The 56684-nt window shown below is 64.9% G+C and carries 53 protein-coding genes and 1 pseudogene (2 of these 54 cut by a window edge); 41 read left to right on the top strand and 13 right to left on the bottom strand.

All coding sequences use genetic code 11. From position 1 onward, the window contains the following. Together ACXJMY_RS13850 and ACXJMY_RS13845 are read left to right on the top strand one after the other, a co-directional pair. A protein-coding gene (locus tag ACXJMY_RS13850; protein ID WP_456619892.1) for a DUF2336 domain-containing protein crosses the window boundary here: on the top strand, nucleotides 1–710 show its 3' portion. It extends 391 nt beyond the left edge of the window; the window shows 710 of its 1101 coding nt (coding positions 392–1101); its start codon lies off the left edge, out of view; it ends in the stop codon at nucleotides 708–710. A gap of 450 nt (nucleotides 711–1160) precedes the next feature. Further along, a complete protein-coding gene (locus ACXJMY_RS13845) occupies nucleotides 1161–2012 on the top strand; it encodes an SDR family oxidoreductase (RefSeq protein WP_456619891.1) in 852 nt (283 codons plus the stop codon). Between the two features lie 9 nt (nucleotides 2013–2021). Here ACXJMY_RS13845 and ACXJMY_RS13840 read toward each other — a convergent pair whose 3' ends face one another. Next, nucleotides 2022–2642, bottom strand: coding sequence for a hypothetical protein (locus tag ACXJMY_RS13840; RefSeq protein WP_456619890.1), 621 nt, complete (start codon nucleotides 2640–2642; stop codon nucleotides 2022–2024). Nucleotides 2643–2750: 108 nt separating this feature from the next. Between ACXJMY_RS13840 and ACXJMY_RS13835 the strand changes: the two genes are divergently transcribed. Further along, the gene (locus ACXJMY_RS13835; protein ID WP_456619889.1) at nucleotides 2751–3404 is read left to right on the top strand and encodes a TetR/AcrR family transcriptional regulator; all 654 of its coding nucleotides are present in this window, start codon (nucleotides 2751–2753) and stop codon (nucleotides 3402–3404) included. Between the two features lie 230 nt (nucleotides 3405–3634). Next, a complete protein-coding gene (locus tag ACXJMY_RS13830) occupies nucleotides 3635–5347 on the top strand; it encodes a sulfatase-like hydrolase/transferase (protein WP_456619888.1) in 1713 nt (570 codons plus the stop codon). A 169-nt stretch (nucleotides 5348–5516) separates the two neighbouring features. Here ACXJMY_RS13830 and ACXJMY_RS13825 read toward each other — a convergent pair whose 3' ends face one another. After that, nucleotides 5517–7076 (bottom strand): glycine betaine ABC transporter substrate-binding protein, encoded by a 1560-nt coding sequence (locus tag ACXJMY_RS13825; RefSeq protein WP_456619887.1) that lies wholly within the window; start codon nucleotides 7074–7076, stop codon nucleotides 5517–5519. Beyond that, a complete protein-coding gene (locus tag ACXJMY_RS13820; RefSeq protein WP_456619886.1) occupies nucleotides 7073–7855 on the bottom strand; it encodes an ATP-binding cassette domain-containing protein in 783 nt (260 codons plus the stop codon). Before ACXJMY_RS13820 ends, ACXJMY_RS13825 begins: the two co-directional genes overlap by 4 nt. A gap of 142 nt (nucleotides 7856–7997) precedes the next feature. Between ACXJMY_RS13820 and ACXJMY_RS13815 the strand changes: the two genes are divergently transcribed. The 6 genes from ACXJMY_RS13815 to ACXJMY_RS13790 all read left to right on the top strand — a co-directional run bounded on the left by ACXJMY_RS13815 (nucleotide 7998) and on the right by ACXJMY_RS13790 (nucleotide 13050). Further along, nucleotides 7998–8816: an ABC transporter ATP-binding protein gene (locus tag ACXJMY_RS13815; RefSeq protein ID WP_456619885.1), complete on the top strand. Its 819-nt coding sequence runs from the start codon at nucleotides 7998–8000 to the stop codon at nucleotides 8814–8816. After that, complete coding sequence (locus ACXJMY_RS13810) at nucleotides 8816–9604, top strand: ABC transporter permease (RefSeq protein WP_456619884.1); 789 nt, start codon at nucleotides 8816–8818, stop codon at nucleotides 9602–9604. The genes ACXJMY_RS13815 and ACXJMY_RS13810 overlap by 1 nt, the downstream gene beginning before the upstream one ends. 176 nt (nucleotides 9605–9780) lie before the next feature. Next, the gene (locus ACXJMY_RS13805) at nucleotides 9781–10242 is read left to right on the top strand and encodes a DUF305 domain-containing protein (protein WP_441232493.1); all 462 of its coding nucleotides are present in this window, start codon (nucleotides 9781–9783) and stop codon (nucleotides 10240–10242) included. Between the two features lie 9 nt (nucleotides 10243–10251). Then, a complete protein-coding gene (locus tag ACXJMY_RS13800) occupies nucleotides 10252–11721 on the top strand; it encodes a YncE family protein (protein WP_456619883.1) in 1470 nt (489 codons plus the stop codon). A 40-nt stretch (nucleotides 11722–11761) separates the two neighbouring features. Beyond that, complete coding sequence (locus ACXJMY_RS13795; RefSeq protein WP_456619882.1) at nucleotides 11762–12280, top strand: sigma-70 family RNA polymerase sigma factor; 519 nt, start codon at nucleotides 11762–11764, stop codon at nucleotides 12278–12280. Further along, nucleotides 12277–13050: an anti-sigma factor family protein gene (locus ACXJMY_RS13790; RefSeq protein WP_456619881.1), complete on the top strand. Its 774-nt coding sequence runs from the start codon at nucleotides 12277–12279 to the stop codon at nucleotides 13048–13050. The genes ACXJMY_RS13795 and ACXJMY_RS13790 overlap by 4 nt, the downstream gene beginning before the upstream one ends. Before the next feature lie 56 nt (nucleotides 13051–13106). Here the strand turns inward: ACXJMY_RS13790 and ACXJMY_RS13785 are convergent, their stop codons facing one another. Further along, on the bottom strand, nucleotides 13107–13556 hold the full coding sequence (locus tag ACXJMY_RS13785; RefSeq protein ID WP_456619880.1) for a cupin domain-containing protein: 450 nt from the start codon (nucleotides 13554–13556) through the stop codon (nucleotides 13107–13109). A 139-nt stretch (nucleotides 13557–13695) separates the two neighbouring features. Here ACXJMY_RS13785 and ACXJMY_RS13780 point away from each other — a divergent pair, with 139 nt between their 5' ends. The 19 genes and pseudogenes from ACXJMY_RS13780 to ACXJMY_RS13690 all read left to right on the top strand — a co-directional run bounded on the left by ACXJMY_RS13780 (nucleotide 13696) and on the right by ACXJMY_RS13690 (nucleotide 35513). Next, complete coding sequence (locus ACXJMY_RS13780) at nucleotides 13696–14724, top strand: ABC transporter substrate-binding protein (protein WP_456619879.1); 1029 nt, start codon at nucleotides 13696–13698, stop codon at nucleotides 14722–14724. A 28-nt stretch (nucleotides 14725–14752) separates the two neighbouring features. Further along, nucleotides 14753–15457 (top strand): NUDIX hydrolase, encoded by a 705-nt coding sequence (locus ACXJMY_RS13775; RefSeq protein WP_456619878.1) that lies wholly within the window; start codon nucleotides 14753–14755, stop codon nucleotides 15455–15457. A 95-nt stretch (nucleotides 15458–15552) separates the two neighbouring features. Further along, nucleotides 15553–16863, top strand: a complete 1311-nt coding sequence (locus tag ACXJMY_RS13770) for an ABC transporter substrate-binding protein (RefSeq protein ID WP_456619877.1) — start codon at nucleotides 15553–15555, stop codon at nucleotides 16861–16863. A gap of 15 nt (nucleotides 16864–16878) precedes the next feature. Next, on the top strand, nucleotides 16879–17646 hold the full coding sequence (locus ACXJMY_RS13765) for an ABC transporter ATP-binding protein (RefSeq protein ID WP_456619876.1): 768 nt from the start codon (nucleotides 16879–16881) through the stop codon (nucleotides 17644–17646). 3 nt (nucleotides 17647–17649) lie between these two features. After that, nucleotides 17650–18354, top strand: coding sequence for an ABC transporter ATP-binding protein (locus ACXJMY_RS13760; protein ID WP_456619875.1), 705 nt, complete (start codon nucleotides 17650–17652; stop codon nucleotides 18352–18354). A gap of 25 nt (nucleotides 18355–18379) precedes the next feature. Beyond that, nucleotides 18380–19261, top strand: coding sequence for a branched-chain amino acid ABC transporter permease (locus ACXJMY_RS13755; RefSeq protein ID WP_027547894.1), 882 nt, complete (start codon nucleotides 18380–18382; stop codon nucleotides 19259–19261). Further along, nucleotides 19258–20269, top strand: a pseudogene (locus tag ACXJMY_RS13750) (branched-chain amino acid ABC transporter permease). The gene ACXJMY_RS13755 and the pseudogene ACXJMY_RS13750 overlap by 4 nt, the downstream one beginning before the upstream one ends. Beyond that, nucleotides 20238–21167: a polyphosphate kinase 2 family protein gene (locus ACXJMY_RS13745; RefSeq protein WP_456619874.1), complete on the top strand. Its 930-nt coding sequence runs from the start codon at nucleotides 20238–20240 to the stop codon at nucleotides 21165–21167. Before ACXJMY_RS13750 ends, ACXJMY_RS13745 begins: the two are co-directional and overlap by 32 nt. Then, the gene (locus tag ACXJMY_RS13740) at nucleotides 21164–22201 is read left to right on the top strand and encodes a patatin-like phospholipase family protein (protein WP_456619873.1); all 1038 of its coding nucleotides are present in this window, start codon (nucleotides 21164–21166) and stop codon (nucleotides 22199–22201) included. Before ACXJMY_RS13745 ends, ACXJMY_RS13740 begins: the two co-directional genes overlap by 4 nt. Before the next feature lie 710 nt (nucleotides 22202–22911). After that, on the top strand, nucleotides 22912–25248 hold the full coding sequence (locus tag ACXJMY_RS13735; RefSeq protein ID WP_456619872.1) for a mechanosensitive ion channel domain-containing protein: 2337 nt from the start codon (nucleotides 22912–22914) through the stop codon (nucleotides 25246–25248). 104 nt (nucleotides 25249–25352) lie between these two features. Next, complete coding sequence (locus tag ACXJMY_RS13730) at nucleotides 25353–26348, top strand: Bug family tripartite tricarboxylate transporter substrate binding protein (protein ID WP_456619942.1); 996 nt, start codon at nucleotides 25353–25355, stop codon at nucleotides 26346–26348. A gap of 163 nt (nucleotides 26349–26511) precedes the next feature. Continuing rightward, a complete protein-coding gene (locus ACXJMY_RS13725) occupies nucleotides 26512–28164 on the top strand; it encodes an NAD-dependent malic enzyme (protein WP_456619871.1) in 1653 nt (550 codons plus the stop codon). Between the two features lie 369 nt (nucleotides 28165–28533). After that, entirely contained in the window at nucleotides 28534–28926 is a 393-nt protein-coding gene (locus tag ACXJMY_RS13720; protein ID WP_092185459.1) for a BlaI/MecI/CopY family transcriptional regulator, read from the top strand. Further along, nucleotides 28923–31442, top strand: coding sequence for a M56 family metallopeptidase (locus ACXJMY_RS13715; RefSeq protein WP_456619870.1), 2520 nt, complete (start codon nucleotides 28923–28925; stop codon nucleotides 31440–31442). Before ACXJMY_RS13720 ends, ACXJMY_RS13715 begins: the two co-directional genes overlap by 4 nt. 160 nt (nucleotides 31443–31602) lie before the next feature. Then, a complete protein-coding gene (locus tag ACXJMY_RS13710; protein WP_456619869.1) occupies nucleotides 31603–33078 on the top strand; it encodes a DUF1800 domain-containing protein in 1476 nt (491 codons plus the stop codon). 2 nt (nucleotides 33079–33080) lie between these two features. Continuing rightward, entirely contained in the window at nucleotides 33081–34331 is a 1251-nt protein-coding gene (locus tag ACXJMY_RS13705; protein WP_456619868.1) for a DUF1501 domain-containing protein, read from the top strand. A 28-nt stretch (nucleotides 34332–34359) separates the two neighbouring features. Continuing rightward, nucleotides 34360–34527 carry a hypothetical protein gene (locus tag ACXJMY_RS13700; RefSeq protein WP_456619867.1) on the top strand — a complete coding sequence of 56 codons (168 nt, stop codon included), beginning with the start codon at nucleotides 34360–34362 and terminating at the stop codon, nucleotides 34525–34527. 152 nt (nucleotides 34528–34679) lie between these two features. Next, on the top strand, nucleotides 34680–35195 hold the full coding sequence (locus ACXJMY_RS13695) for a septal ring lytic transglycosylase RlpA family protein (RefSeq protein WP_456619866.1): 516 nt from the start codon (nucleotides 34680–34682) through the stop codon (nucleotides 35193–35195). Nucleotides 35196–35357: 162 nt separating this feature from the next. Continuing rightward, on the top strand, nucleotides 35358–35513 hold the full coding sequence (locus ACXJMY_RS13690) for a hypothetical protein (RefSeq protein WP_456619865.1): 156 nt from the start codon (nucleotides 35358–35360) through the stop codon (nucleotides 35511–35513). A 62-nt stretch (nucleotides 35514–35575) separates the two neighbouring features. On the opposite strand, the gene ACXJMY_RS13685 is transcribed toward ACXJMY_RS13690, so the two are convergent. From ACXJMY_RS13685 to ACXJMY_RS13675, 3 genes are all read right to left on the bottom strand, one after another. After that, nucleotides 35576–35881, bottom strand: a complete 306-nt coding sequence (locus tag ACXJMY_RS13685; protein WP_456619864.1) for a hypothetical protein — start codon at nucleotides 35879–35881, stop codon at nucleotides 35576–35578. 78 nt (nucleotides 35882–35959) lie between these two features. Beyond that, on the bottom strand, nucleotides 35960–36235 hold the full coding sequence (locus tag ACXJMY_RS13680; protein WP_456619863.1) for a hypothetical protein: 276 nt from the start codon (nucleotides 36233–36235) through the stop codon (nucleotides 35960–35962). Between the two features lie 132 nt (nucleotides 36236–36367). Then, nucleotides 36368–39052, bottom strand: coding sequence for a flavin-containing monooxygenase (locus ACXJMY_RS13675; RefSeq protein WP_456619862.1), 2685 nt, complete (start codon nucleotides 39050–39052; stop codon nucleotides 36368–36370). 262 nt (nucleotides 39053–39314) lie between these two features. On the opposite strand from ACXJMY_RS13675, the gene ACXJMY_RS13670 reads away from it, so the two are divergent. Together ACXJMY_RS13670 and ACXJMY_RS13665 are read left to right on the top strand one after the other, a co-directional pair. Next, the gene (locus tag ACXJMY_RS13670) at nucleotides 39315–39491 is read left to right on the top strand and encodes a hypothetical protein (RefSeq protein WP_456619861.1); all 177 of its coding nucleotides are present in this window, start codon (nucleotides 39315–39317) and stop codon (nucleotides 39489–39491) included. Nucleotides 39492–39811: 320 nt separating this feature from the next. Further along, entirely contained in the window at nucleotides 39812–41272 is a 1461-nt protein-coding gene (locus ACXJMY_RS13665) for a carboxylesterase/lipase family protein (RefSeq protein ID WP_456619860.1), read from the top strand. Nucleotides 41273–41293: 21 nt separating this feature from the next. Here ACXJMY_RS13665 and ACXJMY_RS13660 read toward each other — a convergent pair whose 3' ends face one another. Beyond that, the gene (locus ACXJMY_RS13660) at nucleotides 41294–41473 is read right to left on the bottom strand and encodes a hypothetical protein (protein WP_456619859.1); all 180 of its coding nucleotides are present in this window, start codon (nucleotides 41471–41473) and stop codon (nucleotides 41294–41296) included. 157 nt (nucleotides 41474–41630) lie between these two features. On the opposite strand from ACXJMY_RS13660, the gene ACXJMY_RS13655 reads away from it, so the two are divergent. Next, on the top strand, nucleotides 41631–42428 hold the full coding sequence (locus tag ACXJMY_RS13655; RefSeq protein ID WP_456619858.1) for a DODA-type extradiol aromatic ring-opening family dioxygenase: 798 nt from the start codon (nucleotides 41631–41633) through the stop codon (nucleotides 42426–42428). 178 nt (nucleotides 42429–42606) lie between these two features. Next, nucleotides 42607–43377: a phosphorylase family protein gene (locus ACXJMY_RS13650; RefSeq protein WP_456619857.1), complete on the top strand. Its 771-nt coding sequence runs from the start codon at nucleotides 42607–42609 to the stop codon at nucleotides 43375–43377. A gap of 24 nt (nucleotides 43378–43401) precedes the next feature. Here ACXJMY_RS13650 and ACXJMY_RS13645 read toward each other — a convergent pair whose 3' ends face one another. From ACXJMY_RS13645 to glgC, 4 genes are all read right to left on the bottom strand, one after another. Then, on the bottom strand, nucleotides 43402–44052 hold the full coding sequence (locus ACXJMY_RS13645) for a nucleoside deaminase (protein WP_456619856.1): 651 nt from the start codon (nucleotides 44050–44052) through the stop codon (nucleotides 43402–43404). 349 nt (nucleotides 44053–44401) lie between these two features. After that, complete coding sequence (locus ACXJMY_RS13640) at nucleotides 44402–44662, bottom strand: SemiSWEET transporter (RefSeq protein WP_456619855.1); 261 nt, start codon at nucleotides 44660–44662, stop codon at nucleotides 44402–44404. A gap of 53 nt (nucleotides 44663–44715) precedes the next feature. Further along, complete coding sequence (gene glgA / locus ACXJMY_RS13635; protein WP_456619854.1) at nucleotides 44716–46164, bottom strand: glycogen synthase GlgA; 1449 nt, start codon at nucleotides 46162–46164, stop codon at nucleotides 44716–44718. Further along, the gene (glgC, locus tag ACXJMY_RS13630) at nucleotides 46161–47423 is read right to left on the bottom strand and encodes a glucose-1-phosphate adenylyltransferase (RefSeq protein WP_456619853.1); all 1263 of its coding nucleotides are present in this window, start codon (nucleotides 47421–47423) and stop codon (nucleotides 46161–46163) included. The genes glgA and glgC overlap by 4 nt, the downstream gene beginning before the upstream one ends. Nucleotides 47424–47775: 352 nt before the next feature. Between glgC and ACXJMY_RS13625 the strand changes: the two genes are divergently transcribed. Further along, nucleotides 47776–48222: a hypothetical protein gene (locus tag ACXJMY_RS13625; protein WP_456619852.1), complete on the top strand. Its 447-nt coding sequence runs from the start codon at nucleotides 47776–47778 to the stop codon at nucleotides 48220–48222. A 222-nt stretch (nucleotides 48223–48444) separates the two neighbouring features. On the opposite strand, the gene ACXJMY_RS13620 is transcribed toward ACXJMY_RS13625, so the two are convergent. Continuing rightward, nucleotides 48445–49425, bottom strand: coding sequence for an ABC transporter substrate-binding protein (locus tag ACXJMY_RS13620; protein ID WP_456619851.1), 981 nt, complete (start codon nucleotides 49423–49425; stop codon nucleotides 48445–48447). 491 nt (nucleotides 49426–49916) lie between these two features. Between ACXJMY_RS13620 and ACXJMY_RS13615 the strand changes: the two genes are divergently transcribed. The 7 genes from ACXJMY_RS13615 to ACXJMY_RS13585 form a co-directional block, all read left to right on the top strand. Then, entirely contained in the window at nucleotides 49917–51008 is a 1092-nt protein-coding gene (locus ACXJMY_RS13615; RefSeq protein ID WP_456619850.1) for an ABC transporter substrate-binding protein, read from the top strand. After that, complete coding sequence (locus tag ACXJMY_RS13610) at nucleotides 50986–52008, top strand: ABC transporter permease (RefSeq protein WP_456619849.1); 1023 nt, start codon at nucleotides 50986–50988, stop codon at nucleotides 52006–52008. Before ACXJMY_RS13615 ends, ACXJMY_RS13610 begins: the two co-directional genes overlap by 23 nt. Then, complete coding sequence (locus ACXJMY_RS13605) at nucleotides 52002–52799, top strand: ABC transporter ATP-binding protein (RefSeq protein ID WP_456619848.1); 798 nt, start codon at nucleotides 52002–52004, stop codon at nucleotides 52797–52799. The genes ACXJMY_RS13610 and ACXJMY_RS13605 overlap by 7 nt, the downstream gene beginning before the upstream one ends. Continuing rightward, entirely contained in the window at nucleotides 52793–53965 is a 1173-nt protein-coding gene (locus tag ACXJMY_RS13600) for an acyl-CoA dehydrogenase family protein (protein ID WP_456619847.1), read from the top strand. The genes ACXJMY_RS13605 and ACXJMY_RS13600 overlap by 7 nt, the downstream gene beginning before the upstream one ends. 24 nt (nucleotides 53966–53989) lie before the next feature. Beyond that, nucleotides 53990–55084 carry an LLM class flavin-dependent oxidoreductase gene (locus ACXJMY_RS13595; RefSeq protein WP_456619846.1) on the top strand — a complete coding sequence of 365 codons (1095 nt, stop codon included), beginning with the start codon at nucleotides 53990–53992 and terminating at the stop codon, nucleotides 55082–55084. Continuing rightward, complete coding sequence (locus ACXJMY_RS13590) at nucleotides 55081–56019, top strand: ABC transporter substrate-binding protein (protein ID WP_456619845.1); 939 nt, start codon at nucleotides 55081–55083, stop codon at nucleotides 56017–56019. Before ACXJMY_RS13595 ends, ACXJMY_RS13590 begins: the two co-directional genes overlap by 4 nt. A 296-nt stretch (nucleotides 56020–56315) precedes the next feature. After that, nucleotides 56316–56684, top strand: partial view of a CmcJ/NvfI family oxidoreductase gene (locus ACXJMY_RS13585; protein WP_456619844.1) — the start only. Its footprint extends 477 nt past the window's final position; 369 of the gene's 846 nt are visible here — the first part of the coding sequence; the start codon lies at nucleotides 56316–56318; its stop codon lies beyond the right edge, outside the window.

Raw genomic sequence — 56684 nt, 5'->3', positions numbered from 1 at the left:
TGACGGAACCCGTCACCGATGTCCTCGTCGAGCGCGGCAACATCGAGGTCGCCGTGCGGACCGCCGGCAACGATGGGGCCAGCTTCTCGCCCCAGGGAATTTCCAGGCTCGTCAGGCGGGCGCGGGACAATGGTGCGCTCGCCATGTGCATCTGGGCTCGCCCCGATATTCCGCGCGAGACCCTGCTGAAATTGTTCGTCCATGCATCCGAGATGGTGAGATGCAAGCTGGAGGCGGCCGACCCCCGCCAGGCAGCCCTGATCCGAAGCGCCATTGCGGAGGGCTCCGACGAGCTTCAGACGATGGCGCGGGCAGGTTCGAGCGAGCATGCCCGGGCGTTGGCCGAGGTGAGGTCCCTGCATTCGGGCGGCCAGCTCGACGAGGCACAGGTGCTCGGCTTCATCGGCGAGCGAAGTTTTGACAAGACTGCCGTTGCCCTGTCGCTCATGAGCGATCTGCCGATCGGAGCGATCGAGCGTGCGCTGGTCCGCTCCGAGCCCGAGCAGATTCTCATTCTCGCGAAGGCCATCGGTCTATCCTGGGACACGACGAAGGCGATCTTGACGTTTCAGCCCGGCTCGGTCCACGAGGCGAAAGAACGCTTGGAGCAGTGCTTTGCGAGCTTCCTCCGGTTGAAGCCGAATACCGCGAAGGCTGCGCTTCAATTCTACCGGCTCCGCGAGCGGGCGGGCCAGGGTTCTGTCCACTAGCGCGGCCAAACCAAAAATTAATCGCTCATCCGGTATATTCGAACCGAGGTGAGGTGGGACGTCTCGCCGCTCGCATTCTTCGCAAGCTTTGTTGCTTCATTCAAACTCTTCGATGCCTGAAGCCCGCGCTCAAGACGAAGAACTGACGCTTAAAGCACATTCTTGGCCGCGCGTCGTTTCTGCAATCCTTTCTCCCAGCGTCCGAACCGCAAAACCCGAGCGACTTCAGAGTCAAGGATTCGGCTCTTCATCTGTATTTTGATCGCGCAGTAATCCTTGCAGCGCGACGTTGGCGTGTCGCTTCATCCTAAGAATCGACATTGGCTGCACCTTCTTGCGGTGCCTGGCTCGTGCAAAAATCGTCATCGGTGCGCCCGTTGAGAACCAGACAGCATTGCGCACAGGTGCCTACCTCCTCCATGATCGCGGCGAATCGAGGGGGAAAAGACCATGCGCTCTGTCGTCGTCACCGGCGCGTCCACCGGCATCGGCTGGGCCATTGCGAAATTCCTGATCGGGCGCGGCTATCGTGTCTTCGGCAGCGTCCGCAAGCAGGCCGACGCCGATCGGCTCAAAGGCGAGTTCGGCGCCAATTTCACACCGCTGCTGTTCGACGTCACCGACGAGGCCGCCGTGCTGGCTGCCGCGCGAACAGTGCGCGAGGCGCTGGGCGGCGAGACGTTGGCGGGCCTCGTCAACAATGCCGGCATCGCGGTCGCCGGTCCCGTCCTCGAATTGTCGGCGGATGATTTCCGCCGGCAGATGGACATCAACGTCATCGGCCCGGTGATCGCGACGCAGGCTTTTGGGCCGCTGCTCGGCGCCGATCCGTCGCTGAAGGGGCCGAAGGGGCGGATCGTGATGATCAGCTCGGTCGCCGGCAAGAACGGCAATCCCCTGTCGGCGCCCTACTGCACCTCCAAGCACGCCATCGAGGGCCTTTCGGAGAGCCTGCGCCGCGAGCTGATGCTGTTCGGCATCGACGTGATCATCGTCGCCCCCGGCGCGGTGAAGACGCCGATCTGGAGCAAGGCCGAGCAGATCGATCTCTCCGTCTACCAGAACTCGCCCTATCTGCCGGCGCTCAACAAGGTCATGGCGTTCATGATGGAGCTCGGCGCAAAGGGCCTGCCCGCCGAGCGGATTGCGGAGGTCGTGTTCGAGGCGTTGACCGCCGCAAGCCCCAAGGTGCGCTACCAGATCACGCCGGACCGGCTGCGCCATCTGGTTGGGGCCGTGCTGCCGAAACGGACGCTCGACCGCATCATCGCCAAGCGGCTCGGGCTCCTGCCGCAGGGCTGAGCCCTGTGCTCAGCTTGCCTCGACCGTCCGTCCGCGCGGATCGGCGGCCATCGCGATCAAGCGCAGTGCCATCACGATCAGCAGCGGGATGAGGAAGGCCGCATAGAGCGGCATCGCCGGCACCCGCATGCCGAACGACACCATGAACTGGAACCAGAGATAATAGCCGCCGACGAGGTGCAGCGCGCGCCAGGCGCGCGGCCCGAGCAGCGCGGCGGTGCGGTCGAACGAGGTCGCGGCCATGGCGATGATGACGGCATAGCCGATGCCGCCGAAGATGAAAGAGGCGGCAGAGGTCGCCTCTGCGAAGCCGGCCGGATCCATCTTGGCAAACACGACGATAGCCACCGCATGAATGGCGTGGGAGGCCGCAAAGCTGAGACCCAGATAGCGGCGGTTGCGGCGCTGCCAGCGCGTCCATGCATTGGGCCAGAGCCGCGCCAGCGCCGCGGCGCCGAAGGCGAGGCAGAACAGGAGCAGCGAGCTTCGTGCCGTGAAGCGGATCACCATCCGCACGCCCTCGACCTCGAACTGCCGCATCGAAGCGATCCACAGGCTCAGGATGATCAGACTCAGGGTAAGGACGGCAAGCAGCCGCCAGCCTTCGAACCAGCTTTGACGATGCGACATGGTGGTCCCCTCCATTATGTAATCATCGATTACATTCCGGGGAGGGGGATATCGCCAACGGTGTAATCGCTGCTTACATTCACGTTCGGGTGATGCTAGAACAGCTTCATGCCCACCCGTCCGACGTCCAAGCCCCGCACCCGCCGCGGGGCGGCCGAAGCCCGGTCCTATCACCATGGCGATCTCCGCCGCGTGCTGATCGATGCTGCACTGCAACTCGCAGCCGAGGGCGCCGAGGTCTCGGTTCGCGAGGCAGCACGCCGGGCTGCGGTGTCGCCGGGGGCGCCGTTCCGGCACTTTCCCAGCCGCGATGCGCTGATGGCGGCGGTGGCCGAGGAGGCGCAGCGCCGCTTTCGCACCGAGATCGAGGCGGCGCTGGGCCAGGCGTCGCCGGCCGACCCGCTGGCCCGCTTCCGCGCCTTTGGCCTCGCTTACCTGCGCTGGGCGATGCGCAATCCCGCGCATTTCGAGATCATCTCCACGGGGCGCTACTTTGCCCATGGCAGCTCGGCGGAACTGACGCGCGACAATGCCGAGATCATCGCGCTGACCGAGCGGGTGCTGGCCGAGGCGGCCGAGCAGGGCCTGCTGCGGTCGGACGATCTCAAGCGCGTCCAGATCGCAGGCCGCGCCCTGGTCTATGGCTTGGCCCGGATGAATCTCGATGGACACTTCCCGCGCTGGGGGGTGGAGGAGGGCGAGATCGAGCGGATGGCGGAAGGGGTGATCGACCTGTTCATCGCGGGGATCGCCAAGCCCTAGCGCAGCGACCGACCTTGCCCGACCTAATGGCGAGGAGATGGAGCTGGCCGTGCGGCACATTCGCCGCCCGCTAACATTAAGCGAAGGTCGGAGCGCGGCCTGCGTTGCTTGTCCGTGACCGTTCAATTACAGTTTTATGACACGGTGCAGGCTTTCCGGCTGCGCCGAGCGCCGCAGGCCGGCCCGACGGCTCGGCATCACCGCGCCGGACCAGCTGTTGCGTGTCGTCGATGGCGTCCGCGCCGAATCCAGGTCCCTCTGCCGCCACCGCCGTGCTGGCCAGCGTCGCCGCGCTCGGAATCTGGCGCTTGCTCGCGGTCGCCGCGCCGCATCTCGCAGCGCTCGCGCTGATGTACGAGACCGAGACCGATTTCGGCTCGCGGCTGTCTTTCGTGCTGGCCTGGGGCATTCTCAACTTCTTCTGGATCACGCTGCTGCGGCGGCCCGCACTCTCGGGCGCGCTGTCGTTGACCATGGTCGTGGTGCTGGTGCTGCTGTCGCGGCTCAAGCACGACGTCGTGCAGATGACGGTGAACTTCATCGACCTGATGATGATCGACCGCGACACCGTCGCTTTCCTGTTCACGATCTTCCCGAACCTGCGCTGGTCGGTGATCCTGGCCGGCCTCGTCACGCTGCCGCTGATGTATGCGCTATGGTGGCTCGACCCGTTCCGCATCCGCCGCCTGCCGGCGCTTGCCTCCATGCTTGCCTGTGTCGCCGCACTGGTCGGCTATTCGCTCTATCATCCGGACGAGGCCTGGCGCGGCTATTACGACGACGGCTATCTCTCGAAATTCTTCCGCTCCGGCGTCAGCGCGGTCTCCGACTTCGCGCAATACGGTTTCATGGAGTCGGCCGCTTCGACCAACGAGCGTCTCAACATGCCGCTGATCGACGCCTGCCATCCCGCGGGCCGCCGGCCGAACATCATCATGATCCATGATGAGTCGAGTTTCGACATCCGCGCCGCGCAGGGCATCAAGGTGCCGCCGGGCTATGGCAGCCACTTCGAATCCTACGACGGCCGGCAGCGCAGCTTTCTCGCCGAGAGCAATGGCGGCCCGAGCTGGTTCACCGAATACAACGTGCTCGCAGGGCTCTCGTCGCGCTCGTTCGGCCGCTTCGCCTATTTCGTGACGCGCATCGCGACGGGCCGCGTCGAGCGCGGCCTGCCGCTGGCGCTGCGTCGCTGCGGCTACGACACCATGTCGCTCTATCCCGCCTTTGGCGCGTTCATGAGCGCGCGCAGCTTTCAGCTGACCACCGGCATCGAGCGCTTCTATGACGCGAAGGATCTCGGCGCAAAGGACGTCGAGCCGGACGGTTTCTTCTACGACAAGGCGCTCCAGTTGATGGGCACGCGGACGCCGAACAAGCCGCTGTTCACCTTCATCTATCTCGGCGCCAATCATTTCCCCTGGGAGACGCGCTTCCGCCCCGAACTGCTGCCGAACTGGCGCGCGCCGGGCAACACGCCCTCCATCGACGAATATCTGCGCCGGCAGGCGATGAGCGCCGAGCAGTACAAGACCTTCATCGCCGGCCTGAAGAAGACGTTTCCCGGCGAGCCGTTCCTGATCGTGCGCTACGGCGATCACCAGCCGGAATTCGCGCCGCAGATCCTCGAGCCCGGCCTCGACGAAGGCGCCATCGGCAAGAGGCTCGACGCCTACGATCCGCGGCTCTATGCGACCTACTACGCAATCGACGCCGTCAATTTCGAGCCGGTGAAGAGCGATGCGGTGATGGACACGGTCGACGGTCCCTATCTGCCGCTGGTCATCCAGGAAGCCGCCGGCATTCCGCTCGACCCGTCCTTCGCCGCGCAGAAGGAGATCATGCTCCGCTGCAAGGGCATCTTCTACGGCTGCAACGACGGCGCCGAGGCGCGCCGGCTCAACCGGCTGCTGATCAATGCCGGGATGATCCGGGGGCTTTAGCGGTTCTGTTGGAGCGCCCATGCCTCTCCAATGTCGTCCTGGCGAAGGCCAGGACCCATACCGCGTGATCTATCAATTGAAGCGCGCTGCTAGTACCGCCCACATAACCGAGCCTTGGGGTAATGGGTCCTGGCTTTCGCCAGGACGACACCGAATGATTGGCGCAGCCCTACCGCCTGCCCACCTTCTCCCATAGCCACTTCGCCACCACATCCGGCGATGAAGTCGCGTCGTTGCCGGCGGCGCGCAGGTTTGCCTCGCGCATGGTGGCGATGTCGATCTTGCCGAGTAGCGGTTTGAGCGCCGCCTGCAACCGTTCGTCGCCGGCGCGTTTCGGCGCGAGCAGCAGGATCGCGTCGTAGGGCGGGATGGCGTGCCTGGGATCATCGAGCACCACGAGATCGTATTTAGCGATCAGCCCGTCGCTGGTGTAGCCGGCGATCACGTCGACCTCGCCGCCCGCGACCGCCGCATACATGAAATCCGGCTGCATCTGGCGTTGCGCGCGGAACTGCAGTCCATAAGCCTTCTGCAAGGCGGCCCATTCGGGCCGCGAGAAGAACTCGTAGTCGCCGGCGATCGACAGCTTCGATGCATGCGCGGCGAGATCGGCGATGCTACGGATCCCGAGCGCCTCGGCGCGCTGCTTCGGCATCACCAGCGCATAGGCATTCTCGAAGCCGAGTTCACCGAGCAGGGTGATGCTGTCTTTCGCCAGCGCGGTCTTGAGCTCCGCCAACAGCTCAGCGCGCGGCTTGATATCCGTGCGGTGCAACTGGTTGGCCCAGAGCGTGCCGGAATAGTCGACATAGAGATCGATGTCGCCCGCCTTCAGCGCCTCGAAGATCACGCTCGAACCGAGGCCGGAGCGCGCGGTGGCAGTGAGACCGGCCGCCTGGAGGCGGTCCCTCATTAGCGCCGACAGCACATATTGCTCGGCAAAGGTCTTGGCGCCGACCACGTAGCCCGACGACGAACGCCCCATCGAGGGCACCAGCGTTGCTGCCACCAGCGCCAGGATGCCGGCGGCGCCGAACACAGTACGCAGGCGGCTGCGGCGGCGCAGGCCGCTCTCGATAAAGCCGAGCAGTTGATCGACGGTGAGGGCCAGCAAGGCGGACGCAAGGCAGCCGAACAGCACGAACACCCAGTTCTGGGTCTGGAGCCCGGCGAAGATATAGTTGCCGAGGCTGGTCTGTCCGATCGGCGTCGACAGCGTTGCGGTGCCGATCACCCAGACCGCAGCGGTGCGGATGCCGGCCATCATCACCGGCAGCGCCAGCGGCAGCTCGACCATGACGAGCGACTGCCGCGCGGTCATGCCGACCCCCTCGGCGGCTTCGATCAGCGCCGGGTCGATGCCGTTCAACCCGGTGATGCCGTTGCGCAGCACCGGCAGCATCGAATAGAGCGCCAGTGCCAGCATCGCCGGCAGGAAGCCGAACGCGGAGAATGAGACGCCGAACCAGGCGAGCGTCAGGGACGCCGCCGCCAGCAACAACGGATAGAACAGCGCGAGCAGCGCCAGTCCCGGCACGGTCTGCACGATGCTGGCGAGCGCGAGCAGGATGCCGCGCGGCGCCGGACGGTTGCGCGTGAGGATCGCCAGCGGCAGGCTGATGATCAGCCCGAGCGCGAGCGCGGCGAGGCTCACCCGCACATGATTGCCGAGATAGTCGGGCAGATGCGACAGCGCCTCGCCCCAGCGCGGATCGGAGAAGAGGCTCATGCCGCATCGCTCTGCGGCAAAAGCACGTTCAATCGCTCGACCTGGCGCCGCGGCGTCCGCAGCAGCTCCAGCACATAGGCGTCGCTGCTTTTCGAAAGCTCCGCCGGCGTGCCCTGCGCGAGCAGCTTTCCGCCGTGCATCACCGCGATGCGGTCGGCGAGCAGGATGGCCTCCGTCATGTCATGGGTGATCATGATGGTGGTGAGCCCGAGCTTATGATGCAGCGCTCGATAGTCTTCGCCGAGCGCATCGCGGGTGAGGGGGTCGAGGGCGCCGAACGGCTCGTCCATCAGCACGATGCGGGGGCGTGCCGCCAGCGCCCGGGCCACGCCGACACGCTGGCGCTGGCCGCCGGAGAGCGCCTCGGGCAACCGGTCGCGATGCGCGGCCCGGTCGAGCTGCACGAGCTCCAGCAGCTCGTCGACGCGTGTTGCGATGTCCGCCGCCGGCACGCCCAGCAGTTTCGGCGTGATCCCGATATTGTCGGCGACACTCAGATGCGGGAACAGTCCGCCGCTCTGGAAGACGTAGCCGATCCGGCGTCGCAACGCGACCGGATCGACCTCTTGCACGTCCTCGCCGTCGACCGTGATCGTGCCGCCATCCGCCTCGATCAGCCGGTTGGCGAGCCGGAGCAGCGTGGTCTTTCCGGAGCCCGAGCCGCCGACGATGGCCAAGAATTCGCCCTCGGCGATATCGAGCGACACATCGTCCACGGCCTTGGTGGGGCCGAAGCTCTTGGCGACGTGGGAATAGCTGATCATTGGCCTGGAAGGCATCGGGCGGAGGCTCGCTCTTCTCTTACCCTCCCCTCCAGGGGAGGGTAAGGACACGGCAAGACCTATGCGTACCACGCTTGGCGGCTTGATTGAACTTGGCTGCGCGAGAGGCTAAGGCATCGTCCGGGTTCGGAGGAAACACATGACAACGCCCACGGCGGTGGCGCTCGAGGATACCAAGGTCGCGTTCCGGCTGGGGGACGAGCGGGTCTACACGGCGGTCGAGAAGGCGCATCTGGCCGTCGCGCAGGGCGAGTTCGTGGCCATCGTCGGGCCAACCGGCTGCGGAAAATCCACCCTGCTCAACGTCGCGGCCGGCCTGCTGAAGCCTGCCGCCGGCAGCGTCAAGATATTCGACCGGCCGCTCGCGGGGCTGAATCGGGATGCCGGCTACTTGTTCCAGGCCGATGCGTTGTTCCCCTGGAAGACCGCGCTCGACAATGTCGCGATCGGGCTCGAGATCAGGGGCACGCCGCGCGCCGAGGCGCTGCCGCGGGCGCAGAAATGGCTGACCTCGGTCGGCCTGGGTGCCTTCGCCAACCGTTATCCACACATGCTCTCCGGCGGCCAGCGCAAGCGCGTGGCGCTGGCGCAGGTGCTGATCCGCGACCCGAAGATCCTCCTGATGGACGAACCGTTCGGGCCGCTCGATGCGCAAACGCGCCAGGTGATGGGCAACCTGCTGCTCGACCTCTGGAACGCCGACCGCAAGGCCGTGCTGTTCGTGACCCATGATCTCGAAGAGGCGATCGCACTCGCCGACCGCGTCGTGATCATGTCGGCGGGGCCGTCCTCGCGCATCATCGGCGACTGGCGCGTGAGCTTGCCGCGGCCGCGCGACATCTTCGAGGTGCGGCTCGACAAGGAGTTCCATGCGCTCCATCGCGAGATCTGGAGCGTGCTCAAGGACGAGGTGATGAAGGGCTACGCCCAATCCACGCACGCGGCGGAGGCGGTCTGATGTCGCGCGTGACGCTGCTCGCACTGCAAGTCCTGGTCGCCGTCGTCTGCATCGTGCTGTGGCAGGTGCTGTCGACGGTGCCGGTGTTCGGCAAGATCCTGCTGCCGCCCTTCTTCTTCTCCAACCCGGTCGACGTGTTCAGCCAGATCGTCAAGTGGTTTTCGTCCGGCGTGATCTGGAAGCATCTCTGGATCACGCTGGTGGAGTCGCTCCTGGCCTTCGTGATCGGATCGCTCGGCGGCGTGCTGGTCGGCTTCTGGTTCGCGCGCCAGCCGCTGGTCGCGGCGGTATTCGACCCCTATGTGAAGATGGTCAACGCGCTGCCGCGCGTGGTGCTGGCGCCGATCTTCGCGCTGTGGCTGGGCCTCGGCATCTGGTCCAAGGTCGCGCTTGGCGTGACACTGGTGTTCTTCATCGTGTTCTTCAACGTCTATCAGGGCGTCAAGGAGGTCAGCCGCACCGTGCTCGACAACGGCCGCATGCTCGGCATGAGCGAGCGGCAGCTGATGCAGCATGTCTATTGGCCGTCGGCCCTGTCGTGGATGTTCTCCTCGCTGCACACCTCGGTCGGCTTCGCCGTGGTCGGCGCGGTCGTCGGCGAATATCTGGGATCGGCCGCGGGGCTCGGCTATCTGATCCAGCAGGCCGAAGGCATCTTCGATGTCGCCGGCGTATTCGCCGGCATGTTCGTGCTGTCGGCCTTCGTCATCCTGATCGACTATGGGGTGACGCTGGTGGAGCGGCGCTTGCTGGTGTGGCGGCCGACAGCGTTGGATGGACGTGGCTAGCTGTCGCGTTGTCCTGCTGACATTTATGTGATTGACCGGCCGGAATAGAACGCGCGCCCACGCGTCATACCCCCATGCAACCACCTGCATGGGAGTTCAGGATGCACCGGTCACAGTTTCATCGCCTCGTTGCAGCGCTCGCAGGCAGATGCCGATGGCCAAGGCCGGGCCTCGGCATGGCACTCATCGGCGCGCGCATTCTCGTCGCCTTCGCAATTCCTCCGCTCGTATTCGCGCATGAAGCCCATCCGGCCAGCCCGCCGGCTGCGCTGAGCGCGGAGGAGCGTGCATTCCTGGAAGAAAACGAATCCGCCATGGCCAAGATGATGAACGACATGGCGGCCAAGCCGACCGGCGACGTCGATCGCGACTTCGTCGCGATGATGAATCCGCATCATCAGGGTGCGATCGACATGGCGGTCATCGAATTGCGCTACGGCAAGAACGAGCAGTTGCGGCGCATCGCCCAGGAAATCATCGTCGACCAGATGCAGGAGATCGCGGCCATGAAGCTCGCGATCGGCGAACCGGCAACCGATACGACGCCCGCTCCGACCCAGCCGCCGTCCGGCCCCGTTGCAAGCGTCCATCATCACCCGGGCATGCAGATGGACATGTCCGCCGGAATGAAGAAGTAGGAGCCCCACATGAAGACGTCGAGAAGCAGCATCGGGAAGAGCATCTTCCTGGCGGCCACCATGCTTGCAACCGGTTCCGCCGCGTGGGCAGGGCAGGCGCCGGGCGCGCTGTCCGCGCCTGATATTCCGATCAGCCATCACGACCGCGTCTATGCCGCGGAGCAGTTCTCGAACACGGTCTCGGTGACCGACCCGGTCGATAACAAGCTGCTTGGGGTGATCCGGCTCGGCGACCCGCAGCCTGGCAATTTCAGCCCGCTCTACAAGGGCCAGGTTCTCGTGCACGGCATGGGCTTTTCGCCCGATCACAAGACGCTTGCCGTGGTGTCGATCGGCTCAAACTCGGTCACCTTCATCGACACCGCAACCAATGCGGTCAAGCACACGACCTATATCGGACGGTCGCCGCACGAGGCGTTCTTCACGCCGGACGGCAAGGAAGTATGGGTCACCGTTCGTGGCGAAAACTACATCTCCGTGATCGACCCGCGGAGCTTTGAGGAAAAGAGCCGCATCACCACCCCCAGCGGGCCGGGCATGCAGATGTTTTCACCCGACGGCAAATACGCCTACATCTGCTCGTCCTTCAATCCCGAGACCGACGTCGTCGCGGTCGCCGAGCACAAGATCATCGCCAAGGTGAAGCAGGAGAGCCCGTTCTGCCCGAACATCGCGGTGACGCCGGATGGAAACCAGGTCTGGTTCACGCTGAAGGATACGGGCAGGACGCAGGTGTTCAACGCCAGGCCGCCGTTCAACCCGATCAAGACGATCGATACCGGTCCGATCACCAACCACGTCAATTTCGCGCACACTGCCAGGGGGACATTTGCCTACGTCACCATCGGTGGCCTGAACCAGGTGAAGGTGTTCCGCACCGACGATTTCTCGCAAGTCGCGACGATCCCGGTCGGCAATCTGCCGCACGGCGTGTGGCCGTCCGGCGACGGCACGCGCATCTATGTCGGGCTCGAGAACGCCGACGCGCTCGCGGCGATCGACACCGCGACCAACAGCGTGGTGGCGAATGTCCCGATCGGCCAGGCGCCACAGGCCATCGCCTATGTTCCAGGCGCGGCTCCCAATCCGGATGACCGCCAGAACTTGCAGGCCCTCGGCGTTGCCGGCCAGGTCGCTCATCTCGCGCTTGCATCCAGGGACGGTTCGAAGGACGGAAAGGCGCCGACCAGCGTCTCGCTGTTCGACCAGGGCCTGATCCAGATCCTGCAGGCTTCGGTGACGGGACTTGAGCCCAGGCAGAAATATGTGCTGGCGCTGGCGGAACGCAGTGACGGGAGCGGCCCGTTACAGCCATTGGCGGCGTTCATGACCAATCCGGCCGGATCGGCCATCGTCAACGCGGCCGGACCGATCCGGCAGATCGTCGATCAGTCCGCCGTGGCTGGAAAGCGATACCTGGTGATCGCCGCCGGAGACGCGGCCGGGCCCGGCGAGGCGGTCCAGATCGAGACGCAATGACGCACCGTCGGGCGGCAACGAAGAGCAGGCGGAGTGCCTCATGAAGGACATGCTGGTTCAGGTCGAGCCACTGATCCCCGCGCTCCGCCGCTATGCGCGCGCCCTCGTGCGCGATCGCGCGGCCGCCGACGATCTGGTTCAGGATTGCCTGGAGCGGGCCGTCGGCCGCTGGCATCAGCGGCGCGACGGCAGCGTGCGCGCCTGGCTGTTCACGATCCTCCACAATCTGGCGGTCAGTCAATTTCGCCAGACAACAGCGCGGGGCAGGCATATGCCTATCGACGATGCCGGCGAGCGCGAGCTTGTCAGCGCGGCAGCGCAGGAGCAAGGGCTGATCTATCAGGACGTCCTGAACAAGCTTGCGAGACTGCCGCAGGAGCAGCGGGCTGTGTTGTTGCTTGTTGCAGTCGAGGATCTTTCCTACGCCGCCGCCGCGGACGTGTTGAAGGTCCCGGTCGGGACAGTGATGTCGCGCCTGTCGCGGGCGCGGGAGCGGCTGCTGCAGGAGATGGACGGCGTTGCACCGGGGAACGTCGTGGCATTGCGGAGCATGAAATGAGCCAACGGCCGATCACGGAAGATGATCTCCACGCCTTTGTGGACCACGCGCTCGAGCCTGAGCGTCGTGCGGAGATCGCATCCTACCTGGACGATCACCCGGATGTCGCTGGGCGCGTCGCGGCCTTTGCCGCCCAGCGCGAGCAGCTGCGCAGCGCGCTGGCGCCGATCGCCGATGAACCATTGCCGGCCGAGTTGAACCTGTCGCACATGATCGAGAGCCGGAAGCGGCGCCCTTTGCACGCATGGTGGGCAATCGCGGCACTGCTGCTCCTGAGCATCGGCGGTCTCGGCGGCTGGACCATGCGCAGCCTGTTGCAGGATGGCTCGAACGGACTGTCCGCATTGGCGCAGGAGGCGGCCTACTCTTACGGCGTCTATGCGCCGGATCGCGTGCGGCCGGTCGAGATACGTGCGTCCGACAGTGCCGAGCTCACGCAATGGGTCTCCAACCGGCTGAAGCAGCCGGTCAAGGTGCCGGATCTTTCAGTGTCCGGCTATCGGCTAATGGGAGGGCGTCTCGTTGCGACCTCGCACGGTCCGGCCGCGATGTTCATGTACGACGACGATCGCGGCGATCGCCTTGTGGTGCTGACGCGCCCGATGAGCCGCGGTGGACAGGATACGCCGATGCTGCCGCAATCGACCGGTGATGTCGCGGGTTTCGCCTGGGCGGACGGCGGCATGGGCTATACGCTCGTCGGCGAGCTTCCGACGGACACGCTCAAGCCGATCGCGAACGAGATCCGGAAGCAGGCGCGCCCGATCTAGCCCGGACATTCAGTGGACGGGCCCGCGCTTCGGCGCGAGCCCGGCAGCGCGAATGCTCAATCCAGCAGCTTGGTGTCGTCGGGCGTCTGCGGCGGCGTCTTGATCGCGATCGCCTTGACCTGCCCGCTGATCGGCTTGGTGCCGCCGTGCGGCGTGCCCTTCGGGATGATGACGAGGTCGCCGGGCTTCACCGTGACCTCCTTGTCGCCGAGCCAGATCGTCCCGGTTCCGTCCAGGATGTACTGGATCTCGTTGGTGTTGGGATGCATGTGCTTGGGCACATTGCCGACCTGGATCGAGACCGTGGCGCCGTCGGCGCTCGCGAACATTTTTGAGCGGTAGCCGACATTGTTGGCTGGCCCGAGCGCGTCGCCCTCCATTTCGCCGGTGTGGATGATCTGCGCGGTGACGTTCTCGGCGGCCAGCGCCGGCCGGAGCAACTGGTTTGCGCCGCATCCGGCGGCAAAGGCGGCGGCGATCGACAGTCCGGCAGCAAGGCGATTCATGGAAGATTCTCCCCATCAGGAATTGTTCTTGTTTGGGCATGCTATTGCGTCAAAAGGCCGATGGCGAGTCGCACTTAGGCAGTGCTTCTCAAGCCAGTCCTGCTGCTCTATGGTGCCGCCAGCCGAACGGAGGAAACCAATGAAGAACACGATTGCCAGGCTCGCCGGCGCGCTGCTCGCGCTGACGCTCACCACCGGCTTTGCCGCGGCGCAAAGCAAGGTAACCGTCGCGATCGGCGGCGGCGCCTGCCTGTGCTACCTGCCCACGGTGCTTGCCAAGCAGCTCGGCGAATACGACAAGGCCGGCCTCAATGTCGAACTGGTCGACCTCAAGGGCGGCTCGGATGCGCTCAAGGCCGTGCTCGGCGGCAGCGCCGATGTCGTCTCCGGCTATTTCGACCATTGCGTCAACCTCGCCGCCAAGAAGCAGGAGCTTCTGTCCTTCGTGGTCTATGACCGCTATCCCGGCCTCGTGCTGGTGGTTTCGCCGTCGCACACCAACGAGATCAAGTCGGTCAAGGATCTCGCCGGCAAGAAGGTCGGCGTCAGTGCGCCCGGCTCCTCCACAGACTTCTTCCTCAAATACATGCTCAAGAAGAACGGGCTCGATCCCGCCGGCACCGCCGTGATCGGGGTCGGCCTCGGCGCCACCGCGGTCGCCGCGATGGAGCAGGGGCAGATCGACGCGGCCGTCATGCTCGATCCCTCCGTCACCGTGCTCCAGGGCAGCCACAAGGACCTGCGCATCCTCAGCGACACCCGCACCCAGAAGGACACGCTCGAGACGTTCGGCGGCGAATATCCGGGCGGTGCGCTGTATTCGACCGCGGCCTGGGTCAACGGCCACGAAAAGGAAGTGCAGGCGCTCACCAATGCGATGCTGGCCACGCTCGCCTGGATTCACTCGCACTCGCCCGAGGAGATCATGGCGAAGATGCCGGAGGAGATGGTCGGCAAGAACAAGGACCTCTATCTCGCTGCACTCAGGAACACGATCCCGATGTTCTCGGAGACCGGCAGGATGGATCCGAAGGGCGCGGACGCCGTTCTCGCGGTGTTCAGCGTCGGCTCGCCCGACGTGGCCAACGCCAAGATCGACGTCAGCAAGACTTTTACCAACAAGTACGTCGAGCAGGCCAAGAAGACCACGGGGATGAACGCCAAATAATTGACGTGAAGGCGTGGTCATCGGCGTCATGACGTCACCTGTCATTCATCGCGTCACAACGCTCGATCTTGCCGTGCGCCCGATCGTGTGGCCGTTCGCGGAGGAGCGGCGCGCCGAGATCGCGGCGCATTTCGCCGAGATCCAGCGCGAACGGCCGAAGATCTGGAACGGCCGCGTCCTGCTGGGTCGCGATGCCGTGTTCTCGGACGGCCATCTCGCCGCGACCTATTTCGAGACGGATTTCGCAAGCTTCCTCGCCTGGCGCGATTGGGGCTTTCCCGACCCTGCCGTGTTCAACGGTTTTGGCATGGGCGCGCTGCGCGCCTCCGACGGCGCCTTCGTGATGGGCGAGATGGCACACCACACCGCCAATGGGGGGCGCATCTATTTTCCCTCGGGGACGCCTGACCTCGACGACGTCAGGGACGGCGCGCTCGACGTTTCCGGCAGCGTCGTGCGCGAGATTGCCGAGGAAACCGGCCTGAGCGCCGGCGACTACCGGGCCGAGCCGGACTGGCACTGCGTCGTCGCCGGGCCGACGATTGCAATGATGCAGGTGCTCAACCTTGACATGCCGGGCGAGGTGGTTCGCGCCCGGATCGAAGCCAATCTCGCGCGTGAGGCCGAGCCGGAGTTGTCGGCCATTCATCTCGTGCGCGGGATGAGTGATCTCACGCCGTCCATGCCGCGATTTGTCACGGCCTTCGTCGAGCAGCAGTTCGCTTCGCGCTGACGCGCGAGGCTTGACATCGCTTCGCGCAGCCCATGTGATGGGCAAAAAAGCAAAAGCAAGAAGAATGCAATGCACAATCGTCCAGGGAGGTTTTGATGCGCGTGCGCATGGCTGCCCGTTTGGTACGTGGGCTGATGGTCCTAATCGCGGCGACGAGCCTGGCGGCGTCCGCCCAGGCCCAAGAGAAGAAGATCAAGATCGGCGTGGTGTTCGACCTGACCGGCCCGCTCGCGGGCGGCGGCTCCGAACTCAACTATGTCGGCGCAAAAATCATCCTCGACCATTTCGCCAAGAGCGGCGTCGAGGGCTACAAGATCGAGGCAGTCTATGCCGATGCGCAGAGCAAGCCCGACATCGCCATCAACGAATCCGTCCGCCTGCTGGAGCAGGAGAAGGTCGACATGGTGCTCGGCTTCTTCTCGTCGGCGCAATGCGTGCCGGTCGCGGCCCGTGTCGAGCAGCTCAAGAAGTTCATGTGGATGACGACCTGCATCTCGTCGGCCGTGTTCAACGAGAAGGGCTACAAATACGTGTTCCGCCCGCAGGCGAGTGGCGACCAGTTCGGCATGATGACGATGGATTTCATCGCGCAGAATGCCAAGACGAAGTTCGACAAGGAGCCGAAGGATCTGCGGGTCGCCATCATCCACGAGGACGGCGCCTATGGCGTCGACGTCTCCAAGGGCAACGAGGCCGGCGCGAAGAAGGCGGGTTTCAACGTCGTGCTCAAGGAAGGCTATTCGGCGACCGCGCCCGATCTCTCCGCGCTGGTGACCAAGCTGAAGCGCGCCAAGCCCGACGTGATCTTCCACACCGGCTACAATCCCGACATCACGCTGCTGTTGCGCCAGGCCCGCGAGCAGGGCCTGAAGTTCGGCGCATTGATGGGGCATGGTGCCGGCTACGGCGTCTATGAGAAGTTGAAGGAGGGCATGGGCGCTGACGCCACCTACATCTTCAACGCCGATCCGATCTCGATCTGGCTTGCCAACCAGAAGACGATGGATCCAAAGCTGCCCCCTGTGATCAAGATGGTCGGCGAGGAGTTCGACAGGATCAGGCCGGGCGTCGCCATTCGCTCCGCCCATGTCGGCATCGGGGCGTCCAACACCTACGTCTTCATGGCCGACGTATTGCCGCGTGCGATCAAGAAATACGGCGGTGTCGATCCCGATGCGCTGCGCAAGGCCGCGCTCGATACCGATATTCCCGAGGGCGGCACCATGCTCGGCTTCGGCGTCAAGTTCTACGGCGAAGGCACGCCGATGGCCGGGCAGAACGAGCGCTCGTTCCCGGTCGTCATCCAGTATCTAGACGACAAGTCCCATGTGGTGTGGCCCAAGAGCCAGGCGCAGCGCGATGCCGTGCTGCCGCTGCCGAAGGGCACCACCTACAGCAACCAGTAGCGGCGGAGAGCTTCGGTGTTGGAAGTCAGCGGACTGGTGAAGCGGTTCGGCGGCTTCACCGCCGTCAACAACGTGTCGTTCAGGGTCGATCAGGGCGAGATCCTCGGCCTGATCGGCCCGAACGGGTCGGGCAAGAGCACGATCTTCAACATGCTCTCCGGCACGCTGGCGCCGACGTCCGGATCGATCCTGTTCTCCGGGCATGAAATCGCGGGCCTCGCGCCGCACCGGATCATCAACCGTGGCATCGGCCGCACCTTCCAGATTCCGCGGCCGTTCCGCCGCCTGACCATTTTCGAGAACGTGGCGCTCGCCGGCTTCTACGGCCAGGGCCGCCACAGCCGCACCAAGGCAGATGAGGCGGCCGAGCGTGCGCTCGCGATGGTCGGCCTGCCGACCGACCGCCATGCCAGCGTCGACGGGCTGGGAGCGGCCGGCCTGAAGAAGCTCGAACTCGCCAAGGCGCTCGCCACCGCGCCAAAGCTGCTGCTCGCCGACGAGAGTCTCGGCGGCCTCGACGATACCGAGATGGAGCAGGCAGCCGACATGCTGCGAAACATCCGTGACGAGCTCGGCATCACCATCATCTGGGTCGAGCACATCATGGGCGTGCTGATGCGCGTGGTCGATCGCGTGATGGTGCTCGATCACGGCGAGAAGATCTCGGAGGGGCTGCCGAGCGCGGTTGCCGGCGACCCGCGCGTCATCGAGGTCTATCTCGGCACCGATGCCGAGACGACGCAGGCCGCGGCCGCCGAAGCGCGCCGCCGCGCGGGAGGCTAGCCGATGCTGGAGCTTCGTTCCGTCAGCGCCGGTTACGGCACGTTCCAGGCGCTGTTCGACGTCGATCTCGACGTCAAGGCGGGCGAGGCGGTCGGCGTCATCGGCCCGAACGGTGCCGGCAAGACCACTCTCATGCGCGTCATCTCCGGCCTGATCCGCCCGTCGCGCGGATCGATCGCGATGGAAGGTGTCGACGTCGTGGCGACCCCGCCGCACCGGATCGTCAGCCTCGGGATTGCGCATGTGCCGGAGAACCGGCGGCTGTTTCCGCAGCTCACGGTCGACGACAATCTCAAGATGGGTGCCTTCATGAAGGAGGCGCGCGGCCACTATGCCGAGCGGCTGGACGTCGTGTTCGACCTGTTCCCGCGCCTGAAGGAACGCCGCCATCAGATGGCCGGCACTATGTCCGGCGGCGAGCAGCAGATGTGCGCGATCGGCCGTGCCCTGATGTCGAATCCGAAGCTCTTGCTGCTCGACGAGCCATCCGCAGGGCTGGCGCCGGTCGTGGTGCAGCAGGTGTTCGAGCTGGTCAAGCGGATCCGCGCGCGCGGGCTGACCGTGCTGATCGTCGAGCAGAACGTGCAGCAGGTGCTGCGCGTCGTCGACCGCGCCTATCTGATCGAGGCCGGCACGATCAGGGCGTCCGGCACCTCGGCCGAGATGCTGGCGAGCGACACGGTCAAGGAAGCTTATCTCGGAGTGTGAAGGGGCGGGCGAGGGGCATGCAGGCATGCAAGCATTTTTGGACATTTTCGACATCTACCTGCTCGAGGCCGTCATCAACGGCATCCTGCTCGGCGGCGTGCTGGCGCTGCTCGCGCTCGGGCTGAACCTGATCTTCGGCGTCATCGACGTGACCTGGATCTGCTACGCCGAGCTTGTGATGATCGGCATGTACGCCATGTATTTCATCGTGCAGTATTACGGCCTCAGCTACTTCATTGCGGCGCCGTTCACCATTTTGCTCGTCGCGATCCTCGGCGCCGCGCTGCACTACCTCGTGATCGCGCCGCTGCTCACCGCGCCGCCGATCAACCAGCTGCTTGCGACAGGCGGGGTGCTGTTCGTGCTCCAGAGCTTTGCCACCGTCGCCTTCGGCATCGACTTCCGCAATCTCGGCATCCGCCTGCCCGTGCTCGCCTTCGGCGACATGAACTTCAGTTACGCGCGATTGCTGTCCTTTCTGGCCGCGCTGGTCGGCATGGTCGCGGTTTACCTGTTCATGACGCGCACCTTCACCGGCACCGCGATCCGCGCCATCTCGCAAGACCGGCAGATCATGGCGCTGATGGGTGTCGATACGAAGAGAATGTATCTCATCACCTCGGCGCTCGGCGGCGCGCTGGCCGGGCTCGCCGCCTGCCTGCTGGTGCTGCAATATGACGTGCATCCCTTCGTCGGCCTCTCGTTCGGGCCGATCACCTTCCTGATCTGCGTGCTCGGGGGCTTAGGCAATTTCATCGGTGGCTTCATCGCCGCCTTCGTGTTCGCCGAGATCATCTCGCTCGGCGGCCTGTTCTCCGACCTCGAATGGGGCTACGTGCTCGCCTTCGCCTTCTTCATCGTCATGATGTTCATCCGGCCCGCGGGCCTGCTTGCGAGGCGCCGATGATGGGGCAGGGCCGGCTTGTGGCGTGGGCGGCGGGACTGGCGGCGCTGATCGCGCTGCCCTTCGTCTATCGCGATCCCTATCACCTGCATATCCTCGTGCTGATCCTGATCTGGTCGTTCGCCTATACGTCCTGGTCGATGATGGGACGGTTCGGCCTGGTCTCGCTCGGCCATGGCGGCTTCATGGGGATCGGCGCCTATGTCACCGCGCTGCTGTGGAATCATCTGGGCTGGTCGCCCTGGATCGGCATTCCCGTCGGCATGGTCGCAGCCGGCGCGCTGGCGCTGATCGTCGGCTATCCCTGCTTCCGCTTCCGCATCACCGGGCACTATTTCGTGCTGGTGACGCTGGCGCTGTCCGGCATCGTGCTCCAGGTCATCACGGCCACGCGCGACTACACCGGCGGCTCGCTCGGCTACACGCCGAACCGGGCGTCCGGCAACAAGCTGCTGGCGCTGCAATTCGACGACAAGACGACCTGGTACCTGATCGCGCTTGGGGTCTGGCTCGTGGGCATCATTGTCTGGCACCTGATCGACCGCAGCATGAGCCGTTACGCGCTGGAGGCGATCTCGGAGGACGAGGACGCCGCTGCCGCCGCCGGCGTCAACGTCACCGCGGAGAAACTGAAGATCACGCTGATCAGCGCGCTGATGACGGCGCTGGCGGGCGCGATCTATTGCCAGTACCAGATGTTCATCACGCCCGACACGGTGAGCGGGATCGCGGTCTCGCTCCAGATGGTGTTCGCGGCCATCGTCGGCGGCCTCTTCGTCTCGCTCGGCCCGACCGTCGGGGCCGTCATCACCATCCTGCTGGCGGAGACCCTGCGCATCGGCTTCGGCACCAAGGCGGTCGGCTGGGACAACCTCGTCTACGGCGTGCTGCTGGTGCTTTTCATCATATTCCTTCCCAAGGGCATCCTTGGTAGCGTGCTCGACCGATTGAAGCCGCAACGCAAGGTGTCCCCGCGCTCATGAGCAAGAAGCCCTCGAAACCGCTCGCTGACCAACTCGATCCTTTCATCACGCCGTTCCGCTATGACGGATCCGGCAAGTTTCGCCTCAAGGCGCACAAGACCGACGAGAAGGGCGGCCTCGACAAGGAAAAGGCGCAGGTCATCCTCGACGCCAACAAGCAGCGTCTCGTCGAGTTCCAGGAGAGGCTCTACGCCCAGGACCGCTGGTCGCTGCTGATCGTGTTTCAGGCCATGGACGCCGCCGGCAAGGATTCCGCGATCAAGGCGATCTTCGAGGGCATTAATCCGCAGGGCTGCGAGGTCCATGCCTTCAAGGCGCCGAGCAGCAAGGAGCTCGACCACGATTTCCTCTGGCGTCACGCCGTCGCCCTGCCGGAGCGCGGCCATATCGGCATCTTCAACCGCTCCCATTATGAGGAATGCCTGGTGACGCGCGTGCATCCGGAGATCCTCGCCAAGGAGAAGCTGCCGCCAAAACTCGTGACCAAGAACATCTGGAAGGAGCGGTTCGAGGACATCTCCGCCTTCGAGCGCTATCTCTCGCGCAATGGCACGGTGGTTCTGAAGTTCTTCCTCAACGTCTCCAAGGAGGAGCAGCGCGAGCGTTTCCTCGACCGGCTCGAGGATCCGTCCAAGCAATGGAAGTTCTCCATGGACGACATCAAGGAGCGCGCGCTGTGGCCGCGCTACCAGGCGGTGTACCAGGACATCGTCCGCCACACGGCCACGCCCCATGCGCCATGGTACGTCGTGCCCGCCGATCACAAATGGTTCGCGCGTGTCGTCATCGGCTCGGTGATCAACGCGGCGCTCGAGCGGCTGGATTTGCGCTTTCCACGCGCCGACAAGGCCTCGCTGGAGGAATTCAAGGAAGTGCGCAAGGCGCTGGAGCAGGAAGGGAAGGGAGGCAGGAAACGGGCGCGGTGACGGGTAACGGAACCAGGAACCAGAAGAGCGTCAACTTCGCGCTGCAGGGCGGCGGCGCGCACGGCGCCTTTGTCTGGGGCGTGCTCGATCAGGTGCTCGAGGACGGAAGGCTCGCGATCGAGGCGATCAGCGCCACCAGCGCCGGCGCGATGAATGCGGTGGCGCTGGCCTCCGGCATGGCCAATGGCGGGCCGGATGCCGCGCGGCAGAATCTGCACGCGTTCTGGCACGAGGTGTCGCGGATGGACCTGGTCTACGACCTGTTCTCGCCGCTCAACCAGTGGATCCAGGCGCTGAAGCTGCCGCCGGAATATCACCCGGTCCACGCCTTCATCCACACCCTGACCCATACGGTCCCGCCGAACCTGCTCAATCCCTTTCATTTCAATCCGCTGAGGTCGCTGCTGCAACGCGTGATCGATTTCGATCGGCTCAATTCCTCGCCGGACGCGCCGCAGCTCTTTCTCAACGCCACCAATGTCCGGACCGGCAAGCTCAAGGTGTTCCAGACGCCCGTGCTCAGCCCGGACGCCGTGCTCGCCTCGGCCTGCCTGCCGCCTTATTTCCAGGCGGTCGAGATCGACGGCGAGCACTATTGGGACGGTGGCTATCTCGGCAATCCCGCGATCTATCCGCTGATCTATCGCAGGGGGAGCCACGACGTGATCATCGTCCAGGTCACCGCGATCCGGCGCGACGAACTGCCGGCGAGCGCGGCGGACATCCTCCACCGCATCAACGAGATCAGCTTCAATTCATCGCTGATGCGCGAAATGCGCGCGATCGCCTTTGCCACGAAGCTGATCGACAATGGCGAGCTCGACAGCAACAGGCACAGCCGCATGTTCATGCACTGGATCGGCAACGACCAATTGATGTCGCAGCTCGGCACCGCCACGCAGTTTCATCCCGAATGGAGCCTGTTGTGCCGGCTGCGCGACGATGGACGCGAGGCGGCGCGAAGCTGGCTGGCGCAGAATTTCGACCGGGTCGGCACTTGCTCCACGGTCGATCTGACCGACATGTTTCTTTGACCCAAGTTTCTTTGACTTAAGGCCGGCAATGAGCGCGGCGAACTGCATTGAGTTGCAGGCCCGTCGAAGCCGGAAATCCATGATCCGTTGTGTCGATGCGCGCGGAACTCGCACTTTCAATTGTGATCGTTGGGCCCTTGATCCCGCTTGACACTTTTGTGTCACGGGAGGACCATCCCGATGGTCGCGAAAAGCGACGCGTAACGTCCACCTCATGAGCAAGGGGAGGTCTATGACACCACCTCCGCAGATCCAGCCGCGTTAAGTGCGATGGAGCTCGTTCGGACTATCGCATAGCGGCAAAAACCGCGAACGGCACGCCGGGTAAAGGCTTAGAGGGCTGCATCAGTTAGGCATGGCCCCTACCTGCCCGGCGCTGTGCTGTTTGCAGCACCCTCATCGTGCCGATGGCTGCAACGAGGCCGCAGGGGCGGGCGCTTTTGACACCCTGGTTTCCTCTTCACCGTCATTGCGGGTCGAGTCCCGAAATGACGGGAGTGGCCCTTTGCCCGCACCGCATTTCAGTTCGGGGCCGCGCTGCGCCGGGGTTCCCGATCCTGCTTTGCGGCAAATGCCAAGAGATTGTCGTCTCATCGGCAAACTTCCGACACAGGACGCGGGCGAATAACACCAATCCGACATGACGCATGCGTTTCGGCGGTGACGATTCCGACTCCGCCGGGACGCATCTATTTTTTCAGGGAATCCTCGTGTCGCATAAGCTGGCTCCGGCGCTTCTTGCCGCTTTCTTCCTCATGATCTCGTCTCTCGCCGGCGTCCACGCGGAGCAGCCTGCGCCGGCCGCCAAGAGTGCTGCCGCGCTGTCGCCTGACGAGGCCAGGCGTGCGCTGGAAACGCTCCAGGACGACAAGAAGCGCGCTCAGATGATCGACACGTTGCGCGCGATCGCGAATGTGCCTGGTCAACCACAGCCTGCGCCGCAGCCCGAGCAGAAATCGCCGATCCCGCTCTCGGCCGACGGCCTTGGCGCTCAGCTCCTGCTCACGGTGTCCGAAGAGATCGGCGAGATCTCGCGTGATATCGCCGATATGGCGCGGACCATCACGCATTTTCCGGCCTTCTATTACTGGATCGTACGGACCGCGAATGATCCCGCAGCCTACAATCTCCTGATCGAGATCGCCTGGAAGCTGGCGCTGGTGTTCGGCTGCGCGCTCGCGGCGGAGTGGGTGATCTTCCGCCTGGTCCGGCGTCCGGTCGCGTTCCTGGAAGGACGCGTGCCGCAAACCGCGCGCCTGCCGGCGCAGGCGCTGCCCATCGCCGATCCGCCGTCATCCGCAGCCGACGTCACTCCCGAACCTGAACTGCACAAGCGCCGTCACAGCCTGGCGCGGGTCTGGCAGTTGCTGCTCCGGCTGCCCTTCGTGCTCGGCCGCCTCGTGCTCGAGCTGCTGCCGGTGTTCGTCTTCGTCGGCGCGGCGACTGCGCTGCTCGGAACGGAGATCGGTGAGCCCGCGACCGTTCGCCTCGTGATCCTCGCGGTCGTCAACGCCTATGCGTTCTCGCGCGGGCTCATCTGCGTCGTCCGTGCGCTGGCGGGGCCGTTCGGCCTGTTCCCGGTGCGCGCCGAGACCGCGGCCTATGTCGAGATCTGGGCGCGCCGCATCGTCGGCGTCGGCGTCTCCGGCATCGCCTTTGCCAATGTGGCGCTGCTGCTCGGCCTGCATCGTACCGGTTACGCAGCGCTGCTGCGCATGGTGATGCTGATCGTGCATCTCTTCATCGTCGTCATCATCCTGCAATGCCGCCGCCAGGTGGCCGAAGCCATTCGCGCACCGGCCGACCGGCAGGGCATCGCGGCGCGCCTGCGCAACCGCATCGCCGGCGGCTGGCACTATCTTGCGATCGCGCTCGACATCGCGCTGTGGGCGGTCTGGGCGCTGAACATCCGCAACGGCTATTCGCTGCTGCTGCAATATTTCGTCGGCACCATCGTGGTGGCGCTGATCACGCGCGTCGCCATCATGGTGACGCTGAGCCTGATCGACCGCGGCTTCCGCATCAATCCCGAGATCCTCCAGCGCTTCCCGGGCCTCGAGATCCGCGCCAACCGCTATCTGCCGCTGCTGCGCAGGATCGTCTCCGGCATCATCGCCTTCATCGGCCTTGTGGCCGTGCTCGAAGTCTGGGGCGTCGACGCCATCGTCTGGTTCTATGGCGGCCAGATCGGCGGACGGCTGATCTCGGCGGTGGTGACGATCGCTCTCGCCGCAGGCATCGCGGCTGCGATCTGGGAGGCCGCCAATGCGCTGCTGGACCGCCAGATCAATACGCTGTCGCGTGACGGACACTATGCCCGCGCCGCGCGGCTGCGCACGTTCCAGCCGATGCTGCGGACAGCGCTATTGTGCCTGATCGCGACCGTCGTCGGCCTCACCGCGCTCAGCGAGATCGGCGTCAACGTCGCACCGCTGCTCGCAGGCGCCGGCATTGTCGGCATCGCCATTGGCTTCGGCTCGCAGAAGCTGGTGCAGGATCTCATCACCGGCCTGTTCCTGCTGCTGGAGAACACGGTCCAGGTCGGCGACAATGTCAGCGTCTCCGGTCTCTCCGGCGTGGTCGAGAACGTCTCGATCCGCACCATCCGCCTGCGCGCCGGCGACGGCGCCGTGCACATCGTGCCGTTCAGCGCGGTGACGACCATCACCAATGCCAGCCGCGGCGCCGGCAACGCCTCCGTGAGCGTCAACGTCGCCTACAAGGAGGACACCGACCGCGCCGGCCAGATACTCAAGGACATCGTCGACGAGATGCGTCGCGAGCCTGAGTTCCGCGGCGTGATCCGTGGCGACCTCGAGCTCTGGGGGATCGACAAGGTCGATGGCGCGATGGTGTCGATCGTCGGCCAGATCCGCTGCACCGAGGCCGGTCGCTGGCCGGTGCAGCGCGAATTCAACCGCCGCATGAAGCTGCGCTTCCAGCAGAATGGCATCGAGGTCGCTTCCGCCACCCAGACCATCCTGATGCAGATCCCGTCGCCGGCCGATGCGGCCACGAACCTGACGCCACGGCGCGCAGCCGGGTAGCCGTTTCGACCAACTTCCCGCTTGCCTTGGCCCATCCGGCAGCGTTCACTCCGGCTCCAAAACCGCTGACAACATGCGGGCGACAAAAAGGGTGGGAGAGAATGGTGCGGGGGCTGTGGGCCGGATTGCGCGGTCATGCGATCGTCATTTGCGCGTTGCTCGGGTGTGCGTGGGCCGCGCCGGCGAGCGCTCAGCCGTTTCCGTCGCGCCCCATCACCCTGGTGGTGCCGTTCGCGGCAGGCGGCCCAACCGACACGCTGGCGCGCATCCTGTCGGAGCGGATCGCCGCCGAGCTGCACACGACGATTGTGGTCGAGAACGTCGCCGGCGCCTCCGGCAGCATCGCCGGTGCCCGCGTCGCGCGCGCGGCCCCTGACGGCACGACGATCACGATCGGCCATTGGGGCACGCATGTGCTGAACGGCGCGATCTTCAAGCTGCCCTACGACGTGATCGCCGATTTCGAGCCGGTCGCGATGATCGCGATGGGGACGCAGCTCATCGTCGGCAGGAAGACGCTCAAGGCCGACAATCTCAAGGAGCTGATCGCCTGGCTGAAGGAGAACCCCGGCAAGGCCACCGCCGGGACCGCCGGCGCCGGCACGGGTGCGCATGTCGCTGGTGTCTTTTTCAAGGAAAAGACCGGCACCGACTTCCAGTTCATACCTTACCGTGGCGCGGGGCCGGCCATGATCGATCTCGTGGCCGGGCAGATCGACATCATGTTCGACCAGGCGTCGAACTCGCTGCCGCAGTACAAGAACGGTGCGATCAAGGCGTTCGCGGTGACGTCGCCGACGCGGCTCGCGTCTGCGCCGGACATCCCGACCGTCGACGAGGCGGGCCTGCCTGGCCTGTACATTTCCTACTGGCACGGCATCTGGGCGCCGAAGAACACGCCGAAGGAGATCGTCACAAAGCTCAACGCGGCCATCGTCGCGGTGCTTGCCGATCCGTCCGTCAAGCAGCGTTTTGCCGAATTGGGACAGGAGATTCCGCCCCTGGTGCAGCAATCGCCTGCAGCGCTCGGCGCCTTCCAGAAGGCCGAGACCGAAAAATGGTGGCCGATCGTGAAGGCCGCCGATATCAAGCCGGAATAGCCCCGCGCCGGTGACTTTTGCGTCGCGCTGGTCGCTGTCCTTCGCAAAAACCTCGCTGCGGTGCGAGATCACAATCGATGCATGAATCGCAACGTCCTTGATCTCCAGGGAGCGCTGGCCGACAATGTTTGCCGGTTCAATAAGAAACTCCTTGGGGGAATTCGTGAATAGACCTGCCCGGGTCAGCGCCCATTCGACATCATCCGAGACCGCGCATGGCATGACGCTGCTGCGCGATCCCTTGCTCAACAAGGGCACCGCCTTCACGGAAGCGGAGCGTGATGCGCTCGGCTTGCGAGGCCTGCTGCCGCCTTGCGTGCTGACGATGGAGACGCAGGTCGAGCGCGTGCTCGTCAATTTGCGCACGTTGCCGACCGATCTGGAAAAATTCGTCGCGCTGAACGCGCTGCATGACCGCAACGAGGCGCTGTTCTTCCGCGTCGTCGTCGACAATATCGACGAGATCCAGCCGATCATCTACACGCCGACGGTCGGGCTCGCCTGCCAGAAATACGGCCTGATCTACCAGCGGCCGCGCGGCATGTTCATCTCCTCGCGCGATCGCGGCCAGATCGCGGACATTCTGAAGAACTGGCCCAATCCCGCAAAACTCATCGTCGTGACCGATGGCGAGCGCATCCTCGGCCTCGGCGATCTCGGCGCCAACGGCATGGGCATTCCGGTCGGAAAGCTCTCGCTCTATTCGGCCTGCGCCGGCGTGCATCCCGAGCATTGCCTGCCGATCGTGCTCGACGTCGGCACCAACAATGAAGAGCTCCTGAACGATCCCTATTATCTCGGGCTGCGCGAGCGCCGCCTCACGGGCGAGGCTTACGACAGCTTCGTCGACGAATTCATGCAGGCCGCGCGAAAAACGTTTCCAGGTGTGCTGATCCAGTTCGAGGATTTCGCCAATCACTCGGCGTTCAAGCTGCTGCACAAATACCGCGACGAAGCTTGTGTCTTCAACGACGACATCCAGGGCACTGCGGCGGTGGCGCTTGCCGGCCTGTTCTCAGGCTTGCGCGTCAGCGGCGGCAAGCTCAGGGATCAGAAGATCCTGTTCCTCGGGGCGGGTGAGGCGGCGACCGGTATCGCCGATCTCGTGGTCTCCGCGATGATGGCGGAGGGCGCCACGGAGGCCGAAGCGCTGCGGCGCAATTGGCTGGTGGATTCCCGCGGCCTCGTCGTCAGCGGCCGGGCGGCCCTGTCCGGCCACAAGCTCCGCTACGCGCATACCGACCAGGCCCCGATCGCCGATTTCCTCACCGCGATCAAGACGCTGAAGCCGACGGCGATCATCGGCGTCGCCGCGGTCGGCGGCGCCTTCACGCCCGACGTGCTCAAGGCGATGGCCGAGCTCAACGAACAGCCGATCGTGTTCGCGCTCTCCAACCCGACCTCGAAGGCCGAATGCTCGGCGGAGGATGCCTATCGCTACACCGAGGGCCGCGCGCTGTTCGCCTGCGGCAGCCCGTATGACCCTGTGACGCTCAACGGCCGCACTTTCGTGCCGCGCCAGGGCAACAACTCCTACATCTTCCCCGGCGTCGGCCTCGGCGTCATCGCCAGCCGCTCGCGGCTGGTGACGGACGAGATGTTCATGGCCGCCGCCCATACGCTTGCCGATTGCGTCGGCAAGGAGGACCTGGCGCAGGGCAGCCTCTATCCGGCATTGCCGCGAATCCGCGAGGTCTCGGTCCGCATCGCCGCCGCCGTCGCAGACGTCGCCTATCAGCGCGGGCTGGCCGACGGACCCGCGCCCAACGACGTCAAGGACCTGGTCCAATCGCAGATGTACGAGCCGAAGTACTGAGGCTCACAGTTCGATCCGAATGTGTGGAAGCAGCCTCTCACCCCACCTCTCCCCGTAAGAACGGGGCGAGGGAGCGTGAGAGTGGCGCGTCCCTGACGTTGGATGACCAGCCACATCGTTCGCGGTGACGCTTCTTAACCTCTCCCCGCTCTTTGCGGGGAGAGGTCGGATTGCGAAGCAATCCGGGTGAGGGGCAAGGCACCATGCCTGCCAGATCAAGAGACCATCCGACTCGGAAAGTGTCTTTCTCTCCCCCGTTAGGTCAGCCCCACGCCACCATTTCCGGTGGAATCGCCGTTGCGCGGCGCTGTGGCATATGCGACGGTCTGTAGCGTTACAAGAAGAACTCAATCCGCAAGGTCAGATGCCATGGACGATCGTTTGCCCGAACTGGGCGACCTCGAGCACGAGGTCATGCAATTGGTTTGGGCCCATGGTCCGGTCACGGCCGAGGTGGTGCGCGAACGGTTGTCGCGGCGTCTGAAGGAATCCACCGTCCGCACGGTGCTGCGCCGGCTCGAAGAAAAGGGCTATGCTAACCACACCGTGGACGGACGCACCTATGTCTACCACGCGGCCGAAGAGCGCTCGCGGGTTGCCGCCAAGGCGGTGCAGCGCATCGTCGACTGGTTCTGCAACGGCTCGATGGAGGAGGTCCTCGTCGGCATGGTCGACAACGCGATGCTCGACCAGCAGCAGTTGCGCACGTTGGCCGACCAGGTGGCCAAGGCGAAGAAGGCGAGGGGAGTGAAGAAAGAATGATCGCAACTCTGGCTGAGGCGGCGCTACGCTCCTTCGTGCTGGGAGGCGTCGTTTGGTTCGGTCTCAACCTGTTTCGCGTGCGCAATCCGCACGTCCACATGACGGCGTGGGTCGTCGTGCTTCTGGCGTCGTTGGCGATGCCCTTCGTTATGCATTGGCCGACGCTCACCATCGCCCGGCTGCCCTTGTCCGTGCCGGTCGCGGACGAGTTCTGGCCGGCCGATATTTCGATGCTGGAGACAGCGCAGCCGGCTTTGCCGATCGCAGCCGGCGCTGCCATCGCGGCGCCCGCCAGAAGTGTTGTGTCGATCGATTGGTGGCTGGTGGTCACCATCGTCTATGCCGGCGTCGCTGGGCTGCTGCTGTTGCGGCTCGCCATCGGCCTCTATCTGACCTGGCGCCTGGCACGGGCGGCAAAGCCGATGAGCGGCCCCAAAATGATCGATGCCGACGTGCGCGTCAGCCACGACGTCGGCGGTCCCGTGACCTTCGGCTCGACCATTCTGGTGCCGCCGCAATTCGCCGGCTGGGACACGAAGAAGCGTCTCGCCGTGCTCGCGCATGAAAGCGCGCATGTCGCCAATCGCGACTTCTACGTCCTCTTGCTCGCCTCCCTCAACCGCGCGGTGTTCTGGTTCAGCCCGTTCTCGTGGTGGCAGCTTGCGCGCCTTGCCGAGCTCGCCGAGATCATCAGCGATGCCCAGGCGATCGAGGTGATCGACGACCGACTGTCCTATGCCGAAATCCTGCTCGACGTCGCAACCGGCGTGAAGCCGCGGCCGATGGAGCTCGCGATGGCGCGGGCCTCGACCGTGCGTGCCCGCGTCGAGCGTATTATCGCGGCGGCGGCGCTGCCCGTTGCGGTTGGCTGGCGCAAGCGGCTGTGGATCGCGGCTGCGATCGTGCCGGCCATGATCGTGTCGGCCGGCATGATCGCCTATCGGACGCCGGATCCGGCGCCTTTCGCTGGAGACCTCGGCGAGGCGCCGGCCCAGCACTACCGTCCCTTCGTCAATTTCTATGCCATGGGCCCGGCCTCGGTGTTCGCGATCTTCCGCGAGGGCGACGATCTCTACGGGCAGCTCACCGGGCAGCGCAGGCTGCGCCTGACGGTCGGCAATGATGGCACGGCGTCCTACGCGGCCTCGTCCGGCGAGATCACGTTCCCGTTCGATGCGGAGCGCCGATCCTCCGAACTGATGCTGCACATGAACGGCCGTGACGTGCGCGCGGTTCGCGTCGCCGAGATGCCGACGGTGGCCACCGATTCCGTATCACTCGACCAATATGTCGGCTGGTACAGGGTCGCGCCGAACCGTGTGCTCACGGTGCGCCGCGACGGGGATCGGCTTCAGGTGCAGGAAACCGTGCAGGGCCGGGCGGCGCTCCTCGCCGAAGGTGTCGACGTCTTCTCGATCCATGGCGACAATCTCCTGATCTTCCTGCGTGACGACCAGGCCAAGGTCTCGCGCGTGCTGGTCCAGAATGCGGTGTTCGGCGCCCGCCTCGCGCCGCGGATCGATGCGGCGACGGCGCAGGCGATCGAGGCCGACTTCGCGCGCCGTGTCGCGGAAGTGCCGGATCGCTTCCGCGAGCAGGTTCCGGTCGCCGGCGGCAAGGAGATGATCCTGCGTGGGGTCGAGGATCTGCGCGCGGGCACGCCGAACTACGCGCGGATGAGCGCGCCGCTGGCTGCCAAGATCCAGCGTCAGCTCGATGAAACGCGTGCGACGTTCCTGGCGCTCGGGCCGGTCGAGTCGATCTTCTTCCGCGGTGTCGGCCCCGGCGGCTACGACATCTATGGCGCCAAGTTCGAGAACGGCACGGCTGAATTCCGCCTGCTGCTCGAGCCCGACGGCAAGGCCGGTGATGTGATCTTCCGGGCCGACGGCAATGACGAGCTCGGCGGCATCGTGCCTTGCGCCGAGGAGGCGAATGTGCGCGGTCGCGCCGGCACCTCGCCGATCCGGATCATGGTCTACAACGAGATGGCCGACGACATCCGTGTCTTCAATCTCGATGCGGACGGCAATCGCAAGACGCAGAGCGTGGTCAGGCCGAACATGTCCTGGGCGACGACGACCACCGTGAACAATCCCTGGGTGATCGCCGACAAGTCGGGGCGTTGTCTTGAGGTCTTGATACCGGGCCGGCAGACGCGCTTCCACAACGTCGAGGCTTTGAGCCTCGGCGCAAAGCCGGGACGCGCCGCGCGCCGCGCCGTTCCGATCGCCAATGGCGAGGAGATGCTGCGCCGCTATATCGAAGGCGTCGGCAAGGGGCAGCCCGACTACGATCACATGACGTCGGAGGTCGCGGACATCACGCGGCAGCAGCTTCCATTCGATCAGGCGATCCTGGCGCGGCTCGGCGCGTTGCGCGCGGTCTCGTTCCGCGGCGTCACCGCGCTCGACAGCGACATCTACATCGCCCAGTTCGCCAACGGCTCGGCGGAATGGCGCATCGGTGTCAGGAACGGCACGATCACCAAGATCGCGCTTGGGCCGAATTTCTAGGGACGGCTGCGGCCGCCGTCTGCCGCCGCTCCCGAGGTCTTGACCGCCACTTCTCAATCTCCGCTTGCGAGGGTGCACATGTAATGCTACGTTTTGTAGCATTACATATCGTAGCCTATGCCGACGCCGGTCGGCAGGCTCGAAGAATTGGGCATTCGCCATGAGCAATTCTGCAAAGGCCGAGGCCGTGCTGGGGCTTCATCGCTTCGGGATGGGGCCGCGACCGGGATCGATCGCGGCTGTCGGGACCGACCCGCGCGGCGCGCTGATCGCGGAGCTCGACCGGCCGCTCGTACTGACCGCAGCGGCCAGTCTCCCTACGAGCGCAAAGGCCTATCGCACCGTGGCCGACGCCAATGCCCGGCGCGCGGCACGCGCCAAGCAGGCGCAGCAGCAGGCGAAGAAGCAGCAGATGGCTGCGGCGCCGGCCATGTCGGAAGACCAGGCTCAAACGCAAGGGCAGGCGCAAGGCCAGAGTCAGGGCCAGGAGAAGGACGCCGCCGAGATGGCGGCGAAGCAGGCGGCTGACGCCATTCCCGATCCCGGTCGTCCGATCTACTTGCAGGAAGCCAAGCTGCGCACGGAGGCCGCGCTTGCCGCCGAGATCGGCTTCGCCGAGCGGCTGGTGTGGTTCTGGTCCAACCATTTCTGCGTTTCGGCCAACAAGATCCAGAGCATGTCCGGCGCCTATGAGCGCGAGGCCGTTCGCGCCAATGCGCTCGGCCGCTTCGTCGATCTCCTGCTGGCGGTCGAGGGCCATCCGGCGATGCTGTTCTATCTCGACAATCTCGACTCGATGGGTGCGAACTCGACCGCCGGCATCAACCGCAGCCGCGGCCTCAACGAGAACATTGCGCGCGAGATCATGGAATTGCATACGCTCGGCGTGCGCACCGGCTACACCCAGGACGACGTGATCAGCTTCGCCAACGTCCTGACCGGATGGACATTGCTGCCGCCGGGCGCCGATCCCCAGCATGGTGGCGAATTCACCTTCAATCCGCGGCTGCACGAGCCCGGCGGACAGACCGTGCTCGGCAAGCGCTACGAGCAGGAGGACGCCGAGCAGGGCCGCGCCGTGTTGCGCGATCTTGCCGCGCATCCGGCGACCGCGACCCATATCGCGACAAAGCTCGCACGGCATTTCGTGGCCGACGAGCCGCCACTGGGGCTGATCGAGCAGATGGCGAAGACCTTTCGCGATACCGAGGGCGACCTCAAGCAGGTCGCAATCGCGATGGTGTCGTCGGACGAGGCGTGGCGCGGCCCGCCGTCAAAACTCAAGCGTCCGGGCGAATGGGTGGTCGGCATGGTGCGCGCGACCGGCATCACGACCGTCGATCCCACGCGCTTCACAGGCGGCCAGGAGCTGCTCGGCGAAGCGCTGTGGCGTCCGTCGGCGCCCAAGGGCTATCCGGACGACGAGGCGAGTTGGATCGACGGCGTTGGCCGGCGGCTCGACATCGCCAACAATTTTGCCGAGCGCATCACCGGCATGGCCGATCCGCAAGCGATTATCGAGGACGTCTTCGCGTCCGAGATCGCGCCCGAGGTGAAGCAAGCGGTCGGCCGCGCCGAGAGCCGGCAGCAGGCACTTGCGCTGCTGTTCATGTCGGCGGATTTCCAGAGGAGGTGACCATGGGCTTTGACAATCATTTGCCCACGCGGCGCGAGCTTCTGGTCGGCTCCGGCGCGCTATTCGCGTGGAGCCAGATGCCGCGGATCGCGCGCGCGGAAGGACGCGATCCGCGCCTGCTCGTCATCGTGCTGCGCGGTGCGCTCGACGGTCTCGGTGCGGTCGCGCCGGTCGGCGATCCCGACTGGATCTCACTGCGCGGCGATCGTGCGCTGGTGCTGGATGGCAAGACGCCGGCGCTGCCGCTCGATGCCTTCTTCGCGCTCAATCCGGCGATGCCGAACCTGCATCGGCTCTACAAGACCGGCAAGGCCTCGATCGTCCACGCCGCGGCCACGCCCTATCGCGAGCGCTCGCATTTCGACGGCCAGGACGTGCTCGAAAGCGGATTCACCAAGCCTGGCGCGACCGCGTCGGGGTGGCTCAACCGCGCGCTGCTCGCGCTGGAATCGGGCGGGCGCGTCGACCCGCGCGGCAGCCGCGCGCTCGGCATCGGCTCGGTGACGCCGCTGGTGGTGCGCGGCTCGGCGCCGGTCATGACATGGGTGCCGCAAAAACTCCTGCCGGCAAGCCAGGACACGCAGAACCGCCTGCTCGATCTCTACCAGCACACCGATCCGAAGCTTGCGACCGTGCTCCAGGCCCGCATGAAGCTCGCTTCGCTCGACGGTGCGATGGGCACGGGCGATCCGATGTCGGACGATCCGACGCTGGCGCCTCCCGGCATCGCACGCGTGCGCGCCTATTTCGCCGAAGCGGCCGGCACCGCCGCGCGCTATCTCGCCAAGGCCGACGGTCCGCGCGTCGGCGCGATGGGTTTCGTCGGCTGGGACACGCACATCGCAGAAGGCGCGGCCTCCGGCCAGCTCTACAATCTGCTTGGCGCGCTCGACGGCGCCTTTGCCGCGATCGAGAGCAACATGGGCGAGGTGTGGCACGAGACGGTGGTCGCCGTCGTCACCGAGTTCGGCCGCACCGCGCGCATCAACGGCACGCAAGGCACCGACCATGGCACGGGTACGGTCGCCTTCCTCATCGGCGGCGCGCTCGCCGGTGGCCGCGTGATCGCGGACTGGCCGGGATTGAAGTCCGCGCAACTGTTCGAGGATCGCGACCTCAGGCCGACCACGGATCTGCGCGCCGTGCTGAAGGGCCTGCTCAGGGATCACTTACGTGTCGAGGAGAAGGTGCTGGCTGAAGCGGTCTTCCCCGGCAGCGCCGACGTCAAACCGATGGGGAGCCTCGTCGGCTGACGGCGCTGCTCGCAACCGGACCGGGTTCATGATGTGCACACTGACACAACGGGAGCTCGACTTTCTCGCGAGCCTGAAAACCGGCTGGCGCCTGCTCTATCGGCGCGAACTGATGCGGCTCCTGAACGGTGACACCGAAGCGAGCGAAGCTCAGCCGGAGGCGCGCCCGATCGTCTGGCGTGTCGCATCCGGCTGATTTTCCTCAGGTTTGTCCCGATTCAGGACAGGCCAGTGTGGTGGAATCGTCACAGCTGGCGCTAAACGGCCGTGGCCCTAACCCCGCTTTTGTTCTGACAAGGTTCTGCCCTCATTGCCCACCGAAACTTGGGGTTGTTCGGAGGGCGCATCATGTCTCGCTTTGCAAGTGCCGAAACTGCCCGGATATCGCTGGCAACCTCGAGCCGGCTGCTTCTTGCCATCGTCGGTGCGGCCTCGCTCGCCGCCTGCGCACAATCGCCGGTCGGTCGCCAGAAGGCTGATCTTGGCACCAACCGGCAGGCGGCCGTCGAACGTCCGCACCGGGTGGCGGCGCTGCATCCACGGCCGATCAGCCGGGCGCGTATGCCCGACGGCGACGCAAAGCGGACAGCCTCGCACGGCGTTGCCAGCTTCTATTCGGATACGGAGACCGCGAGCGGCGAGCGGTTCGACAAGAACGAATTGACCGCGGCGCATCCGAGCCTGCCGTTCGGCACCAAGCTGCGCGTCACCGATGTCTCCTCCGGCCGCTTCGTCACGGTCAGGGTCAACGACCGAGGGCCTTTTGTTCGCGGGCGCGTTGTCGATATCTCTCCGTCCGCGGCCGAGGCGCTCGGCATGGTCGACAAGGGCGTCGCCAATGTCAGGCTCGACGTCGTGCGATAGAGCATGATCCGGAAAAGTGCGCAGCGGTTTTCCGAAAAGATCATGCTCAAACAATTAGGCCGCGATTCATCGCGCTCGAACGCCGCCGCTTAACCGGCTGTTAGCCGCTTCTCACGCACCATAGCTGCCCAAACAATCTGGGGCTTTTGGGGAGGCGGACGCTTGAACACGATCCAGTATCTCGAAGATCAGGCCGCGCGCGCCGAGCGGCTCGCCAAACGGATCACGGATACGCTTACGATCGAAAAGCTGCTGACCTTCGCGGGCGAGCGCCGCCGCGAGATCGAGATCATCGCCGGCAGGCGTCGGCACGCATAACTCCCGCAACCATGCGCCCGGCGCGTTCGCAACGGGCGCGTACCGGCGAGGATGATGCGGGATCAGGTATGGCTGTCGACGAAATCGCTGAGATAGTCGGGCAGTGTCACACCATCGATGTCGCAGCGCGCACGGATTTCGCCGGCGATCTCGGTCGAGATGTCCTTCATCCAATGTTCGAGCGTGTTGAACGAGATCACTTTGACGGGGTCATTGAAGCAGCCGGCGACGAGCTCGCCGATCGTGGCTTCGAGGTCGCTGCGCTCAACGTGGATTTCGGTTGCATGGTCGCGGCGATCGATCACCACGAAAATGGTTTGATCGGCGCCATAGGGCACGATTGGGGATGGTACGCCGGCTTCAAGCATCTTGAGGCACCACGCCTGACTATCGATCCCCGATAACGGGAAAAGCTGGCAGAAGGTTCCTACGGCTTCCGCATGCCTTCAGAGAAATTCGCGCAGCCGCGACAGCTCGATGACGTGCTCGGGCGACAGGATGTCCGTCACCAGCGGCGGCTGCGCCGCCGTGTGAATCTCATAGAGATGCCTGGTCGCCGCCGGCTTCGCCATGAAAGCCGAGATGCACTCGTCGAGCGTGCCTTCGCTCACCTGGTAGGGCTCCCGGTCCGGCCTTCGCTGGTTTGCAAGCGACGGCCATTTATGCAGCGCGGCGTGTGCGCCGAAGTCGACCTTGGAATCTGTAACTAACCCGTCCGCCATCGTCCCGCCTCACGCAAACAAGAACCCCGGCACGCGGACTTGCTTGCCGGGGATCAGACCTATCACTGCATCTCAATACCACAACCACATAACGCGATGACCGCGAAATAGTTCCCGGCCGATCCGTCGTTATCAGCTTGCGGCCGCAGCGATCCTGTGCCCCGGGCTGGTGTCACCGCTCTCATCGCCGCGCCTGACCTCCGGCGGAAGCCCGGCAAAGCGCCGCAACGCCTCCGCCATCCGGACTCGGCCGGATACGCCGGTGATCACCACGTCCACCATCGCAAAGGATGAATGGAAATGACCGCGCGCCTTGAGCTGCTCGACCGGGACGCCGGCGGCTGCCATCGCGTCGGCATAGGCGATGCCTTCATCGCGCAAGGGGTCAAACTCGCAGGTGACGACGAAAGCCGGCGGCAGGCCCGCGACCTTGCCGCGGAGCGGCGAGACGCGAGGATCGGTGCGGTCGGCCGGCGAGCAGTAGAGGTCCCAGAACCAGTACATCAGCGAGCGCGTCAGGAAATAGCCGGTCGCATTCTCGTTGTAGGACGGCCGGTCGAACGTGCAGTCGGTGACCGGGCAGACCAGCAGCTGGCCGGCGATCTCCGGCCCGCCGCGGTCGCGCGCCAGCTGGCAGGTGACGGCGGCGATGTTGCCGCCGGCGCTCCAGCCCGCGACCAGCACCGGGCCCGGCTTGCCGCCGAACTCGGCCGTGTGCTCCGCGATCCAGCGCGTCGCGGCATAGCCGTCCTCGGCCGCCGTTGGGAAGCGATGCTCCGGCGCATGGCGATAGCCGACGCTGACGAGGATCATATCGGTGCGCCGCGCCATGTCGCGGCAGAACGGATCGTCGGACTGCTCGTCGCCGAGCACCCAGCCGCCGCCGTGGAAATAGATCACGACCGGATGTGGCCCCGGCGTCGCAGGCTTGTAGACACGATAGGGAAGCGGGCCGTCGGTGCCCGGCAACGTGCCGTCGACGACATCGCCGATCGGTCGTCCCGCCGGACGTCCTTTGTTGAACTCGTTCACGAAGGCGCGCGCGCCTTGCGCGCCCATCGACTCGATCGGCGGCAGGTTCAGCGATGTGAGCAGGTTTAGCACCAGCCGCACGTCCGGCTGCAGGCGCACCACCTCGCCGTCATTGCATTGCGCGGCGCCGTTGGGGCCGGTGAGCCTGAAGCCGAGCATGCCGCGGTTCGTGACCTCGTCGCAGATGCTGCGATAGGGGCCGACGCCGCCGGTATAGGGCATCAGCGCGTGCACCTTGCCCGGCACGTTGGCGCCCGTGTACCAGGTGTTGGCGAGCCGGTGCAGCGTCAGCGTTGCGCAGTCGGCCATGTGCTTGCCCCAGCCGGCCTGCGCCGTCTCGGTGGCCTCGACCGTGGCGAAGCCGGCGTCACGCAGCGCGGCAAGCCGGTCAACGACCCAGTCGACATGCTGCTCGATCGACACCGCCATATTCGACAGCACCGACGGACTGCCGGGTCCCGTGATCATGAAGAAGTTCGGAAAGCCCGCGACGGTGAGCCCGAGATAGGTCTGCGGACCCTGCGCCCAGACGTCGGAGAGCGACTTGCCGCCGCGCCCCGTGATCGGATGCACGGCCCGGATCGCCCCGGTCATGGCGTCGAAGCCGGTCGCGAACACGATGACGTCGACCTCGAAGCTGCGCTTGCCGGTGGTGATGCCGCCTGCGGTGATCGCCGTGATCGGCTCCTGGCGCAGATTGACCAGTGTGACGTTCGGCCGGTTGTAGGTCGCGTAGTAATTGGTATCGAGACATGGGCGCTTTGCGCCGAACGGATGATCATGCGGCATCAGCGCCGCGGCGGTTTCGGGGTCCTTCACGATCGTCCCGATCTTCTCGCGAATGAGGTCGCAGATCAGCGCGTTGCCGTCGAAATCGACGCCCTGATCGGCCCACAACTGCGTCAGGATGTAGACGAGATCGCCTCTGCTCCACGCCTCCTCGAAGCGGGCGCGTCGTTCGGCATCGCTCAATTGCCAGCTTACGGCTGTCTGCTGCGGGTAGGGTACGCCGGTCATCGACTGGCGGGCCTGCTCGCGATAGGCCGCGCGGTCGCCCTGTAGAAGGCTCATGCGATCCGAGGGCGAGGGGCCGTTATGCGCCGGCAATGCGAAGTTCGGCGTGCGCTGGAACACGGTCAGCTGCGCGGCCTGTTCGGCGATCAGGGGGATCGACTGGATGCCCGAGGAGCCGGTGCCGATCACGGCGACGCGCTTGCCGGCGAGATTGACGCCATCATGTGGCCAGCGGCCGGTGAAATAGACCTCGCCTTTGAAATCCTTGACGCCGTCGATCTCCGGCGGCTTGGGCGCGGAGAGGCAGCCGGTCGCCATGATGTAGTGGCGGCAGGAAACCGGCGCGCCGTCATCGGTGGTGAGCTGCCAGCGCTCAGTCGCTTCGTCCCACCTGGCCCCCGTCACCTTGGTCGTGAAGCGGATGTCGCGCCTGAGGTCGTAGCGGTCGGCGACGAAGCCGAGATAGCGCAGGATCTCGGGCTGGGTCGCGTATTTTTCCGACCAGGTCCAGGCGGCCTCGAGTTCCGGATCGAAAGTGTAGCTGTAGTCGATGGTCTGGATGTCGCAGCGTGCGCCGGGATAGCGGTTCCAATACCAGGTGCCGCCGACATTGCCGGCCTCTTCGAGCGCGACCGCCGAGAAGCCGGCCTTGCGCAGGCGATGCAGAAGGTAGAGGCCGGCAAATCCGGCGCCGACAACGGCGACATCGACCTGCTGGGCTGTTCCACTCGCCGTCTTGGATTCACGTGCGGCGACCATTGCGTCAGGCATGGCATTCCTCCCGTGTATTTTGTTTTGCCGGCAGGCTAGCGCTGCAGGCTCGGCTTGTCATCAGAGCTAGTGCAATCTTCGGTAGTCGTTTGCGGCGTCATCGTGGCGGCGCGAACGTTGCTTCAATGCACGCATCGCGATGCACAATGGCCGTGATTACCCGGGCTAATCATGACCGATCCGTCTGTGTATGCTTGCGGTTACTAGCCACGCGTACCGCCCGGGCGTCATGAAAGAGTTGAGTGAGCGAACCAAAGCGAACATGGACGTCGTCCTGGAGCAGACATGCCGCCAGTTGCCGCATGGCGGCGATCACGACAGCCGCAGGTTCATCGCCCAACGCCTGATCGAGGCGGCGCAATCCGGCCATTCCACGCTCGGTGAACTCGGCATCATCGCGCGGCACGCGTTGGCGGAGCTCACCGGCAAGGGCGGTTAGGGCTGCCGTCGCAATCAGGTCGAGCTCCAGCCGCGGAATAGATGCGCTCCCTCGCCCAGCCCTCTTGTCCGCCGAAGCCCGCCTTCGGGCGAAGGCGGATGCGGGGTCGGGACGAGCTTCGCTCGCCCTGAGAGGGTTGGGGTGAGGGGCCTCTCTCCCCATGAGATCGTTGAGAGACCTGTACCCCCTCACCCGGATCGGAAGGGCGATCCGACCTCTCCCCGCAAGCGGGGAGAGGTAAGACTCGCGCAGCACTTGCCTCGTCGCGCGCCGCGGACGTAACCTGCCCGGGAACCTTTCCGCGCATCGAGATCCCCAAGATGCGGCCCCTGCTTGCGCTCGTTGCGGCTTCCGCATTCCTCTGCTGCGCCGGCGCGGCCCTGGCCCAGCCGGTCGGCCAGTTTCCGTTTGCCCTGACGCGCGAGGGACAGATGCTCGGCGCCGTCGAGGGGGAGGTGGCGTCCTTCAAGGGGCTCGCCTACGCTGCGCCGCCGGTCGGACCGCTGCGCTGGCATGCACCGCGGGCGACGCCCGAGAGCTCGGAGATGCGCACCGCCTACGACTACGCCGCGCCGTGCCTTCAGCCGTCACTGCCGGCCGCGAGCGAGGATTGCCTCACGCTCAACGTGTTTCGTCCCTTCGGGGTCGACGGCCCGCTGCCAGTGATGGTGTTCATCCATGGCGGCGGCTTCGTCAGCGGCTCCGCGAATGATCCGCTGTTCGACGGCGCCAGGCTCGCGCAGGCTGGCCTCATCGTGGTCACCGTCAATTATCGCCTTGGTGTGCTCGGCTGGCTCGCTCACCCGGCGCTGTCGGAAGGCGGCTCCGGCAATTACGGCCTGATGGACCAGATCGCGGCGCTGCATTGGGTCCACGACAACATCGCAGCCTTCGGCGGCGATCCGAACAACGTCACCCTGTTCGGCAACGGCGCAGGCGCGATGTCGATCGCCCTCTTGATGCTGTGTACGCAAACGCGCGATCTGTTTCAGAAAGCGATTTTGCAATCGGTGCCCGGTCGCGCGCGCCTGCGCACGGCGCAAGAGGCGGAGACGATGGGGCGGCAATTCGTGGCGGCGCTTGGGCAGGAAGCGGATGTGCGCACAGCCGAGCCGGCACGGCTGCTCGCCGCCGAAAAACATCTGCTGGAAAAATCGTCGCGCAGCTTCGCGCCGGCCGTGGATGGAGGTCTGGCGTCGGAGAACGTCGCCGCGGGGTTTGCGGCGGGACACCAGAGCCGCATTCCCGTGATCATCGGCTCGAATGACGACGAGACCAGCTTTGACGGTGAGCTCGGGATCAAGGAGGAGCTTGCGTCGTCGGGCGAGAGCATCGACGGGCTGCGCAAGCTCTATCCCGACGTCGCACGGCAATCGGATCTTGCGGCAAGGTTCTACACCGACAAGGTCTTCTCCGAGCCGGTGCGGTTGCTGGCCCGCTTGCATGCGGCAACGGGCGCGCCGACCTTTCGCTATCGCTTCGCCTATGTGCCCGAAGCCCAGCGCGGAAGTCCCGACGAAGGGCACGGTCGGGAATTGCAGTTCATCTTCGGTGCCGAGGGGGTGCCGGGCGCCGGCATCCTTTCGCGACGGGATCGCGCGGTCGCAAGCCGCATGCGCGCCTACTGGATCAACTTCGCGACGAGCGGAAATCCCAACGGCCCGGACCTGCCGCGTTGGGATGCGGTCGCCGATCGCGATCGCCTGCTATTGATCACGGATGATCGCATCGCGAGCGGTGACGACCCCTGGTTGGAGCGCCTGGACCGGCTCGCGCGCTGAGGTTCGAAGGATGAGTTGAGATCAAGCCGCGAGTTCGACGCGGGGGGCCGGGCTCAGCCGGTCTTCCTCCAGATAGTCCATCGCGCCGTCCTTCTCGACGGCGTAGAACTGCTGGCCTTCCTTCGATCTGAAGGCAGCGCGGACGACGCCGCGGCGGCCCTTGTCACTGTTGACGACGTCCCCCAGCGAAAACTTCCTCATCACACGTCCCTGGCTTCTGGCCGACTGCTTCGGCCACGCCGGGGATTTTGGAAGGCAAATCGTTAACGGCTTGCTAACCATACGCGTTTCCCTATGCTCGCCGCCGTTTCGCGCGGATGACACCTGCGCCCCTTGCCGAACAGACGAGCCGAGGCCTATGACGCGAGTTCCGACCTTCTTTTTGTCGCATGGCGGCGGCCCCTGGCCGTTCATGGAGGACAGGCGGGTGCAATATGCCAAGACCGCCGAGGCGTTCGGCCGGTTGCCGCAGCGTCTGCCGGCGAAACCCAAGGCGGTGCTCGTCATCACCGGCCATTGGGAGGCCGATGCGTTCACGGTGTCGACCGCGGCACATCCGCCGATGGTGTACGACTATTACGGTTTCCCCGAGCACACCTATCATCTGAAATATCCGGCGCCGGGCAAGCCCGAGCTCGCCGCCGAGGTGAAGGCGCTGCTCGTGCGCGCCGGCCTCGATTGCCGCGAGGATGCCAATCAGGGATTCGACCACGGCACCTTCGTGCCGCTCGGGCTGATGTATCCGAACGCCGACATGCCGATCGTGTTGCTGTCGCTGAAATCGAGCTACGATCCGGGCGAACACATCAGGGTCGGGGAGGCGATCGCGCCGCTGCGCGATGAGGGCATCCTGATCATCGGCAGCGGGCTCACCTATCACAACATGCGCGGCTTCGGACGGCCGGAGTCGAAGCTGGTCTCGTATGATTTCGAGGCTTATTTGAACGAGGCGATCAGCCATCCGGATGCAGCACGGCGCAACGCAATGCTGGTCGACTGGGAGAATGCGCCGAGCGCACGCCTTGCGCATCCCCGCGAGGACCATCTGCTGCCGCTGATGGTGGCCGCCGGCGCTGCCGGCAGCGATGTCGGCCATCGCGTGTTCGTCGACGAGGTCGCGAACGTCGCGATGGCGTCGTATGTGTTCGGCGGCTGATCTCGCCGCCAGCGCCGCGATCAGGCGGCAGCTGTGGCGTCCGAGGCACAGTTCTCCAACAACTGGCTTCCAATCGGGAGGACTGTCGATTTTGTCTAGACGAACAGTGCTAGTGCCGGCTTACTCTTGATTGCCCGAGTCTAGAGACACTTCGGTTTCAGGATTATCGACGCCTCTGATGACGCTGCATGTCACGGTCAACGACGCTCACGCTGGCGCCCCCCGCTGTGACATGAAGGCGGTCATCGCCGTAGTTGGACTTGCGATCGAAGCCAGAATAGCCGGCGCGCCAGCGATGATCGCTGATGGTGACCGGACCGCCTTTTACTTGCGTGACGCTATCAGACACGGCGCGCGCGGCATTATAAGTTTTGGGGTATGCGGCGGGCTAGATCCGAAGCTCCGACCAGGTCACATCGTCATCGCCTCGTCGGTATTTGCCGCGAAAGATGAAGCTTATCCAGCTGACCTCCCCTGGGCCGAGGAGCTCCTTCGGATGATCCCGGGTGCCAGCTACTCTGCGATAGCTGGAGTCGCTTCCCCGATGACAAGTCTTGAAGAGAGGCGGGACTTCCATGGCATCACCGGGGCGGTTGCCGCCGATATGGAGTCGCAGATCGTCGCTCGAATTGCTTCCGAACTCAGAATTCCCTTTGCCGTCTGTCGTGTTGTTCTAAACCCTGCTCATCGAAAACTTCCGAGGGCAGCGCTCATAGATATTGGGCCCGCAGGTAAGCCTGAACTGCGCAAGATTGGACGTTCGCTTGTTCAAGACCCGGGGCAACTCCCAGGTCTTAGCCGGCTCGCCGTTGACTCTGTCATGGCGGTGATGGCTTTGCGCAGCGCCAAGCGACGGATCGGAGCTCACTTTGGTTTCCCGCACCTGTATTCACGAAACCCAGTTCCCATTCCGACGCGTGCACTTGAAACGATAGCCACACGCGCCTGATCCTGCAGTAGCGCGCTCCCGATCCTAGACTTCAGACTTGTCCAGGTCCGAGATGGTGGTGTTTGAATCTGCACGCCGGCGCAGGAAGACGTTACTCACCGAAAGAGCCGGCGCGGCCAAAATATCCGCCAGCGCATTCCAGGAAAACGTTGGCCGAGGCGCGCCCGCATGGCACGAAGTCTGCTCGGCCGCTCGTCCGATGCAGCCTCGTCGTCTCATAAATCGCCAGGCGAGCGGGTTCCAGTCGCGCCAGACCTGCTCCGCCCTTTGGGATAGCAAGCCAGAGACGATTTCCGGCGCAGGTCCGAAGACCTCAGGCAGTTTGCTCGACAAATTGTTGTCCGACAGAACGTCCCATCTCGAAAATCCGCCCATGATCGGAGATGAAATGGCGAACACCACGCGACCAATCCGCGCCTCACGTGTCGGGAAAGAACACATTGGGCAAGGTTCGACGATTGAATACAAAGTGCAATCCGGCAAACGCTTTTGTCTTAGAATCTTCTGCGCCTCTGAAAGAGCCACGAGTTCCGCGTGTCGGGTCACGTCGCATTCCGATGAAACGTGGTTAGTCGCTTCTGCGATGACCTGTCCTCGAGACGCGATTACGGCGCCGAATGGCAGCTCTCCTTCCTTCACCCCTTGCCGAGCGAGTTCGAGGCATCTTTCCATCATTCGCAGATCTTGGACGTCAGCTTCTGATCTACTCATAGGCGCCCCTTTGGGAACGCGAGAACGGTGTTGAGAATGCGTCTGTCGCCGCCCCTTCATATTACGGCGGCGTCGTAGCGATGTAGAATGTTTCCGGTGCCGCTACGGAGGCGGCTCCTGCGGCCTGGCATATTCGCAATTAAGCAGCGGGCTACAAACAGTCTGACTTGATCTGGATCAAGGACCGTTACCTTTCAGGTGCCGCACGGACCACACGATGATCTATTGTCTATGTCGGCTCCGGGGTCCCTCGAAAACAGACATCCCGGATTTTATGGGTACTCGCGCCAATCCGCTCTAAGCAGCTTCAACCTCAGCCGTATTTCAGCTTCATGAACAGGATACCGCCGGCGAGCACCATGGTGATGGCGTTGGCGGCGACCAGCGGCGCGTCGCCGCTGAGCAGGCCGTAGACCAGCCAGAGCGCCAGGCCCAGCACCATGACCAGGAACATGCCGAGCGAAATGTCTTCGGTCGAGCGGGTCTTCCAGACCTTGATGAATTGCGGCGCGTAGGCGACGGTGGTGCAGGTCGCGGCGGCAAAGCCGAGCAGCTTGATCGCGAAGGGGTCCATGGCCGCTCTATAGCATGGATTCGGCGATGAAAAATCCGTCGGATGGCGGGGGCTCACGCCCTTCGCGCCGCGATGATGCCGCGATAGAGCGCGGCATAGTCGCCCGCCCGGTTGCGCCACGAGACGTCCGTCGCCAGGCCCATAAGCTGCAATTTTCGCCACGCCGGCCTGTCGTGGAAGGTGAAGCTCGCACGTCCCAGCGCAGCCGAGAGATTTTTTGATGTGACCGGCCCGAACGTAAAGCCGGTGGCCGCGTCGCCGGCATCCCTGACGTCGGCGACCGTGTCCGCCAGTCCGCCGACACGCGATACGACCGGCACGGCGCCGTAGCGCAGCGCGCAAAGCTGGGTCAGGCCGCAGGGCTCGAACCGCGACGGCACGAGGAGCGCGTCGGAGCCGGCCTGGATCAGATGGGCGAGCGCCTCGTCATAGCCGATCACGGCGGCGATCCGTCCCGGATGCGCGCGCGCGGTCCCCTTGAAGCGCTCCTGCAACTCGGCATCGCCGCTGCCGAGCAGAGCCAGTTGCATGCCGTCGCCAAGGATGGTGGGGATGGCTTCGAGCAGGAGATCGAGCCCCTTTTGCCACGACAGCCGGCTGATGACGCCGAGCAGCAGCGCGTCGGGCAGCGGATCGAGGCCGAGCCGCTGTTGCAGGGCGGCCTTGTTGGCCGAACGGAACGCCAGCTCGTCGGGACCGAAGCGATAGGCGATGTGCGGATCGGTCTGGGGATTCCACACGGAAATGTCGATGCCGTTGAGAATGCCGCTCAACACGCTGGAGCGCTCGCGCAGGAGGCCGCCGAGTCCCATGCCGCCTTCGTCGCTCTGGATCTCCCGCGCGTAGGTCGGCGACACCGTGGTGATGCGATCGGCGAGCTGCAGCCCGGCCTTCAGAAAGCTCACGCCGCCGAAATATTCGACGCCATGGACGTCGTAGGAATCCCAGGGCAGGCCGATCGCGCCGATCAGCTCACGCGCGAACTTGCCCTGATAGGCCATGTTGTGGATGGTCATCACCGTGCCCGGCCGCGGGCGGTTGTCATAGTGCAGATAGGCCGGCGCGAGCCCCGCCTGCCAATCATGGGCGTGAACGACGTCGGGCACGAAGGACGGGACGAGGCCGTGGCCGATATCGGCCGCCACGCGCGACAGCGCCGCAAAGCGCACGCCATTGTCCGGCCAGTCGACGCCCTCGGCGGTGACATAGGGGTTGCCGGGCCGCGCGTACAGATGCGGCACGTCGAGCACGAACAGATCGAGCCCGGCATGCGAGCCGGCGAGCAGGCGCCCCGGCCCGCCGAAATAATCCGGCCAGCGCCGGATTTCGTCGGCACCCGACAGCAGCCGCATCACGTCCGGATAGCCCGGCATCAGCGTGCGCATCTCGACGCCATGCGTCTTCAACGCGATCGGCAGCGCGCCGGCGACATCCGCGAGGCCGCCGGTCTTGACGATGGGGTAGACTTCAGAAGCGACCGCGAGGACGCGAACAGACGTCATGTATTGAGCCTGTCGATCATCGGCTGGGTGATGAGCGAGATGCCCTGCTCGGTGGTGCGGAAGCGTTTGGCGTCGAGTTCGGGATCTTCCCCGATGACCAGCCCCTCGGGGATTTCCACGCCGCGGTCGATCACGACATTCTTCAATCGCGCGCCGCGGCCGACATTCACATACGGCATGATCACGGCATTCTCGACGTTGGCATAGGAGTTGATGCGCACGCCGGTGAACAGCAGCGAGCGGCGCAGCGAGGCGCCGGAAATGATGCAGCCGCCGGAGACCAGCGAGCTCACGGCCTGGCCGCGCCGGCTCTCCTCGTCATGGACGAATTTTGCGGGCGGGGTGATCTCGGAATAGGACCAGATCGGCCAGGCGCGGTCGAACAGGTCGAGCTCCGGCACAACGTCCGTGAGGTCGATGTTGGCGGCCCAATAGGCATCGACCGTCCCGACGTCGCGCCAGTAGGAACGCGGGTCGGAGCCGGAGCGGACACAGGAGCTGCTGAACTGATGCGCGATGGCGCGGCCGTTCTTGACGATATGGGGAATGATGTCCTTGCCGAAATCATGGTTGGAGTTCGGGTCCTCGGCGTCGCGCTTGAGCTCGTCGAACAGGAATTTCGCGTCGAATACGTAGATGCCCATGCTGGCGAGCGAGACATCGGGTTTGCCCGGCATCGGCGGCGGATCTTTCGGCTTTTCCAGGAACTCCTGGATCCAGCCGTTCTCGTCGATATGCATGATGCCGAAGCCGGAGGATTCCGCGCGCGGCATTTCGAGGCAGCCGACCGTGACGTCGGCGCCGCTGTCGACGTGCTGCCGCAGCATCACCTCGTAGTCCATCTTGTAGATGTGGTCGCCGGCGAGCACCACGATGAAGCGGGCGTTGTGCGACTCGATGATGTCGATGTTCTGGTAGATCGCGTCCGCCGTGCCGACATACCACATGTTCTCCGACACGCGCTGGCTCGCGGGGAGAATGTCGAAGCTCTCGTTGCGCTCGGGGCGAAAGAAGTTCCAGCCCATCTGAAGATGCCGGATCAGGCTGTGCGCCTTGTACTGGGTGGCGACCGCGATGCGGCGGATGCCCGAGTTCACCGCGTTCGACAATGCGAAATCGATGATGCGGGACTTGCCGCCGAAATAGACGGCGGGCTTGGCGCGCCGGTCGGTCAGCTCCAGGAGCCGGCTGCCGCGTCCGCCAGCCAGGACAAACGCCAGCGCCTGACGGGCGAGCGGCTCATTTCCGGCGGCACTCATGTCATCCTCCCACACTCTGGCGCAGCCGGGACCTTCGCGAGAAGCCTCTCGGTCGCGCACCATATTGGAACCGATAGTAACGGTACGAATAGTAAATCGGGAAGATGCTTGTTGGTTGCGAATGCCCGGGAAGCTTAATGCTTTGCCGTGGTGATCGACTTCCGGTGGTGTCGTCCTGGTGTCATATCCTCGCGGTCAGCATGCCGCATCCGGCAGGCGGCCCGATCACATTTGAGGCAGGCCCGGCTGTTGTGCGCCGCACGCGAAATCGAGGCTTTGACTTGGCGCCGGGATGCCCGATCATGGTGTGTAATCCTTTTTCCAAATGAAACGTCAGACAGGGAGCAAGACGATGACGATCTGGAAAACGGCGATTGCCTGTTCGCTGGCGGGCGCGGTCATGGCCAGCCAATTCGAGCAGGCGGCGGCAGCGCCGCTGCCGACCAACGTCGCGGCCATGAAGGCCGCGGCCGGCGACGATGTCACGCAGGTGCATTGGCGTGGCGGCGGCTGGGGATGGGGTCTCGGCGGCCTCGCGGTCGGCGCGATCATCGGCGGTGCCATCGCCAGCAGCGCGCCTTACGGCTATGGCTATTATGGCGGCGGCCCGTACTACGGCGGCTACGGATATCCGGGCTACGGCTACGGCTCCGGTTATGCGCCGGCGTATTATGGTTACGGACCGGCCTACGCCTATCCGCGATACTACCGGCCCTATCGCCCGTATTACGGCTACGGCTATGGCTACTATCGGCCGTACCGCGCCTATGCGCGTCCCTATTATCGCGGCTATTGGTAATCGCGCGGCTAGAGCGAGAGCCAGACGATCAGGCTCATGCAGGCGAAATGCGCGAGCACGATCGCGGCGAGATGAAGCGGGCCGGCCTTGAGGCTGAGCCTGCTCATCTCGCCGCCTCCGCCTACAGCCGTTTCCGTTCCGATGAATCGGAACGGGGCTCTAGATTCTTGCTTTGACGCGTTTTCTTCACGCGAACCGGTATCCACTTCGCTCGAAAACGCTCTAGTTTGACCCCGCGGCCGCGGCGGTGAAGCTGCGGTCGACGGCTTGGTTCACGTCGAGCTTCTTCGGCAGGATGCCGTAGCGCGTCGAGCGGTCGGCGGCCTCCTGCACCTCCTTCACCACGTTCTCGTCGATCACGATCGGGCTGGTGCGCTGCGCGGTGTAGGCCGAGAGCAGTACATCCTCGGGCAGCTTGGTCAGCTCGGCCGTGTTCTTCGCATACTCAGGCAAGTGATCCAGCGACCACAGCCGCGCCTTGTTCAGCCGCTGCACGAGGTCCTGCACCGCCGCGCGCTTGGTGGCGATGGCGTTGTCGGAGGCGACGATGAAGGTGATGGTGGGCGTGAGGCCCTCGCCGTCGGCGATCACGCGGGCCTTGTCCTTCAGCGTCGCGAACGAGACGTAGGGCTCCCACACCGCCCACGCGTCGATCGAGCCCGCCACCAGCGCGATCTTGGCGTCGACCGGGCCGAGCGGCGCGAAGGTCGCGTCCTCGAGCTTGATCTGTGCCTTCTCCAGCGTCGCGTCGATCAAAAACTGGCCCCAGCCGCCGCGGGTGCCGGCGAGGCGCTTGCCCTTGAGGTCGGCGGCCGATTTGATCGGCGAATCCTGACGCACCAGGATGGCCTGCGTCTTTGCATCCGAGCGCGTGCCGCCGATCGCCTTGATCGGCGCGCCGGCAGCAAAGACCGAGAGGAAAGAGAGATCGCCGGTATAGCCGACGTCGAGCGCACCGGCGTTGAGCGCTTCCAGGATCGGTGCCGCGGCGGGGAATTCCGACCATTCGATTCTGTACGGCAGGTCCTTCGCGTAACCTGAAATCTCCAGCAGCGAGCGGTTGCCGCCCTTCTGGTCGCCGACCCGGAGCACGACCGCGTCGGCCGCGAATGATGCGGCGGCCGTCGACAAGGTGATGGCGGCAGCGAGTAGCGATGCCGCAAGCCGGCGCGTGATGGAATGATCGTGGGAGTTGATGTTCATGTGGCCTGTCTTGTTTGATCTGTCTTGTTGCTTGGCTCACGACGCGTGAGCGAACGATGCAGCGAGACGATCAAGTCTATGATCGCGCGATACGCAGTCAATGAAATGGCCGACCGTATTACGTGCGCGATGAGCAAGGACGTTTCAACGAACCCGCACTTTCGAGAAAGCGGAGCGAGCGCAGATCAAAATGCGCAAGAATGATGCAGGCAAGGGAGTCCTGTGCTGCGCTCGCCGGCGGCGCGTCGCTGGAAATCGTTTCATCGTGTCTGCGCGCGCCGATGGAGAGAATGACTTCGCTACGCGCCACATTCGAAATTCCATTTCATTGACGATGCAGTGAACGCGCCGCATGATTTGCGCATCGCATCAACGCGGCGCGTGAGGCGCCGACGGAAAGATTTTCTCTCAACGCAGCTCCCCACGGAACATGCGCAACGCGAACCGTTGTGCAAACGGCGGAGCCATGCCAGCGCAGGAGTTAGCGGCCAATGAACAACGAGACCAAGCGCGGCGGATCGAGCCTCGACCGGCGCCACTTGCTCCAGGCAGGCTTCGCGGCAGCCTTGGTCGCGCCGCTGGGTGCGCAGGCCTTCGCGCCGCGCGCGATCGCGCCCGGCGTCGATCTGTCGGAATTCCCGCTGTGCCGGACGGCGGCAGATACGCCTGCGCTCACCGGCGCGCCGCGCAAGCTGAAACTGTCGTGGAACGCCGGTGCGGTCTGCCTCGCGCCGGTGCCGGTCGCCATCGAGCACGGCTTCTTCCGGAAGCACAATCTCGACGTCGAGCTCGTCAACTATTCCGGCTCGACTGACCAGCTGCTCGAAGCCATCGCCACCGGCAAGAGCGACGCCGGGCTCGGCATGGCGCTGCGCTGGCTGAAGCCGCTGGAGCAGGGCTTTGACGTCAAGATTGCCGCCGGCACCCATGGCGGCTGCATGCGCGTGCTGTCGCGCACCGACTCCGGCGTCGCCAGGCTCGCCGATCTCAAGGGCAAGATCGTCGCGGTGGGCGATCTCGGCGGCCCCGACAAGAACTTCTTCTCGATCCAATTGGCAAAACTCGGCATCGATCCGGTCAAGGACGTCGACTGGCGCGCCTATCCCGGCAATCTCCTCAACGTCGCCGTCGAGAAGGGCGAGGTGCAGGCGTTCCTATCGTCCGATCCGCTCGGCTATCTCTGGCTCAAGGACAGCCAGTACAAGGAGGTCGCATCCAATCTCGACGGCGAGTATCGCGAGAAGAGCTGCTGCATCCTCGGCCTGCGCGGTAGCCTGGTGCGCGAGGAGCCGCAGGTCGCGCGCGCCATCACCCAGGCGCTGCTCGATGCGGCGATGTTCACCGCGCAGAATTCGACGATCGCGGCGAAATCGTTCCAGCCTTACGCGCCGAAGACGGCGACGCTCGCCGACATCGAGGGCATGGTGCGCTACCACACCCACCATCATCATCCCGTCGGCGAGGTGCTGAAGCGCGAGCTGAAGGCCTATGCCGACGATTTGAAGAGCGTGCAGGTCTTCAAGCAGAGCACCGACACGGCGAAATTCGCGGAGCGCATCTATGTCGACGTATTCGCTGTCTGACGGCCTCGCCTCGGGCACGCCGCGGGTCTCGCGCGCGCCGCTGCTTGCGAACTGGGTGCGGGACTCCGGCGTGGGCGTTCTTGCCAGCGCGGCATGGATCGCGTTCGGGCTCTCCTGCCTGTGGTGGGAGGACGTCGGCGACTGGTCGCGCACGCATTCGCTCGGAATTGCCGCCTTCATCGTCGCTGTGGTCGCCTTGTTCGGAACCGTAGGCGCCGATTATCTCGGTTCGGCAGGACGCGGCTTGCGGAAACGCGCGCCCTGGCTGGTCGCACTCGCCTCATTCCTGACGCTGTGGGAGGTTGCGACCGCAAAATTCGCCTGGCTGCCGCTGCCGTTCTTCCCGCCGCCGCAATCGATCATCGAGGTCTATACCGACGATCTGCCAAAGCTGCTCGACAGCGTCTTTGCCTCGGTCAGGCTTCAGCTCGGCGGCTATCTGATCGGCGCCACGATCGGCTTTTTGACCGGCGTCTCGATCGGCTGGTCCCGCGCCGTCGGCTATTGGGTGCATCCGGTGCTGCGATTCATCGGCCCGCTGCCCGCGACCGCCTGGCTGCCGATCGCGTTCTTCACCTTTCCCTCGAGCTGGAGCGCCTCGACCTTCCTGATCGCGCTGGCGACCGGCTTCCCGGTCACGGTGCTGACCTGGTCGGGCGTCGCGAGCGTCAGCAATGCCTATTACGACGTCGCGCGCACGCTGGGGGCAAAGCCCTCGTTCCTCGTTCTGAAGGTCGCGATCCCTGCGGCATTGCCGCACGTCTTCGTTGGCCTGTTCATGGGGCTCGGCTCGTCCTTCGCCGTGCTGGTCGTCGCCGAGATGATCGGCGTCAAGGCCGGGCTCGGCTGGTACCTGCAATGGGCGCAGGGCTGGGCCGCCTACGCCAACATGTATGCGGCGCTGATCGTGATGTCGCTGCTCTGCTCCGGCGCGATCACGCTGCTGTTTTCGATCCGCGATCGCCTGTTGGTCTGGCAGAAGGGGACCGTCAAATGGTAGCCGCAGCTCTTGCCGAAGCGGTCACGCATCCGGCTGCCGGCGCCGCGCTCGATATCGAGCAGGTCAGCCATGCCTTCGACATCGACGGCGCCGAGCTGCCGGTGCTCAGCGACGTCAGCATCTCGGTCGAGCCCGGCGAATTCGTCGCGTTGCTCGGCCCGTCCGGCTGCGGCAAGTCGACCTTGCTGCGGCTCGTCGCCGGCCTCGACAAGCCCAAGGCCGGAACGCTGCGCGAGGACGAGGCTCGCATCACCCGCCCGCATCCCTCGCGCGTCGTCGTGTTCCAGGATCCGACGCTGTTTCCCTGGCGCTCGGTCTGGGACAATGTCGCGCTGGGGCTGGAAGCCCAGGGCATCCTCAAGAGCCAGCGCCACCGCGTCGATGCCGCGCTCGATCTCGTTGGGCTGTCGTCCTTCCGCAAGGCCTATCCGCACCAGCTTTCCGGCGGCATGGCGCAGCGCGTGGCACTCGCCCGCGCGCTGGTCAACGATCCCAAAATCCTGATCCTCGACGAGCCGCTCGGCAAGCTCGACTCGCTCACCCGCATCACCATGCAGGCCGAGCTCGTCTCGCTCTGGCAGCGCAAGGGCTTCACCACGCTGCTGGTGACGCATGACGCGGAGGAGGCGCTGGTGCTGGCCAACCGCGTCATCGTGTTCAGCGATCGCCCCGCGCGCGTGAAGGCCGACATCCGGGTCGACCGGCCCTATCCGCGCCACCGCGGCGATCCTTATCTGGGCGATCTGCGCCGCCAGATCCTCGGCCTCTTGGGGTTGGATGCCACATGGTAACTTCTGTAGCCAAAGGGCGGCTGGCCCATAGCGAACCCGACTACATCGCCCGCGCCGAGACGTTGGCGGAAGCCTTTGCCGCGCGTGCAGCCGAGCACGACCGTACCGGCAGCTTTCCCTTCGAGAACTTTCGCGAGCTCTCCGAGGCGGGCCTGCTGTCGCTGACGGTGCCGGCGGCCCATGGCGGAGCTGGCGCCGGCGCGAGATACGCCGCGCGCGTCATTGGCATCGTCGGCAAGGCCGATCCCTCGACCGCGCTGGTGCTGTCGATGCACTACATCAACCATCTGGTGATGGCGCGCAGCCCGAGCTGGCCGGCGCGGCTGTCGCGCAAGCTTGCGCGCGAGACGGTCGAAGGCCTCGCGCTCGTCAACGCGCTGCGCGTCGAGCCCGAGCTTGGCTCGCCGGCGCGCGGCGGCCTCCCGGCGACGATCGCGCGGCGGACAGAGACCGGTTGGCGCCTGACCGGTCACAAGATCTATTCGACGGGGGCACCAATCCTGAAATGGTATCTGGTCTGGGCGCGGACCGACGAGGCCGAGCCGCGGATCGGTCAGTTCCTGGTGCCGGCGGGCCTTCCGGGCACGCGCATCGTCGAGACCTGGGACCATCACGGCCTGCGCGCCAGCGGCAGCCATGACGTCATCTTCGACGACGTCGTCATCCCGTTCGATGCCGAGGTCGATGTCCGCAAGCCCGCGGACTGGCGCGCGCCCGATGTCACGCAGGCCACCGTGCACACCGTGTTCGTGGCCGCGATCTATGACGGCATTGCACGGGCGGCACGCGACTGGTTGGTCACCTTCCTGAAGACGCGGGTGCCGGCCAACCTTGGCGCGCCGCTGGCGACGCTACCGCGCGCCCAGGAGATCCTCGGCGGCATCGAAGCGCGGCTCGCGGTCAATGCGCGTTTGATCGACAGCTTCGCGTCCGATTTCGATGACGGCTTGCAGGTGAGCGCGATCGAGTCCAACATCATCAAGCTGACGGTGACCAATAACGCCGTAGCCGCAGTGGAGGACGCCTTGTCGCTGACCAGCAATCACGGTCTGTCGCGCAAAAATCCGCTGGAACGGCATTACCGCGACGTGCTCTGCGGCCGCGTTCACACCCCCCAGGACGACACCACGAAAATCTCCGCCGGGCGCGTTACGCTCGGTATCTGACAAATCATCAAGTGGAGCCTTGCCATGTCGGTCGAGTTCATCGGCTTTATCACCAACAACAATTCTTCCGAGACCATCGTCCGCTCGGGCCCCGTGCTCGATCCGCCCTATATCGAGACAGTGGCAAAGGCGCATGAGCTCGCCGGTTTCGACCGCGCACTGCTGGCGTTCCATTCGACCACGCCGGACGCGCTCCAGGTCGCCCAGCACGTCCTGACCATCACCAAATCGCTGAAGGTGATGATCGCGCAGCGGCCGGGCTTCACCGCGCCGACGCTCTTGGCGCGCCAGCTTGCCACGTTGGACCAGTTTTATGGCGGCCGCGTGTCACTGCACGTCATCACCGGCGGCAACGCCATCGAGCTCAGGCAGGACGGCAACACGCTCGACGACAAGGACGAACGCTATGCCCGCACCAGCGAGTTCCTCGACGTGGTGCGACTGGAATGGACCAGCGAGAAGCCGTTCAGCTACAGCGGCAAGTATTACAACGTCGAGAACGGCTTTTCACAGGTGAAGCCGTTGCAGAAGGGTGGCATCTACACCTTCGTCGGTGGCGGCTCGGATGCCGCAATCGAGGTCGCCGGCAAGCACGCCGACACTTTCGCGCTGTGGGGCGAATCCTATGCGCAGGTGCGCGACGTCACCGCGCGCGTTCATAACGCGGCCGTCAGGCACGGGCGACCGACGCCGCGCTTCAGCCTGTCGGTGCGGCCGATCCTTGCCGATACAGAGGAGAAGGCCTGGAAGAAAGCCGACGAGATCCTCGAGCGTGCCACGGCGCTCCAGGACCAGACCGGCTACCGCAGGCCGAACCACGCCACCGACGGCGCCAAGCGCCTGCTCGCGCTCGCCGACCAGGGCAGCCGCATCGACAAGCGGCTGTGGACCGAGATCGCGAAGCTCACCGGGGCCAACAGCAACACCACGGCACTAGTCGGCACGCCCGAGCAGGTCGCCGAAGTGTTCGGCGACTATTACGATCTCGGCGTCAGCCATTTTCTGATCCGCGGCTTCGATCCGCTGATCGATGCCATCGAATACGGCCGCGAGCTGATCCCGCTGACCCGCAAGCTGATCGCGGAACGTCAGGTCGCCCGTGGTGAGGCCGCGGAATGATCCGTCTCATGTTGGCCGGCGCGCTGCTGCTCGGCTCGCTTGACCTGACGGCAGCGCAAACCACCCTGCGCATCGGCGACCAGAAGGGCAATTCGCAGGCCGTGATGGAAGCGGCGGGCGTGCTCAAGGACGTCCCCTACAGGATCGAGTGGAAGGAGTTTCCGGCGGCCGCGCCGCTGCTCGAAGCGCTGAGCGCCGGCGCGATCGAGACAGGGCTCGTCGGCGATGCGCCCTTTACCTTCGCCGCCGCCTCCGGCGCGCCGGTGAAGGCGATCGCCGCGATCCGGCAGACGCGGGAAGGGCTTGCGATTCTGGTGCCCGAGAATTCACCGATCAAGTCGTTCGCCGATCTGCGTGGCAAGAAGATCGCGACCGGCCGCGGTTCGATCGGTCATCAATTGATCCTCGCCGCACTGGAAAAGAACGGCTGGGCTGCGTCCGACGTGCAGATCGCGTTCCTGGCGCCATCGGACGCCAAGATCGCCTATACGCAAGGCTCCGTCGATGCGTGGTCGACCTGGGAGCCCTATGTCAGCCAGGAGGAGGTGCTGTTCAAGTCGCGCCGCATCATCACCTCGGAGGGCCTGACGCCGGGCCTGAGCTTCCAGGTGGCGCGGCCCGAGGCCATCCGCGATAAGCGCGCCGAGCTGACGGATTTCGTTCGGCGCCTCACCGCGGCACGAGCGTGGTCGCTGAATAACGTCAACTTCTATGCGGAGACCTGGGGCAGACTGATGAACATTCAGACCGCGGTACCCCTCAACTGGCTGTCGCGCGCCAAGATCCGGATCGCGCCGATCGACGACGGCGTGGTGGCGGACGAGCAGAGCACGATCGACCTGTATCTCCGCTGGGGCCTGATCAAGCAGAAGCTCGATGCGGCCGAGATCGTCGATCGTTCTTTCGCGGACGCGATTGCGAAGGCGGGATTGTAAGGCTGAGCGATAGCAACAGCTCTCGTGTCCATTCATCTACAAACATTGCGGCTCGATGGATTCCGGGCTCGCCCTTCGGGCGCCCCGGAGTGACGATGGTGGGGGACGAAAAGCTCACGAGTCCCTCAAGCATCCGTGAAGCGAGAAGAACATCGCCAGAGCAACCGCCGTTCTCGACAGATTCGTTCTGCATTTCCTCTCATCAACAACACCCACATTGCTATTTGCACTCCCTCCCTTGCACCACACCGCATCCCGTCAAAAATCAATCGGACGACCACATCGGGAGACCGGCTATGGGCCTGCAAGAAACAAAAATCGAATCGCTTCCCTTCGTCACCGCCGAACTGAACTATCTCGCACCGGTTCCGGGCAAGCCGCGCACCTACGCCTTCGATCCGCCGCCGGGCGAGCCCAAGAGCACCTCGCTGCCGGAGCCGCATCAGGTCCCGATCTTCGACGCGCGGCTGATCGCGAACAATTTCTCGCTCGATCGCGAGGGCTTTGCGCTGGTGCGCCATCCGAACCAGGTGAAGGACTTTTACAACGACGAGGAGGTGAGGGCGGTCTACTATCCGGCGGTCGAAGCCTTCCTGCGCGCGACGTTGAAGGCCGATCGCGTTGTCATCTTCGATCACACCGTGCGCAGGCGCGTCGAAGGCGCC

This window comes from Bradyrhizobium sp. P5_C12 (assembly GCF_054049735.1).
The sequence above is the reverse complement of the archived record's forward strand: the minus strand, read 5'-3'. Positions and strand labels throughout refer to the sequence as shown.

Coding starts and splice junctions, on each gene's coding strand:
- ACXJMY_RS13845 (WP_456619891.1), top strand. CDS start 1,161: ATGCGCTCTGTCGTCGTCACCGGCGCGTCCACCGGCATCGGCTGGGCC.
- ACXJMY_RS13840 (WP_456619890.1), bottom strand. CDS start 2,642: ATGTCGCATCGTCAAAGCTGGTTCGAAGGCTGGCGGCTGCTTGCCGTC.
- ACXJMY_RS13835 (WP_456619889.1), top strand. CDS start 2,751: ATGCCCACCCGTCCGACGTCCAAGCCCCGCACCCGCCGCGGGGCGGCC.
- ACXJMY_RS13830 (WP_456619888.1), top strand. CDS start 3,635: ATGGCGTCCGCGCCGAATCCAGGTCCCTCTGCCGCCACCGCCGTGCTG.
- ACXJMY_RS13825 (WP_456619887.1), bottom strand. CDS start 7,076: ATGAGCCTCTTCTCCGATCCGCGCTGGGGCGAGGCGCTGTCGCATCTG.
- ACXJMY_RS13820 (WP_456619886.1), bottom strand. CDS start 7,855: ATGCCTTCCAGGCCAATGATCAGCTATTCCCACGTCGCCAAGAGCTTC.
- ACXJMY_RS13815 (WP_456619885.1), top strand. CDS start 7,998: ATGACAACGCCCACGGCGGTGGCGCTCGAGGATACCAAGGTCGCGTTC.
- ACXJMY_RS13810 (WP_456619884.1), top strand. CDS start 8,816: ATGTCGCGCGTGACGCTGCTCGCACTGCAAGTCCTGGTCGCCGTCGTC.
- ACXJMY_RS13805 (WP_441232493.1), top strand. CDS start 9,781: ATGGCACTCATCGGCGCGCGCATTCTCGTCGCCTTCGCAATTCCTCCG.
- ACXJMY_RS13800 (WP_456619883.1), top strand. CDS start 10,252: ATGAAGACGTCGAGAAGCAGCATCGGGAAGAGCATCTTCCTGGCGGCC.
- ACXJMY_RS13795 (WP_456619882.1), top strand. CDS start 11,762: ATGAAGGACATGCTGGTTCAGGTCGAGCCACTGATCCCCGCGCTCCGC.
- ACXJMY_RS13790 (WP_456619881.1), top strand. CDS start 12,277: ATGAGCCAACGGCCGATCACGGAAGATGATCTCCACGCCTTTGTGGAC.
- ACXJMY_RS13785 (WP_456619880.1), bottom strand. CDS start 13,556: ATGAATCGCCTTGCTGCCGGACTGTCGATCGCCGCCGCCTTTGCCGCC.
- ACXJMY_RS13780 (WP_456619879.1), top strand. CDS start 13,696: ATGAAGAACACGATTGCCAGGCTCGCCGGCGCGCTGCTCGCGCTGACG.
- ACXJMY_RS13775 (WP_456619878.1), top strand. CDS start 14,753: ATGACGTCACCTGTCATTCATCGCGTCACAACGCTCGATCTTGCCGTG.
- ACXJMY_RS13770 (WP_456619877.1), top strand. CDS start 15,553: ATGCGCGTGCGCATGGCTGCCCGTTTGGTACGTGGGCTGATGGTCCTA.
- ACXJMY_RS13760 (WP_456619875.1), top strand. CDS start 17,650: ATGCTGGAGCTTCGTTCCGTCAGCGCCGGTTACGGCACGTTCCAGGCG.
- ACXJMY_RS13755 (WP_027547894.1), top strand. CDS start 18,380: ATGCAAGCATTTTTGGACATTTTCGACATCTACCTGCTCGAGGCCGTC.
- ACXJMY_RS13745 (WP_456619874.1), top strand. CDS start 20,238: ATGAGCAAGAAGCCCTCGAAACCGCTCGCTGACCAACTCGATCCTTTC.
- ACXJMY_RS13720 (WP_092185459.1), top strand. CDS start 28,534: ATGGACGATCGTTTGCCCGAACTGGGCGACCTCGAGCACGAGGTCATG.
- ACXJMY_RS13715 (WP_456619870.1), top strand. CDS start 28,923: ATGATCGCAACTCTGGCTGAGGCGGCGCTACGCTCCTTCGTGCTGGGA.
- ACXJMY_RS13710 (WP_456619869.1), top strand. CDS start 31,603: ATGAGCAATTCTGCAAAGGCCGAGGCCGTGCTGGGGCTTCATCGCTTC.
- ACXJMY_RS13705 (WP_456619868.1), top strand. CDS start 33,081: ATGGGCTTTGACAATCATTTGCCCACGCGGCGCGAGCTTCTGGTCGGC.
- ACXJMY_RS13700 (WP_456619867.1), top strand. CDS start 34,360: ATGATGTGCACACTGACACAACGGGAGCTCGACTTTCTCGCGAGCCTG.
- ACXJMY_RS13695 (WP_456619866.1), top strand. CDS start 34,680: ATGTCTCGCTTTGCAAGTGCCGAAACTGCCCGGATATCGCTGGCAACC.
- ACXJMY_RS13685 (WP_456619864.1), bottom strand. CDS start 35,881: ATGCTTGAAGCCGGCGTACCATCCCCAATCGTGCCCTATGGCGCCGAT.
- ACXJMY_RS13680 (WP_456619863.1), bottom strand. CDS start 36,235: ATGGCGGACGGGTTAGTTACAGATTCCAAGGTCGACTTCGGCGCACAC.
- ACXJMY_RS13675 (WP_456619862.1), bottom strand. CDS start 39,052: ATGCCTGACGCAATGGTCGCCGCACGTGAATCCAAGACGGCGAGTGGA.
- ACXJMY_RS13670 (WP_456619861.1), top strand. CDS start 39,315: ATGGACGTCGTCCTGGAGCAGACATGCCGCCAGTTGCCGCATGGCGGC.
- ACXJMY_RS13665 (WP_456619860.1), top strand. CDS start 39,812: ATGCGGCCCCTGCTTGCGCTCGTTGCGGCTTCCGCATTCCTCTGCTGC.
- ACXJMY_RS13660 (WP_456619859.1), bottom strand. CDS start 41,473: ATGAGGAAGTTTTCGCTGGGGGACGTCGTCAACAGTGACAAGGGCCGC.
- ACXJMY_RS13655 (WP_456619858.1), top strand. CDS start 41,631: ATGACGCGAGTTCCGACCTTCTTTTTGTCGCATGGCGGCGGCCCCTGG.
- ACXJMY_RS13650 (WP_456619857.1), top strand. CDS start 42,607: ATGACGCTGCATGTCACGGTCAACGACGCTCACGCTGGCGCCCCCCGC.
- ACXJMY_RS13645 (WP_456619856.1), bottom strand. CDS start 44,052: ATGATGGAAAGATGCCTCGAACTCGCTCGGCAAGGGGTGAAGGAAGGA.
- ACXJMY_RS13640 (WP_456619855.1), bottom strand. CDS start 44,662: ATGGACCCCTTCGCGATCAAGCTGCTCGGCTTTGCCGCCGCGACCTGC.
- glgA (WP_456619854.1), bottom strand. CDS start 46,164: ATGACGTCTGTTCGCGTCCTCGCGGTCGCTTCTGAAGTCTACCCCATC.
- glgC (WP_456619853.1), bottom strand. CDS start 47,423: ATGAGTGCCGCCGGAAATGAGCCGCTCGCCCGTCAGGCGCTGGCGTTT.
- ACXJMY_RS13625 (WP_456619852.1), top strand. CDS start 47,776: ATGACGATCTGGAAAACGGCGATTGCCTGTTCGCTGGCGGGCGCGGTC.
- ACXJMY_RS13620 (WP_456619851.1), bottom strand. CDS start 49,425: ATGAACATCAACTCCCACGATCATTCCATCACGCGCCGGCTTGCGGCA.
- ACXJMY_RS13615 (WP_456619850.1), top strand. CDS start 49,917: ATGAACAACGAGACCAAGCGCGGCGGATCGAGCCTCGACCGGCGCCAC.
- ACXJMY_RS13610 (WP_456619849.1), top strand. CDS start 50,986: ATGTCGACGTATTCGCTGTCTGACGGCCTCGCCTCGGGCACGCCGCGG.
- ACXJMY_RS13605 (WP_456619848.1), top strand. CDS start 52,002: ATGGTAGCCGCAGCTCTTGCCGAAGCGGTCACGCATCCGGCTGCCGGC.
- ACXJMY_RS13600 (WP_456619847.1), top strand. CDS start 52,793: ATGGTAACTTCTGTAGCCAAAGGGCGGCTGGCCCATAGCGAACCCGAC.
- ACXJMY_RS13595 (WP_456619846.1), top strand. CDS start 53,990: ATGTCGGTCGAGTTCATCGGCTTTATCACCAACAACAATTCTTCCGAG.
- ACXJMY_RS13590 (WP_456619845.1), top strand. CDS start 55,081: ATGATCCGTCTCATGTTGGCCGGCGCGCTGCTGCTCGGCTCGCTTGAC.